The organism is Porphyromonas loveana, assembly GCF_003096695.1.
GTDB lineage: Bacteria > Bacteroidota > Bacteroidia > Bacteroidales > Porphyromonadaceae > Porphyromonas > Porphyromonas loveana.
The window spans coordinates 1-57671 of the sequence record NZ_QEKY01000005.1 but is presented as its reverse complement, the minus strand read 5'-3'; the positions used below and the strand labels follow the sequence as shown (position 1 = coordinate 57671).

At 50.6% G+C, this 57671-nt stretch carries 44 protein-coding genes and 4 tRNA genes (1 of these 48 running past the window's edge); 11 read left to right on the top strand and 37 right to left on the bottom strand.

What is annotated here, in order from left to right:
- The 4 genes from C7382_RS03725 to C7382_RS03710 all read left to right on the top strand — a co-directional run.
- Positions 1–50, top strand: a tRNA-Met gene (locus C7382_RS03725) (it extends 24 nt beyond the left edge of the window).
- 195 nt (positions 51–245) lie between these two features.
- A complete protein-coding gene (locus C7382_RS03720) occupies positions 246–2093 on the top strand; it encodes a C10 family peptidase (RefSeq protein ID WP_116678977.1) in 1848 nt (615 codons plus the stop codon).
- Positions 2094–2110: 17 nt separating this feature from the next.
- On the top strand, positions 2111–3604 hold the full coding sequence (locus C7382_RS03715) for a DUF3943 domain-containing protein (protein ID WP_243405650.1): 1494 nt from the start codon (positions 2111–2113) through the stop codon (positions 3602–3604).
- Between the two features lie 34 nt (positions 3605–3638).
- Positions 3639–5678, top strand: a complete 2040-nt coding sequence (locus tag C7382_RS03710; protein WP_116679060.1) for a M3 family metallopeptidase — start codon at positions 3639–3641, stop codon at positions 5676–5678.
- A gap of 85 nt (positions 5679–5763) precedes the next feature.
- Here the strand turns inward: C7382_RS03710 and C7382_RS03705 are convergent, their stop codons facing one another.
- The gene (locus C7382_RS03705; RefSeq protein WP_116678976.1) at positions 5764–6969 is read right to left on the bottom strand and encodes a C1 family peptidase; all 1206 of its coding nucleotides are present in this window, start codon (positions 6967–6969) and stop codon (positions 5764–5766) included.
- Positions 6970–8119: 1150 nt separating this feature from the next.
- Between C7382_RS03705 and C7382_RS10065 the strand changes: the two genes are divergently transcribed.
- The 5 genes from C7382_RS10065 to C7382_RS03675 all read left to right on the top strand — a co-directional run bounded on the left by C7382_RS10065 (position 8120) and on the right by C7382_RS03675 (position 14227).
- The gene (locus C7382_RS10065; RefSeq protein WP_165815117.1) at positions 8120–8275 is read left to right on the top strand and encodes a hypothetical protein; all 156 of its coding nucleotides are present in this window, start codon (positions 8120–8122) and stop codon (positions 8273–8275) included.
- Positions 8275–9048 (top strand): hypothetical protein, encoded by a 774-nt coding sequence (locus C7382_RS03695; RefSeq protein ID WP_116678974.1) that lies wholly within the window; start codon positions 8275–8277, stop codon positions 9046–9048. The genes C7382_RS10065 and C7382_RS03695 overlap by 1 nt, the downstream gene beginning before the upstream one ends.
- A gap of 286 nt (positions 9049–9334) precedes the next feature.
- Positions 9335–11311, top strand: coding sequence for an OPT family oligopeptide transporter (locus C7382_RS03690; protein WP_116678973.1), 1977 nt, complete (start codon positions 9335–9337; stop codon positions 11309–11311).
- Between the two features lie 34 nt (positions 11312–11345).
- Complete coding sequence (gene pepT / locus C7382_RS03685) at positions 11346–12563, top strand: peptidase T (RefSeq protein WP_116678972.1); 1218 nt, start codon at positions 11346–11348, stop codon at positions 12561–12563.
- Positions 12564–13528: 965 nt separating this feature from the next.
- Positions 13529–14227 (top strand): Crp/Fnr family transcriptional regulator, encoded by a 699-nt coding sequence (locus C7382_RS03675; RefSeq protein WP_116678970.1) that lies wholly within the window; start codon positions 13529–13531, stop codon positions 14225–14227.
- Positions 14228–14282: 55 nt separating this feature from the next.
- Here C7382_RS03675 and C7382_RS03670 read toward each other — a convergent pair whose 3' ends face one another.
- The 29 genes from C7382_RS03670 to rseP form a co-directional block, all read right to left on the bottom strand.
- Positions 14283–14573 (bottom strand): DciA family protein, encoded by a 291-nt coding sequence (locus C7382_RS03670; protein ID WP_116678969.1) that lies wholly within the window; start codon positions 14571–14573, stop codon positions 14283–14285.
- Positions 14574–14586: 13 nt separating this feature from the next.
- The gene (gene recF, locus C7382_RS03665) at positions 14587–15684 is read right to left on the bottom strand and encodes a DNA replication/repair protein RecF (RefSeq protein WP_116678968.1); all 1098 of its coding nucleotides are present in this window, start codon (positions 15682–15684) and stop codon (positions 14587–14589) included.
- Entirely contained in the window at positions 15681–16211 is a 531-nt protein-coding gene (gldH, locus tag C7382_RS03660) for a gliding motility lipoprotein GldH (protein ID WP_116678967.1), read from the bottom strand. The genes recF and gldH overlap by 4 nt, the downstream gene beginning before the upstream one ends.
- A 3-nt stretch (positions 16212–16214) precedes the next feature.
- Entirely contained in the window at positions 16215–17579 is a 1365-nt protein-coding gene (gene ricT / locus C7382_RS03655; protein WP_116678966.1) for a PSP1 domain-containing protein, read from the bottom strand.
- Between the two features lie 45 nt (positions 17580–17624).
- Positions 17625–19166 carry a ribonuclease Y gene (gene rny / locus C7382_RS03650; protein ID WP_116678965.1) on the bottom strand — a complete coding sequence of 514 codons (1542 nt, stop codon included), beginning with the start codon at positions 19164–19166 and terminating at the stop codon, positions 17625–17627.
- A gap of 149 nt (positions 19167–19315) precedes the next feature.
- Positions 19316–19624: a cell division protein ZapA gene (locus tag C7382_RS03645; RefSeq protein WP_116678964.1), complete on the bottom strand. Its 309-nt coding sequence runs from the start codon at positions 19622–19624 to the stop codon at positions 19316–19318.
- A 7-nt stretch (positions 19625–19631) separates the two neighbouring features.
- Positions 19632–19928 carry a hypothetical protein gene (locus C7382_RS03640; protein ID WP_116678963.1) on the bottom strand — a complete coding sequence of 99 codons (297 nt, stop codon included), beginning with the start codon at positions 19926–19928 and terminating at the stop codon, positions 19632–19634.
- Between the two features lie 304 nt (positions 19929–20232).
- Positions 20233–20967 carry a nitroreductase family protein gene (locus C7382_RS03635; protein ID WP_116678962.1) on the bottom strand — a complete coding sequence of 245 codons (735 nt, stop codon included), beginning with the start codon at positions 20965–20967 and terminating at the stop codon, positions 20233–20235.
- Between the two features lie 326 nt (positions 20968–21293).
- On the bottom strand, positions 21294–21896 hold the full coding sequence (locus C7382_RS03625) for an L-threonylcarbamoyladenylate synthase (protein WP_116678960.1): 603 nt from the start codon (positions 21894–21896) through the stop codon (positions 21294–21296).
- A 9-nt stretch (positions 21897–21905) separates the two neighbouring features.
- Positions 21906–22610, bottom strand: a complete 705-nt coding sequence (locus tag C7382_RS03620) for a ComEA family DNA-binding protein (protein ID WP_116678959.1) — start codon at positions 22608–22610, stop codon at positions 21906–21908.
- A 25-nt stretch (positions 22611–22635) separates the two neighbouring features.
- A complete protein-coding gene (locus C7382_RS03615) occupies positions 22636–23295 on the bottom strand; it encodes an ABC transporter ATP-binding protein (protein WP_116678958.1) in 660 nt (219 codons plus the stop codon).
- Entirely contained in the window at positions 23292–24050 is a 759-nt protein-coding gene (locus C7382_RS03610; RefSeq protein ID WP_116678957.1) for a tRNA threonylcarbamoyladenosine dehydratase, read from the bottom strand. Before C7382_RS03610 ends, C7382_RS03615 begins: the two co-directional genes overlap by 4 nt.
- Positions 24047–25138 carry an endolytic transglycosylase MltG gene (gene mltG / locus C7382_RS03605; RefSeq protein WP_116679059.1) on the bottom strand — a complete coding sequence of 364 codons (1092 nt, stop codon included), beginning with the start codon at positions 25136–25138 and terminating at the stop codon, positions 24047–24049. Before mltG ends, C7382_RS03610 begins: the two co-directional genes overlap by 4 nt.
- Before the next feature lie 368 nt (positions 25139–25506).
- Positions 25507–29805, bottom strand: coding sequence for a DNA-directed RNA polymerase subunit beta' (rpoC, locus tag C7382_RS03600; RefSeq protein ID WP_116678956.1), 4299 nt, complete (start codon positions 29803–29805; stop codon positions 25507–25509).
- 64 nt (positions 29806–29869) lie between these two features.
- Positions 29870–33679: a DNA-directed RNA polymerase subunit beta gene (gene rpoB / locus C7382_RS03595; protein WP_116678955.1), complete on the bottom strand. Its 3810-nt coding sequence runs from the start codon at positions 33677–33679 to the stop codon at positions 29870–29872.
- A gap of 110 nt (positions 33680–33789) precedes the next feature.
- Positions 33790–34167 (bottom strand): 50S ribosomal protein L7/L12, encoded by a 378-nt coding sequence (rplL, locus tag C7382_RS03590; protein WP_116678954.1) that lies wholly within the window; start codon positions 34165–34167, stop codon positions 33790–33792.
- Positions 34168–34209: 42 nt separating this feature from the next.
- Entirely contained in the window at positions 34210–34734 is a 525-nt protein-coding gene (gene rplJ, locus C7382_RS03585; protein ID WP_116678953.1) for a 50S ribosomal protein L10, read from the bottom strand.
- 15 nt (positions 34735–34749) lie between these two features.
- On the bottom strand, positions 34750–35448 hold the full coding sequence (rplA, locus tag C7382_RS03580; RefSeq protein ID WP_116678952.1) for a 50S ribosomal protein L1: 699 nt from the start codon (positions 35446–35448) through the stop codon (positions 34750–34752).
- Between the two features lie 18 nt (positions 35449–35466).
- A complete protein-coding gene (gene rplK / locus C7382_RS03575) occupies positions 35467–35904 on the bottom strand; it encodes a 50S ribosomal protein L11 (RefSeq protein WP_116678951.1) in 438 nt (145 codons plus the stop codon).
- Positions 35905–35971: 67 nt separating this feature from the next.
- A complete protein-coding gene (gene nusG / locus C7382_RS03570) occupies positions 35972–36511 on the bottom strand; it encodes a transcription termination/antitermination protein NusG (RefSeq protein ID WP_116678950.1) in 540 nt (179 codons plus the stop codon).
- 21 nt (positions 36512–36532) lie between these two features.
- Positions 36533–36736 (bottom strand): preprotein translocase subunit SecE, encoded by a 204-nt coding sequence (secE, locus tag C7382_RS03565; protein WP_116678949.1) that lies wholly within the window; start codon positions 36734–36736, stop codon positions 36533–36535.
- A gap of 15 nt (positions 36737–36751) precedes the next feature.
- A tRNA-Trp gene (locus tag C7382_RS03560) sits at positions 36752–36824 on the bottom strand.
- Between the two features lie 64 nt (positions 36825–36888).
- Positions 36889–38076 carry an elongation factor Tu gene (gene tuf / locus C7382_RS03555; protein ID WP_116678948.1) on the bottom strand — a complete coding sequence of 396 codons (1188 nt, stop codon included), beginning with the start codon at positions 38074–38076 and terminating at the stop codon, positions 36889–36891.
- A gap of 68 nt (positions 38077–38144) precedes the next feature.
- Positions 38145–38216, bottom strand: a tRNA-Thr gene (locus tag C7382_RS03550).
- A 36-nt stretch (positions 38217–38252) separates the two neighbouring features.
- Positions 38253–38335 (bottom strand) — tRNA-Tyr (locus C7382_RS03545).
- Positions 38336–38474: 139 nt separating this feature from the next.
- Positions 38475–39677 carry a ribosome hibernation-promoting factor, HPF/YfiA family gene (gene hpf, locus C7382_RS03540; protein WP_116679058.1) on the bottom strand — a complete coding sequence of 401 codons (1203 nt, stop codon included), beginning with the start codon at positions 39675–39677 and terminating at the stop codon, positions 38475–38477.
- An 81-nt stretch (positions 39678–39758) separates the two neighbouring features.
- The gene (gene rpsU / locus C7382_RS03535) at positions 39759–39953 is read right to left on the bottom strand and encodes a 30S ribosomal protein S21 (RefSeq protein ID WP_116678947.1); all 195 of its coding nucleotides are present in this window, start codon (positions 39951–39953) and stop codon (positions 39759–39761) included.
- A 125-nt stretch (positions 39954–40078) separates the two neighbouring features.
- The gene (locus tag C7382_RS03530) at positions 40079–42586 is read right to left on the bottom strand and encodes an endonuclease MutS2 (protein ID WP_394342043.1); all 2508 of its coding nucleotides are present in this window, start codon (positions 42584–42586) and stop codon (positions 40079–40081) included.
- Positions 42587–42605: 19 nt separating this feature from the next.
- Positions 42606–43925: an RIP metalloprotease RseP gene (gene rseP, locus C7382_RS03525; RefSeq protein ID WP_116678945.1), complete on the bottom strand. Its 1320-nt coding sequence runs from the start codon at positions 43923–43925 to the stop codon at positions 42606–42608.
- Positions 43926–44889: 964 nt separating this feature from the next.
- On the opposite strand from rseP, the gene C7382_RS03520 reads away from it, so the two are divergent.
- Positions 44890–46539 (top strand): diphosphate--fructose-6-phosphate 1-phosphotransferase, encoded by a 1650-nt coding sequence (locus tag C7382_RS03520; protein WP_116678944.1) that lies wholly within the window; start codon positions 44890–44892, stop codon positions 46537–46539.
- A 146-nt stretch (positions 46540–46685) separates the two neighbouring features.
- Complete coding sequence (gene sigP / locus C7382_RS03515) at positions 46686–47267, top strand: T9SS-regulating ECF sigma factor SigP (RefSeq protein WP_116678943.1); 582 nt, start codon at positions 46686–46688, stop codon at positions 47265–47267.
- Positions 47268–47639: 372 nt separating this feature from the next.
- On the opposite strand, the gene mutL is transcribed toward sigP, so the two are convergent.
- From mutL to clpP, 7 genes are all read right to left on the bottom strand, one after another.
- Positions 47640–49502 carry a DNA mismatch repair endonuclease MutL gene (gene mutL, locus C7382_RS03510; RefSeq protein ID WP_116678942.1) on the bottom strand — a complete coding sequence of 621 codons (1863 nt, stop codon included), beginning with the start codon at positions 49500–49502 and terminating at the stop codon, positions 47640–47642.
- On the bottom strand, positions 49499–49840 hold the full coding sequence (locus C7382_RS03505) for a hypothetical protein (RefSeq protein ID WP_116678941.1): 342 nt from the start codon (positions 49838–49840) through the stop codon (positions 49499–49501). Before C7382_RS03505 ends, mutL begins: the two co-directional genes overlap by 4 nt.
- Positions 49831–51567 (bottom strand): OstA-like protein, encoded by a 1737-nt coding sequence (locus tag C7382_RS03500; protein ID WP_243405649.1) that lies wholly within the window; start codon positions 51565–51567, stop codon positions 49831–49833. Before C7382_RS03500 ends, C7382_RS03505 begins: the two co-directional genes overlap by 10 nt.
- A gap of 202 nt (positions 51568–51769) precedes the next feature.
- Positions 51770–53143, bottom strand: coding sequence for a peptidylprolyl isomerase (locus tag C7382_RS03495; RefSeq protein WP_207772700.1), 1374 nt, complete (start codon positions 53141–53143; stop codon positions 51770–51772).
- Between the two features lie 38 nt (positions 53144–53181).
- Positions 53182–55359: a DNA helicase RecQ gene (gene recQ / locus C7382_RS03490; RefSeq protein WP_116679056.1), complete on the bottom strand. Its 2178-nt coding sequence runs from the start codon at positions 55357–55359 to the stop codon at positions 53182–53184.
- A 55-nt stretch (positions 55360–55414) separates the two neighbouring features.
- Positions 55415–56650 (bottom strand): ATP-dependent Clp protease ATP-binding subunit ClpX, encoded by a 1236-nt coding sequence (gene clpX, locus C7382_RS03485; RefSeq protein ID WP_116678939.1) that lies wholly within the window; start codon positions 56648–56650, stop codon positions 55415–55417.
- Between the two features lie 31 nt (positions 56651–56681).
- A complete protein-coding gene (gene clpP / locus C7382_RS03480; RefSeq protein WP_116678938.1) occupies positions 56682–57350 on the bottom strand; it encodes an ATP-dependent Clp endopeptidase proteolytic subunit ClpP in 669 nt (222 codons plus the stop codon).
- Between the last annotated feature and the right edge of the window lie 321 nt (positions 57351–57671).

Sequence of the window (57671 nt, the reverse complement as noted above, 5' to 3'; positions counted from 1 at the left end):
GCGCATGATTCATAATCATGAGGTCCCCGGTTCAATCCCGGGTCTCGCTACTTACATGTGACAATCATTTGTTTCGTTTAAGAGCTTCGGAAGAGAATCCTTCCGACGCTCTTTTTTTCTTCCAACTCCCCACTTCCCTTAAACAAGTCCCCTACCTCGGCAAATCGACAATTACCAAACCAAAGCCATGATAATGAGGTTAAATATGCGTATCTTCGCTTATTCAATTATCAAGGTAAAGAACAATGCATCCATTCCTTGCCATTGGCCTCCGTTTTGATCGCATCTTGCAGATAAGAGCGGTATCTCTATTCCTGTTTCTCCTTTTTTCTTGTGCTTTCTGCAGCTTCGCACAAACGCTCACGACTGCCGAAGAACAGTTGGCGCTCGAACAAGCTCGACGACTATACCCCGATCGTGAGACTATCGCACTGAACCGCGTGGCTTTGCCCGATCACGTATCGGTAGCAGCCTATAATATAGGAGTAGGAGAGGGATTCGTCCTTGTCTCCGCCCATCCCAATGCCACTCGGTACGTATTAGGATATAGTCGAGAGGGAACTTTCGACTACAATCAGGCTCCACCTGCGGTAAAAGAGTTGCTGTCCGTGCTGAATCCAATGGCTTGCAGGCATACAAGCAAGAGGAACTATACACCGACAGGCCCGGTCATCAAAACCAAGTGGGGACAGAATGCCCCTTACAATCTATACGCACCGACTATCAACGGCACTACGGCTCCCACCGGATGCGGAGCGACTTCGATGGCACAGGTTGTAGCTCATTACGGTTATCCCCAGAAAGCTGTCGGATTGGTGTCCTATACGTCGGCCAACAGTCAGACGGACTTCGTCGTCAGCCTCGACACCATCCCGCTGGACTGGAATCTCCTCTTGGAGTCTTACGGTGCTGGTTATACGCCTGCGGAAGCAGAGGCGGTGGCAAGGCTGATGTATGCTTGTGGCGTGAGTATGCAGACCAACTATGGCGTGAGTGGTAGCAGTGCGTATCTGAACAAATTGGAGTTTAGCCTGCGTCGCTATTTCGGCTATCAAGCTTTCTCCCGCAATCAAGTGATCAACCAAATCCCTCAGGATGAATGGCACGCTTACATCGCCAAGGATATGCAGGAGGGACTTCCCATCATCTATTTGGCCAACACCAATGGCTATGGCGGGCACATATTCGTTTTGGATGGAATCGATGCAGAGGGACTCATTCATGTCAATTGGGGTTGGACGGGCTATGCAAACGGTTACTACGCACTCGGTTTCTTCAATCCGCAGGATCAGGGACGCGGCTATAATGACAACGCCATCATGATCACGGGCATACGTCCGGCAACGACCGAAACGGAGGAAGAGGAGTGTCTTTCATGGAGTACCACTCCTTTCAGCTATACGGGCGATAACAAGAAGTCTGACTACGCCGTCGCACATCTCTATACTGCCGAAGACCTTCTCTTATATGCGGGGCAAAGCATAGAAGCGATAGCGTTCTTCCCCGGCGAAGCGCAATGTGTCTATAAGCTTTGTATTTGGGGAGACGCCACTCGCCAAGAGGTGCTATACGAGCAGAATGTAACGGTGGAGAAAGCCGGCGAACCGATGCGTGTGACGCTGACCACACCTTTCCTCATTCCTACAGGTAAGGATCTCTACATCGGCTATACTGCCCAAGCGGAAAAAGGCTATCCGTTGGGAGTAGATGTAGGCCCGGCTGTTCTCGAGAAGGGCGATCTCTTCGTACTCAATCCGTCCGACGGTGCTCCTTTTGCGTCGATAAACAATGGGAAGGCTACGCCTATGGACTTTAATTTCTATATACGTGCCTTCCTGAGCGAGACCAATGCCCTCACAACCATACCATCCTCTTATCGCATCTATCCCAATCCCGCGACGGATTACATCACGGTGATAGCGCGGGAAGGGGTGCTCGAGGACGGCTTCCTCATACTACAGGATATGTATGGAAGAGTTTTGTCGAAGACAGTAATGAGTGGTTCGTCCGCAACTATCGACTTGCGTCAGCTTCCTGCAGGTACCTATTTCATCCATGACGGCAACAGAGCAGAGAAGATCATTAAGCATTGAAGTAGCATCCCCTAAGTATGATCCGAATGAAGCGAGTTGCCTTATTAGTACTTCTCTTCCTGCTATTAGTCCCTAAGCTCTCGGCTCAGCGTTTTCCGGCGATTCAAGGAATCGAATTTGATGGTGACTCGCTGACAGTTCTTCCGAGACGGCCTTGGCGTGCCATCGGAAAGACGGTGGGCATCAACATGGCTGTCTGGGGCTTCAATCGCTACATCGTCAACGAAGACTTTGCACACATCAATTGGCATACGATCCAGAACAACTTCGAGAACGGATTCGGCTGGGACAACGATCAGTTTATTACCAACCTTTTCGCCCACCCCTATCACGGATCGCTCTACTTCAATGCTGCGCGCGCCAATGGTATGAGTTTCATTTCGTCTATTCCGTTTGCACTATGTGGCAGCTTGATGTGGGAGCTTTTTATGGAGAATGAGCCGCCGAGCATCAACGACCTCTACGCCACGACGTTGGGGGGTATTGCTTTTGGTGAGATCGGGCATAGAGTGTCGGATCTTCTCATTGACAATCGGACTACGGGGTGGGAACGCGCAGGGCGAGAGGTTGCCGCAGCTGTAGTCAATCCGATGCGTTTCTTCAACCGACTTACGGCCGGAGAGGTGGGACGCACGCACCGAACGAGCGGACGCATCTTCAACAGGGTACCTGTCAATGGCGTCTTCGATGTAGGCTTTCGCTTCCTCGCCGATGCTCTTCATACGCGAACCGGAGCCACGGCTCTTACGCTCAACGTACGATTCGACTACGGCGATCAGTTCGGATCCGAAACCTTTACACCGTACGATTTCTTTCAGTTCAAAGCCGGACTGAGTATATCCGAGACGCAGCCCCTGCTGAGCCAAATCAATCTGATCGGCGTCCTTACCGGTCGACAGTTGGTGTCGAAAGAGAAGACAGTCCTCATCGGCGGTCTCTTCCAGCACTTCGACTACTACAACTCTGAGAAGCGTGTCAAGAAGAACAGTACAACCAGCAATCTCATGACACCTTACCGCATCTCGCAGGTAGCCGCCTTGGGGGGCGGTCTCATCTTCAAGCACCACGGCGGCACAGTGAAACGACCATTGAGTTTCTATGCCGAGTCTTACTTCAATGCCGTACTGATGGGAGCCAGCCTTACGGATCATTACAACGTGAACTTCCGTGACTATAACCTCGGTAGCGGATACAGCGGCAAACTCTACCTTGGCGCTACTTGCAAGAAAAGATGGAGTTGGCTGCTTGGCTTTGAAGGCTACCGTCTGTTTACATGGATAGGAGCGGAAGGCAACGATCGGAGCCAATATGATCCGACCGTCTTCCAAGTGCAAGGAGACGAAAGTAAAGCGCAACTTATCGTTGCCAGTTCGGAATTCGCCTATCATCCCGGGCCGTGGTTTATTTCACTGACCGGCCGGCGCTTCATCCGCAAGACACAATACAAGTTCTATCCGAATGTAGCATTCGACACGAGCGATGTTCAGCTCCGTTTCGGGTATTTCTTCTGAAAAACCTCATCATATAATTTCTTTCCTCATTTTGATGAATCCTCTCTTACAACCATTCGATACGCCTTTCGGCAGTTATCCTTTTGATCGTATCACGATTGCAGACTTCAAAGAAGCATTTGCGCAGGCTTTGACCGAAAAGCGAGCCGAAGCCGACGCCATCATCCATAGTACGATGCCGCCAACTTTCGAAAACACCATCCTTGCCTTGGAGCGGTGTGGCGAGCGATTGGAATTGGTGTCCGGAGCTTTCTTCAATCTCTTGCATGCCGAGAGTAATGACGAACTCATGGCACTGTCGCAGGAGATCATGCCCGAGCTGACTCGCCTTGGTACGGATATAGCCTTGAGCGAACCCCTTTTTGATCGCATCCGCACCGTTTGGGAGCATACGGCTCCTGACACGCTCACAACTGAAGAGTATCGGTTGCTGTACAACTGCTATCGCGGATTTGTGGATAGCGGTGCACTGCTTCCTGCCGAGAAGAAGGAGCGACTGCGTGCACTCTCCGATGAGATGAGTACCACCTCGCTTTCTTTCGGGCAGAACATCCTCAAGGACGAGAAGCGTTACAAGCTGCACCTCACTGATGCCGCTGCTGTGGCAGGCATGCCCGAGACGGCATTGGTGCTGGCAGCGGACAAAGCCCGACGCGGGGGTCATGCGGAAGGATGGCTGTTCGATCTTTCGGCTCCGAGTTACTTCGCCTTTATGAAGCATTGCGGCGACAGCCATCTGCGCAGGCAGATGTACGAAGCGAAAATGAGTGTAGGCTTTGCTCAGAATGAGTACAACAACGAAGCGCTCGTGCGTAAGATGGTCAATGGCCGCTTGGAAGAATCCAATCTGCTCGGCTACGACACCTTCGCCCACTACGCTCTTCACGATCGAATGGCCAAGAAGCCGGAAGCCGTTCACGCACTTCTGGACAAGCTCCTCGAGGCATACAAGCCCAAGGCGGAAGAAGAGCTGGAGATGATTAGTCAATGGGCTGCAGCTCAGGCATCCGATCCTACCTCCTTTACGATGGAGCCGTGGGACTGGGCATACTGGTCGGAGCAGTACAAGCAGGCACATTATGCCCTGGACGACGAGATGATGCGTCCCTATTTCGAGTTGGAGCGCGTAACGCGCGGTGTCTTCGGCCTGGCTACACGACTATACGGCCTCTCCTTCGCCGAGCGGGCGGATGTTCCGGTCTATCACCCTGATGTTCGAGTCTATGAAGTGTCGGACGAGGACGGCTCTTATTTGGGTTTGCTCTATACGGACTTCTTCCCACGCGAAGGCAAGCAAAACGGTGCTTGGATGAATAATCTGCGCGATCAATCGGAAGGGCAACGACCGCATATCATCATCGTGATGAACTTCACACCGCCGACGGCCGACAAACCTGCATTGCTGACGGCCGGAGAGGTGGAGACTTTCCTTCACGAATTCGGACACGCCCTGCATGGCATGCTGTCGCAGTGTAGGTTCGGATCGTTGTCCGGCACATCCGTGGCTCGCGACTTTGTGGAGCTACCCAGTCAGTTGATGGAGAATTGGCTGTCAGAAAGAGACTTCCTCGACACCTTTGCACTCCATTATCAGACGGGTGAGCCCATGCCGTCCGACCTCGTGGACAAGCTCCTTGCTGCTCGCAATTACCTCGCTGCGAGCGGAGCCTGTCGCCAGCTCAGCTTCGGCTATCTTGATATGGCTTGGCATGGCCTCACCGCCCCCGTTGCAGACGACTTGGACATCAAAGCCTTTGAAGAAGCAGCTTGGCGTAAGGCTCTTGTCCTCCCGCCTTCGCCGCCGCACACTGTTATGAGTACCGCTTTCGGACATATCTTCTCAGGTGGCTATGCGGCCGGATACTATGGCTATAAGTGGGCCGAAGTATTGGATGCCGATGCCTTCGCGGCTTTTCAGGAGGCAGGCATATTCGACAGAGGAGTCGCTTCCCGCTTCCGTCAAGAGATATTGGAGCGAGGCGATACGGCCGATGCCATGGATTTGTACGTAGCCTTCCGCGGACATGAGCCGGACATCGATCCGCTCCTGCGACGCACGGGCATCATCGCATAGTCGGCAACCCAAAAAGAGAGGCCGCACCATCATGAAGGTGCGGCCTCTGTCTTATAAGATCAAGAGGGCAGAGTGCCCTATGCGATTACTGGCGGATGCCCAATTTCTTGGCGATAGCTGCAGGGAGAGCTTTCTTGTGCAGTACGATGTTCATCGTCTTGCCGGCTACGAAGTTGCGCGAAACGTACCAGATGCCTTTGTGCTTACCGGTCTCGCCCCATGAGTTCTTCACCATGAAGAACGGGCGGCCATTCTGATTCTTGGCCATACCGTAGATGAGCATACCGTGGTCGTCTGTGAGTGAGTACTCGTCGTAACCTTTCTGACGGTATTCTTGTGTCGGTTCGATCTCGGGACAGTCTGCGCTGTTTACCATACGCATGATTTCGGCCTGCTTCTCGCCACGGCTGAGTCCTACCCAACGGTCTTGGTCCGAACCCTTAGCTTCGATACCTTCCACATCAGCCAATACGCCAATGCCGTCACGCGTGAAGCCAATTTCGCTCACGTCCGAACCCCAAGCAATGGGATAGCCGTTGTTGATGGCATACTCCATTGTCTCCATCAGCTCTGCGATCGGCAGGTTGTAAGACACTTCCCAACGCCAGTTGTCTTCGATTTCGAGGATGAACGGCGTATAGAACGGATGGTGTGTGTAAGAAGTGAGCGATACGTAGTCGTCGGCATTGAGACCGAGGTACTGCGCGAAGCTCTTCGGCGTATAGGTCTTGCCTTCGTAGGTGAATGACTCGGGAGCGGTACCCAGATAGCTGTCGATGATAGCATCATAAGCCTTCTTCCATGCCGAAGAGAGCTTGCCGTTGGGGTTCGTGATGATAGCTTTGAGGAAACCTTCCGCACCGTCGGCTATCTCGCTGTGCATATTCTTCTTCGTACCGTAGTTGAGGCCTTCCATCGTTTCTTGGGGCACCACACCGTGGTGCTTGAGCGTGTGGAGCACGTCGTAGAACGAACCGCCCTGGCTGAAGTTCAGCTTGCCGTGCATGCGCACATACTTCTCGCCTTGGTCTTTATAGGCCTGAGCCACAGCGTGCATCTCGGCCAGGTCTACGGCAGGCTTGCCCATGCGCAGCGCTTCGCTTTCGAGGAATGCAATGGCGGAGTACGACCAGCAAGTACCGGAGTTGGCTTGATCCTTGATGGAGGTGATGGGCACCTCTTTGACGATGGTAAACTGATTCTCTACAATCTCGGTCGCAGCCTTCTGCTGAGCTACGGCGGTGAATGCGCTGCAAGCCACTACGGCGGCTGCTAAAAGTGTTTTCTTCATTCTCTATTTTTGATTACTAATGGTAAGAAATTATCTCATACGGGCACAAAGATAAGCAATACCCGCAGTCTTCCCGATAGGTCGAATGACGAATTTTCGCTTTTTTCGGCCATTCTTGTCTATGATATTTGGGCGGTAAAAGCGACCTATGGCCGGATTGCAATAAGCAAATACCTCTTCTTAGTCTTTTCTTCTTGGCTATTAGTGTCTACATCGACTAATTCATAACGAATCGGAAGAAGAGTCGATATTTTTTTCTAAGGTGTTATTTGCGACAATGTGCACATTTATTCTCAATCGACAGCTCGCTTCCGCGTTTCTCATTGTCTCTAATTCTTTTGTTACCTTTGCCAGCCAACCGGTCGTGCTGCAATTTGTAAATGGCTGAATGTGAGACAGCACCGATGGCGAAAGTCAAATGTGATACGTAGTAAATGGAAGCAATAATGTATATCGAACCCTTGTTTGAGGCAGGCAATTGTCGTCTCGCCTCCCTCACTCGCCTTTTGCGGGATGATACCGTGGCGTCAGACTCAGCCAGTGTCAATAATAGTCGTCTGTTCGATGGCAAATAGGATGCCATAATCTCCCGAAACTCATAGCTGAAAGCCTCCAAGTCCCCGTTGCGTTCAGGCACGAATGCAACGGGGACTTTCCGTTTTTGCAGCTTCGAATACTCTTTTGGAGGGTGCAAACTATATAAAGATGACATCTGATCTTTATAAAGTTCAGACGCAATGATTATAATAATCAGAAACGATCTTTATAAAGATTGAATCTAAAGATTATAATCTTCATCCTCCATAGTCGGAAAGTTTGCTTCACGACTCTTCAAATTTCCACTCCGACTTCGTTTCCCTTTCCGAACGACCTGCAAAAAAACGCTTATTTAGAACGAATCTAAACGGCTCTTCGGTGTTGAAAACTTTTTTGGCACCTAATAAAATAAAAAGAGAAATCATCATCGTTTTTGTATCCGTTAAGACTTTTGCTGTCTGTAGAAAAAAGAGCCAAAACAAGTCGGGGAAAGTAAAATTACTTTCTCGTGGAAGGATTTAAGCAAGAAATTTACATGAAAATTTGGCATTTCCAAGAAAAATGCGTAGTCTTGAGGAGACAATTGTTTTTACAAACTCTAAAAATCTGCCTTATGAAGAAATTGATTCTTTTGGGTCTTGCGGTTGTCGCAGGATTTACGGCTTGCACGAAAGAGACTTTTGAGTCTCATGAAAGTGGATTACAAGGCCAGCAGTCCACGGAGAGAACATTTGAAGAAATTGTAACTGACATAACACCTAAGAGCTGATGGACAAGATGAAGAATTTGTGCTGGTTTCTTTTTCTCCTCTCTCTATTGGGGCTATCTGCATGCAAAAGCAAGACTGATGAACCTCAGGAGCCTGGAAGCTACATAGAGTCGTATGTAGAGCCAGGTGCAATAAATATTAGGGAATTCGGACATGATACTTGGGATGGAGAAAAAAAGGTAATGTGGCGATACAGTGTGAAATCGCAGTATGTTTATCGCAGAGGGTCAGAAAAGTATCAAGAGCTGAGCATCCTATATGGCGATACCGCTTTCTATGACAATATGCTTCCTCCGGATAATCCAAACAAGATAGAGAGGTCTCGCTTGGAACTCTCCTTTTTTGATTTCAACCTCGATGATGGCTTAGCCTCTCCTTCACGAGAGCATATGCCGTATGTAGCATTTGCAAAGCCTGTTGTCGCGATAGATGTAGTTGCATTGGATGACTATGATGATGAGCATCCCAAGGGCAGCTCTCTAAATGATATTGCCTTTGTGCTTTTCTTTGAATGTTGGCACTATATCCAAAGTGGCTACCAACTTAAGTATCATCCATACTGGAATCCCTTTTCTCTTGTATATCTGTCGGATTTTCCTGAAGAACCAATCAAGCTCATGAATATAGTCATACAATTTCTATTTCTGAGGGAGCCGGCTACAGCGGATAACCATAGGGTGCAGCTGACCTATCGCTTCGAGGGCGGCGGCGAAGTGACAGGTATTCTCGAAACCAATAAGATTTATCCTGAAGAAAAGTACTCAGAAGAATAGAGCATCTACTCTCTCCTAATTGAGAACAGCCCGCACTGCTTACGATGCAGTGCGGGCTGTCTCGTCTATGACGATCCGGAGAAAGCAGCCGAAGGAGACAGTAACACCTCGCTGCTCGTCTTTTCTAAGAGATTGCATGGGTGAATTATGGACTGACCTCGTTTTACGGCCGATTTTTCGCGGAAGTTATATATATTTGGACGTTTTGTTTCGGCGCAAGCCTGCCCTTGATTGCTGTCGCAGAAGGGGAAACGAAGAAGAACAATCCAATCAAACACATATCTATATGGACAACAAACAAACAACGAACAAGCTGCCCGACAATGCGTATCGGGAGCTGAAGCCGGGTGAGAAGTACGAACCGGTGATGCCCGCGGGTAGTACGCCTCGCGAGATAACGGCCTACTCCGTTTTGCTGGGCTTGGTGATGACGGTGATCTTTTCGGCTGCGGCGGCCTATCTGGGGCTGAAGGTAGGGCAGGTTTTTGAAGCTGCCATCCCCATTGCCATTCTGGCCGTGGGCATCGGCACGATCACGGGACGCAGAAATATGTTGGGACAGAACGTGATCATCCAGTCCATCGGGGCTTGCTCCGGTGTGATCGTGGCCGGAGCCATCTTCACGCTTCCGGCACTGTACATTCTGGGTTTGGAAGCCAGCTTCATGCAGATATTCCTTTCCTCTTTTATCGGAGGCTGTCTGGGCATCTTGTTGCTGATCCCATTCCGTAAGTACTTCGTCAAGGACATGCACGGTAAGTATCCTTTCCCCGAGGCCACTGCGACGACAGAGGTGCTGGTGACGGGTGAGAATGCAGGCAAGCAGATGAAGCTGCTCGTGGCCAGTGGTCTTGTGGGCGGATTGTACGACTTCATCGTGGGCACCTTCGGCTGGTGGACGGAGAACGTTTCTACGCGACTGGCCGGCTGGGGAGCCGTGATGGCAGAGAAATATAAACTGGTATTCAAGGTCAATACGGGTGCTGCCGTATTGGGTCTGGGCTACATCATCGGATTGCCCTATGCTACGATTATTTGTGCCGGCTCGTTCCTCGTGTGGTTTGTCATCGTGCCGTTGATCGGCTACTTCGCTCCGGGTATGACTCAGCCGGTAGGCGATGGCGTCTTGCTCCCGATCGGGCAGATGAGTCCGGAGGAGATCTTCGCCGTCTATGCACGCCCCCTCGGTATCGGAGGCATCGCCATGGCGGGTATCATCGGCATCCTGCGCTCGTCGGGCATCATCGGCCAAGCCGTGAAACTCGCCGGCAAAGAACTCACAGGCAAGCGACAGAGCGGTCTGATAGAGCGTACGCAGATAGACCTCTCGATGAAGGTGATTACGCTGGGCGTGGTCGTAGCCCTGGTGGTGACACTGCTATTCTTCCAATTCAATGTACTCTTCAACTGGGGACACACCCTTGTGGCGCTGCTGATCGTCTTCATTATTACCTTCCTCTTTACGACTGTGGCAGCCAATGCCATCGCCATCGTGGGTAGCAACCCCGTATCGGGCATGACGCTGATGACACTCCTCCTCACTTCTGTGGTGCTCGTGGGTGTGGGTGTAAGTGGCAAGCCGGGGATGACGGCTGCGATGATTATCGGTGGCGTGGTTTGTACTGCTCTGTCCACGGCGGGCGGATTTATCACTGACCTCAAGATCGGTTACTGGCTGGGGACTACGCCCAAGAATCAGGAGAAGTGGAAATTCCTCGGCGTGCTCGTGGCTTCGGTGACGGTGGCAGGCGTGATGATGATCCTGAACAAGACTTATGGCTTCACAGGGGACAATGCCCTTGTGGCTCCCCAAGCCAATGCAATGGCTGCCGTGATCAAGCCGCTGATGGAAGGAGGCGAGACTCCTTGGATTCTCTACGGTGTGGGTGCCATCCTGGCATTGATCCTGACGAGCATCGGTGTGCCTGCATTGCCATTTGCCTTGGGTATGTTTATCCCCTTGCAACTCAATACGCCGCTGCTTATCGGCGGACTCGTCAGCTGGTTTGTGAGCACGCGTTCCAAGGATGCAGCCGTGAATAAGTTCCGCAAGGAGCGTGGCACGCTCATCGCCTCGGGATTTATCGCCGGCGGAGCCTTGATGGGTGTGGTCAGCGCCGTTCTCAAATATCTGGAGTTCGACGCCTTCGCCACAGCATGGCACGCGACCTCGGGTGCTGAGTGGTTGGCCATCGGCATGTATGTCCTGATCATCCTCTACTTCATCGTGGACAGCGTCAGAGGCAAGAAGCACGAAGCATAAACCAATGAAACAAGCAATACGAAACACGATATTCATGACACTAAAAGAAAGATTTCTCCAATATGTGGGATTCGACACGCAGAGCGACGAATCCTCCACCACCTTCCCCTCAACAGATAAGCAGCTCGTCCTGCTGCGCCACCTCGCCGAGGAGATGAAGGCTCTCGGTCTCACCGAGGTCGAAATGGATCAGCATGGCTATGTAATGGGCACCATCCCTGCTACTCCGGGATGCGAAGGAGCACCGGTGATCGGCTTCATTTCGCATGTGGATACGGCTCCGGATATGAGTGGCAAGGATGTGAAGCCGCAGATCATCGAGAACTACGACGGTGGTGACATCCGCCTTAACGACCAGCTGATGATGTGTGTGGCGGACTTCCCCGAGCTGGCATTCTTCAAGGGGCATACGCTCATCACGACGGATGGGACTACGCTCCTCGGCGCTGATGACAAGGCCGGCGTGGCCGAAATCATGACGGCTGCCGAATACCTGATGCTGCACCCCGAGGTGAAGCACGGCAAGATCCGCATCGGCTTCACACCCGACGAGGAGATCGGCCGTGGAGTGGACCACTTCGACGTGGCACGGTTCGGAGCCAAGTATGCTTATACGATGGACGGCAGCATCGAAGGGGAATTGGAGTATGAGAATTTCAATGCTGCTTCGGCCAAACTCACTGTCAACGGACGCAACATTCACCCGGGCTACGCCAAGGGCAAGATGATCAATTCGCTCCAAGTCCTGTGCGACCTACATGCTCTCCTGCCCGAGGCGATGCGCCCCGAGGCCACGGCTGGTTACGAAGGATTCTTCCATCTCATCGGCATCAACGGTTCGGTGGAGAAGGCATCAGCTTCGTACATCATCCGCGACCACGACCGCAAGCTCTTCGACGAGAAGAAGGAACTGATGACGGCAGCCGTGGCATTCATCAACAAAAAGTATGGCTTCGAGGTCGTGGCTCTCGAACTCCGCGACCAGTACTACAATATGCGTGAGATGGTGGAGCCGCATCCCGAGATCATCGAGAAGGCCATGGAGGCGATGCAACTCGCCGGCGTGACGCCTAAGGTGCAACCGATCCGAGGCGGTACGGACGGGGCGCGGCTCTCGTACATGGGATTGCCCTGCCCGAATCTCTTCGCCGGCGGGATGAACTTCCACGGCAAGTACGAATATTGCTCGCTCGACTCCATGCAGCGCGCGGTGGAGACCATCTGCCATCTGGCCGTGTTGTGGGCCAAATAATGAAGCCCGCGACGAGAGACGAATATTTGTCGAACATTCATTTCTAAGTGTTGTCTGAGCGATGCGGGTAGCCGAGACTCTCTCAGCTCCCGCGCTTATCCGCTATCATCAATCATCAAAGCGGCTTTCTGTGTCTCTCGCAGAAAGCCGCTTTTCATTTTGTCCATAGGCAGAATCGTTCTCCAATTCATCCGTTCATATTATCCGAGATACATTGCAGCTCGATTTTATTCCCGCGCTGTTTACATGGAGCGATTGTAGACTGATTTTGGTTCCAATCTACTTACATGGAATGATTGTAAGCCGATTCTTGTCCCAAATCGTTTGCAAGAAGCCGTTGTAGCTTGATTTTCATCCTAAATCATTTGCAAATTGCCATTGTAGAGCGATTTTGGCTCCATGTAAATGTATTGGGACGATTGCAGAGCGATTTTAGCTTCATGCAAATGTATTGGGACGATTGCAGTGCGATTTTGGCTATCTGCAAATGTATTGGAACCATTGTAGCTTGATTTTGGGTCTCTGCACAATTGCATGGGACGATTGTAGCTTGATTCTTGGTGTTGCAAAGTCTTGATGGACAGAGAATTACGCAACAATTGGAGAGGGTACAATCGATCGAATTTATTGCCATGCATTTTTCCCTTTATGATTCGTGTCGGCTGCATTGCAGCGTGCATTTTGTGCCAATTGATCAGCCGACTAAGCAGTCCGAACGGTCGCGAAACATTGCTGCATTATTGTTCAGACGCTGCGCGTCGATTCGCCGGCCACCGTCCCTCTGTTTTTCCGTCCTGTCGTGACCTTTCGGCTCGCTGTCGCGATGCACGATGTTTATATTGCGCTGATATAGTGCGTATTCCGTCCGTCTGAATTATCTTTGTGCAGCGCGGGTTTGCATATGCCTACATCAGTCTTGTTGTCGGTTAGCATCCGTACAACCGAACCGTAACAACAGTTTCTCTATGCTCAACGCATTCACCACCCAGCCTCTGGGCCCTCTCCTTGAAGACATTTGGTCGCTCCTCGACGACGAGGAGCGCGATCTGCTGAATCGGCACGTGCGTCCGCTGGTATGTAAGAAGACCGTGTCGATTTTCTCCGAAGGGGATACACCCGAGAATCTTTACTTCCTCTATAGTGGCAAAATTAAGATTCTCAAAGAGGGCGTCATCGGCCGCTTCCATATCTCTCGCATCGTGAAGCCCGGGGAGTTCTTCGGCATGCGAGCCTACTTTGCAGAAGAGCTTTGTATCTCGACGGCCATCGCTGTGGAGGATTCGCGCATCATCGTGGTGCCGGCGGAGATCATCGAACAGCTCTTGGCACGAAATACAGCGCTCGGACGATACTTCCTCAGAGCGTTGGCACGCGAATTGGGAAATGCCGAGAAGCGGACGATCACGCTCACGCAGAAGCATGTGCGGGGACGTCTGGCCGAGACGCTCCTGCTCCTATGTGACAGTTTCGGCTATGAGAACGATGGTGCGACGCTCAATGTCTATCTAAGTCGTGAGGAGCTGGCCACACTCTCCAATATGACGGTGAGCAATGCCTTCCGCACGCTCTCGGCCTTCGTGTCGGATCGTATCGTCGCGCTCGACGGCAAACGCATCCGCATCATCGACATGGAGCGTCTGCGCAAGGTTGCACGCCTCGGTTGAGGTGCATAGCACTGCTGCTTCCCCCGTCCGGGTGGGCAGAAAAATCCTTCAAAAATTAGTAGAAAACAATCTCGCGGATGAGTTCCGCTCCGATGATGCCGTTGATCCGAGTGGCAAGCTCTTGTTTGCCGGTAGCGAGCTGGCTGCGCACGACGGACGAATTGAACGTTAGGTACAGCACCCCGTCATGAATCCTGCTGCGACCGATGTATTGGCACAGCGGTCCCAACGCCTTGGGAAGAGCATTGAGTGCCTCTATTTCGAGCAACCGCTCATGGATCTGAGGCTCTTCTTCGAGCCACGACCTGATCACGCTGCTTACTTCTTGTATTTCGCTCTGTTTCATCTTCGGTGCATGATTATTGAGGCGTGATCTCTCCGTTTTCGATGCTGAAGAGTCGATAGTCTTCGCTCCACGAGGCGATGATCTCGTCCAGATGTTTGCGGTTGGTGTCCGTGATGAAGATCTGACCGAAGCCGTTGCCGCCGACCAGTCGGATGATGCGTTCGACACGTGTGGCATCGAGTTTGTCGAATATGTCGTCGAGGAGCAAGATGGGCGTTTCGTCGCTATGCTGCTGTTGGTGACGAAACTGTGCCAACTTCATACTGATGAGAAAAGTCTTGTTCTGTCCCTCCGATCCGATTTTCCGGATAAGTACGCCGCCGAGCAACATCTCCAGCTCGTCTTTGTGGATGCCGCAGGAGGAATAACCCAATAGATAATCTTTGTGACGACTCTGTCGTAGTAGTTCCTCCGGTGCAGAGCCGTCAGCCAGTTGCGAACGATAGCTGAGGCTTACTTTCTCGGCCGATCCGCTGATGTCGCTGTAGAGCTCGTTGAAGACGGGGAGGAAATCAGCGATGAATCGGTTGCGCTTCTCATATATCTCCTTCGCATAACGTCCCATTTGCATTTCCAACACGTCCATCAGGGCATCGTCATGCCTCTCTTGTTTGAGCATTGTATTACGCTGCTGCAAATGGCGGTTGTATTGGATGAGGGCGGAGAGATAGTGTGCGTCCTGCTGGCTCAGTTGCTGATCCATGAAACGACGTCGTTCGTCACTGCCTCCGAGTATGAGCTGGTAGTCTTGCGGCGAGACGATGACGAGAGGGAAGCGGCCGATATGGTCGCTCAGCCGCTCGTATTCTTTCTTGTTGCGGCGCAAAATCTTGTGTTTGCCCGGGCGGATCGAGAGGAGCAGATCGGCTGCGTCGTCGTTACCATCGCGGTAGATGCCTTGCAGCAGAGCCATCTCTTCGCCGTGGCGCACGACCATATTGTCCGGCACCGAGAGGTGGCTGCGGCAGAAAGAAAGGAAGTGCAAAGCGTCCAAGAGATTGGTCTTGCCCATGCCGTTGTTGCCTACGAAGCAGTTTACCTTCGGTGAGAAGCGGCAGTCTGCCGAAGCAATGCTCTTGAAATTGACGATATGCAGTTCTTCTACGATCATTTCCGATGGGGTAAGATGGTCAGCGGGGTGTCATCCCTGCCGTCAGTCAGCCGTATTCCGGCCTCCGTGATGCCGGAGAGGGAGGGCACTCTCATATTATGCCTCAGCTCGACCTTGTAAAGTCCCGAGAGAGGGAAGTGGGCGGGGATAGGCAGTCGAAAGCGGCTTTGCTGCATGGCTATGCCGCTGCTGTTCCATTGTTGGGGTTTGTCTGCCAGTGTCAGCGCCACAGAGTCTGAGAAGACGATAAGTCCTCTCGTGGAGATGGAGTAGGAGAGCTGGAGATCGCGGTATTCGTATCTGTTGTCGTGGCGGAGGAGTACTTCCAATGAGTAGGGACGAGTGAAGTCCGGCACCAGTATCTCGAAGTCGAGGGCATCGCTCTTTTGCCATCTGCCACAAGGCACTTCCTCGTATAGGATGTGCTCGTCCGGTCGGTAGGTGCAAGCCACGGCCAGACATACTCCGCAGGCAAAGAGGACAGTCCTCATAGCCCATCGGACACGTATCCGTGCAGTGGCAGTCATTTCCTACTCCTCCTTTCTCTCTTCTTGCTGATTGTTTCGGCGCGGTGGTCTCCTTTCGCTTCCGTCGCGTCGCATCCCCCGTGCACGTTCAGTGCCCCGCAAGTTAGAGAAGCGTGCGTCGCCACTGCGTTCGCGAGCTGATTCGCGTCGTTCACCCTCTACGCGAGGAGTGCCCTCTCGTGCCGGTGTGCGGTTGCCTTGTGCTCGTCGTGCGGGCTGCATGGAGTCGGATGCCGTGCGGGAGTCTCCTTGTCTGTTGTCACGTGAGCCGTTGCGACCATTCCTGCGTTTGCGCGAGGTGAGAGCCTCATCGAATCGGGTGAGGCTGTTATCCGTGAGGATGTCGGACGACTCCTTTCCAGATGGTTCTTTCTTGTCGTCGAATGCAAGCGATTCGGGTTTGATACCCTGCTTGTTCAGACTGATAACCTCGAAAGCTCGTCTTGCCGAGATGACCGTTACATTGACCGGAGCGTTCGGAACGGTCGAATAAACCACCTCGCGACGGAATACATCCGCCTTGAAGTAATGATACGTCTGCTCCTTCGTCTCCAACGTTATCTCAGGACTGGGCATCTTCTTGCGTGCCTCCACGTAAGCATCCACTTCGTAGTTGAGGCAGCACTTCAGCTTGGCGCACAAGCCCGTGAGCTTTTGCGGGTTGAGAGCGAGGTCTTGATACCGCGCTGCACTCGTATTCACGGACACGAAGTTCATCTTCCAAGCCGAACAACAGAGCTGACGACCGCAAGGACCGATACCGCCTATGCGACCGGCTTCCTGTCGTGCTCCGATCTGCTTCATCTCCACACGGATGTGGAAGGTGTCGGCCAGCACGCGGATTAGTTGGCGAAAGTCCACACGTTCATCCGCGATGTAGTAGAAGATGGCCTTGTTGCCATCGCCCTGATACTCCACATCACCGATCTTCATGTCCAGATTCAGCTCTGCCGATATCTGACGCGACTGGATCATCGTGTCGTATTCACGCGCTTTCGCCTCGTGATACTTCTCCATGTCCCCGGGTCTGGCGATGCGGTACACCTTGAGCGGCTCGCCGTTGTGGCTGTTGTACCGATGCTTGCGCATCTGCAACTTCACGAGCTTGCCCGTCAGCGTCACCGTCCCGATGTCGTGTCCGGGGTTGGCTTCGACGGCCACTACGTCGCCTTTGTGCAGCTCCAGCCGCTCGCTGTTGAGGTAGTAGCCCTTGCGAGTATTCTTGAACTGTACCTCCACAAAGCCGCCTTCTTCCGCCAGATCCGGAATGTCACACAGCCAGTCGTAGGTGCTTAGCGGCTGCTGATGGCAGCCATTGCAAGCACTCTTACGCAGGGAGGTCGTTTTATTTTCTAATTGGTATTCCATCCGTCTATGGCAGTTAGCGTACGGCAGGGACGTGCCCGGCCATATTTATTTGGCATAGCTGACGGAGCGTGATTCGCGGATTACCGTGATCTTGACCTGACCCGGATAGGTCATTTCGTCCTGAATCTTCTTCGCTATTTCGTTCGACAGTGTCTCTACGGAAGCATCGTCCGTCTTGTCCGCACCCACGATCACGCGCAGTTCGCGTCCGGCTTGGATCGCATAGGTCTTGACTACGCCCGGATAGGACATGGCCAGCTGTTCCAGATCGTTCAGACGCTTGATGTAAGCCTCCACGATCTCGCGGCGGGCACCGGGACGAGCACCGCTGATGGCGTCGCACACCTGTACGATGGGAGCGATGAGCGACATCATCTCCACCTCATCGTGGTGAGCACCTACAGCATTGCAGATATCGGGTTTCTCCTTGAATTTTTCACAGAGCTTCATACCCAAGAGAGCGTGGGGGAGTTCGGGTTCGTCATCGGGCACCTTGCCGATGTCGTGCAAGAGTCCGGCACGCTTCGCCTTCTTGGGATTCAGACCCAGTTCGCTCGCCATCACGGCACAGAGGTTGGCCGTCTCGCGTGAGTGTTGGAGGAGGTTCTGCCCGTAAGAAGAGCGATATTTCATCTTACCGATCATGCGGATCAGCTCAGGATGCAGACCGTGGATCCCGAGGTCAATGACCGTGCGCTTACCCGTCTCGATCACTTCTTCTTCCACCTGCTTCTTCACTTTGGCTACCACTTCCTCGATGCGTGCGGGATGGATACGGCCGTCCTGTACCAGCTGGTGCAGTGCCAGACGTGCGATCTCGCGACGCACGGGGTCAAATCCGGAGAGAACGATAGCCTCGGGCGTATCGTCCACGATGATCTCAATGCCCGTAGCTGCTTCCAGAGCACGGATGTTACGACCTTCGCGTCCGATGATGCGTCCCTTGATTTCGTCACTCTCGATGTGGAAGACGGTCACGGAGTTCTCGATCGCCGTCTCCGTTGCCACACGTTGAATGGTCTGGATGACGATGCGCTTGGCTTCCTTGTTGGCCGTCATCTTGGCTTCTTCGATGATTTCGTTCACGTATGCCGATGCCTGACCTTTGGCTTCGTCCTTGAGGCTCTCCACCAGACGATCTTTTGCTTCGGCAGCCGAGAGTCCGCTGAGTGACTCCAGATGAGCCTGCTCGCGTGCCTTTATTTCGTCAAGCTCCGACTTTTTCTTTTCTATTACGTTCAGCTGGGCAGTCAGATTCTCACGCATGAGATCCATCTCCTGTCCCTTCTTGGTCATATCCTCTTGTCTTTGATTGAGGCTCTGCTCACGGCTTTTGAGTTTGCTCTCGACGGACTGCAACTTGCTGTTGCGTTGTGCCACTTGCTTCTCTAAGTCACCTTTGAGCTGAAGGAATTTCTCCTTCACTTCGAGTAGTTTTTTCTGTTTTATTACTTCGGCCTCGCGTTCAGCTTCGGCGAGGATACCATCCGTCCTTTGCTTGAGGAGCGTTCGAGTGATGAGCCAAACGGCACCGGCACCGACCACAAGCCCCATGAAAGTAAATAGTAAAAGTGTTCCTATTCCCATTGTATCGAATTCTTTTTTGATAGTAATCTAATATCTACACACGCTGCCGAAACCGGTCTCTACAACCGGCCTCGGTGAAAAAGGAAGTGGGAAACGATGGAAAGAAGAGCGTGAAAGGGGAAAAGCGATGCTATGACCTGTCACCCGTCTTAATAGCGTTGTAGGAAAGCCTCCAACTCGGCATTGAGCTTATGCAGACGGTCGTTGATCGGTGCTCGATCGGCATGTTTGCGCTCTTGAACTAAATAATAGGCACTATCCACCGCTGCGAGCAATAAGTGCCCGCCCAACGGCAGTTGAGCTACATTGGGGTATGATTCGCGATAGCGCATGATCCGGTAGTTGAGCCTGTCGGCAGCCTGCCGATATAGCGCTTCATCGTTACGCGGTATGGCCAGTCTGAGGCGACTGCCCTGAATGTTCAGCGTAATGTTTAGTGGCTCCGAATCTTTTGCCATCTACTTATTATTCCGTTTGTAACAGGGCTATGCACCTGTCTATTTCTCTTATCAATCCTTCCAGACGATGCTTGGACTGGTGTGCTTCTGCTTCGTTGGCGATGATCACCCGTGAGGTCAGCAACGTCTTGTTCTTCGTTTCTGCTATGTCCAAGGCCTGATCCTGCTGCACGATCTTCTCGTTTTTTGCAGCCAATTCGGCCCGAAGAGACGCGATTTCGTTCTGTTGTTTCTCCACCAGCTCCATCAGCTTGTGGATGTGGTATTCCAACTTCAACAGATCCAGTTCCTCTTCTCCGGTCATAGAATAGTCCTTTCTCCTTACAAAAGTAAATTATCCGTTCCAATTCCACAACTTTTGGCGCCAAAGCTCCCGCAAGGTTTTTCTATCGTTGGGAGAGTTACTGCCAATGCGATACGAGGCTGTGTCATAAAGGGCGAACTGCAGCGTTGCTTTCGAGATTCGGCTTCGGTCATATACTTGAGTATACTCCCATCACCCTCACTCTCGGCGCCTTGCATTTCACCCTTTCTAACACAACCTCTGAGGCTGCATCAAGATTTTCATTTTGACACACCCTTGTGTTTTTGAGGCGGAGTTTCGGCCCCTATTTCCCGTCCACGCGGTGATAGGTCTCTTCGAAAGGAATGCGGAAACGGTCGCCCCAAACGCCCTGAGGCGTCCTGATACCGCAGGAGACAATCATATTGATCTGTGCCTGACGAGGCAGCCCGAGGATTCTTTTGACTCGCAAGCTGTCGAAGCCCTCCAGCGGGCAGGTGTCGTAATCGGCTTCGGACATGGCGAGCATGAAGGTCTGAGCAGCCAGAGCGCAGCTCTTGTGCATAATGGTGTACATATCGGCCTCCGACACCTGACGGGGTACGGGGCGGAACAGTCCTGCCACCTGTATCATGCTCTTGCGAAAGGCGCCGATCAGACCGCAGCCACGAGCATAGAGAAAGGGGATGATCTTCCCGTAGTAGTCCTCCCAACGTTTGATGCGACTAGCATGCTTTTCGGTCGGGCTGTGGCGCTCCACATTGGCTCGTTCGTGGGTGAGTGCTGCTTGTGCACGCTGCTTCACCAGATCGGGGCGCACGACGAAAACGACCATCTGCTGCGCTGTGGTGGCGGCATCTTGCCCGAGGCAGGCCTGGCCGAGTACCCGGAGCTTCTCCGGACTGACAATGTGGTAGGCCTCCCATAGCTGCATATTGGAGCTGGTGGGAGCCAGAGTGGCCAGGCGGATACATTCTTTCACTCGCTCTGTTTCAATCGGTTTTTCTCTATCGTAGTGGCGCACAGCGCGTCTGTGCTGCAGGATCTCTTGTAGTGTCATCTTTTTGTTGAATTATAATCAGAAACGCAATATGGCGTATAGGTAAATAACTGTTTTATATCGGTTTTAGTTCGGACGAAAGGATGTATCGAGAGACGGGGAATGTGTTCCGATTTGAAAGGCTTCTTGGTTGTTCTTTTCTCTTTTTCGCGCGGGAAATGAAACGACTATGGCGCCAAATTCAGATGCGAAGACGCGCCAAATCTTTTTTGAAATGGCGCGTCTTTTGGGGAAAAATGGCGCCAAAACAAAATGGAAATGGCGCGAATTCTCTTGTGATTATGGGGCCTGTTTCGGCCGATTTTCGGCACGTTTTGATGAGAATCTTATAAGGGGCTGCCGCCTTCGCGCAGGATGGTGTAGGGATCCGTGGTGCAGTCCACGACGGTCGTCAGCTCGAAGGGGACAATGCCTCCGTCGAGCACCATCTCCACCGTGAGACCGTAACGTTCCTCGATGAGTTCGGGGTCGGATGCATACTCGGGCGTATCCACATCAAGCGGTAGCGAACTGGTGAGCAGCGGACTGCCGAGCGACTCTGCCAAGAGCTTTGTGAGGGGGTGCAGGGCGAGGCGGATGCCGACTTCCTTGCGGTTTTTGAAGACCTTGGGCAGCGAGCTGCCGGCGGGCAGGACGAAGGTGTACTTCTGTGCGAGGTGATCCTTGATGTAGCGGAAAGCCTCGTTGTCGATGCGGCAGTAATCGGCCGCCATGCTCATGTCAGTGCACATGATAGAGAGGCTCTTGCGCTTGGGATCCAGCCCTTTCAGTTCGCAAATGTGCTCTACGCTCCTGCTTTGCAGCGCATCGCAACCGTAGGCATAGCCCACTTCGGTCGGGTAGATAATCACTTTGCCGTCGCGCAGGGCGGAGACGGCACGGTCGAGTTCGCGTCGATTGGGATTGTCGGGGTAAATCTTGATGATCATAATCTCGATTTAGTTTAGGTCGAAGTAATGGGATAGTCTCGTGCTGTCCTCTCGTGTGAAGGCGGGCAACTTCATGAGCTGCGCCCATCCTTTGGGGCCATGACGGCTGCGCAGGAGACGCTTCAGCTCGCTGTGCTGGCGATAGTTGAGGTAGGGATGGCGGGGGAGGCTGTCGGGTGCCAAGCCTTGGAGGCTTATGCGCTGTGGGGACTGTCCGATGCGGAACCAGTCTTTGATGTCGACAAAGCGCTCGTAATCCATCCCATAGACTTCCTGTAGCTGCAGCACATGGTAGTAGCCACCGAGTCGGGAGCGATAGGCGACGATGCGACGGGCAAAGGTGGGGCCTATGCCGGGTATGCGGGTGAGGGAGGCCGAGTCGGCGGTATTGAGATCGACGACTGTGCCGCGAGGGTACTTTTCTGATGTGCGAGGGTAGGTCTCTTTGGCAGGAGGCCCCGCGTAGTCTGCTGTGGTGATGATGGAGTCGTGGCTCTTCCGAGGCAAGCGAGCATCGGTGTAACGGGACTGTGCAGGAGCTGCCGAGGAGGATTGGAGGGCAGTTTCTTGTGCCGGGGTGGCAGCTGAGGGTGTGGCAGAGGCGCTGCCTGCTGCCGGGCGGGCCTTGAAAACGAAGAGCCCGAGGATGACCATCAGCAAGAGCAATGCGCTGACGATGCTTTCCGATTTGCCAAAGTGGAAGAAGTCCTTCATCTCTCCTTGCTACGCTCTGAGGGGATTAGTCCGAAGTGAGAAGTCCGTCATGCATGCGCAGGATGCGATCGGTGCCGGCGGCCAACTTCTCGTCGTGTGTGACGATGAGGAAGGTCTGTCCCATCTCGCGACAGAGACGGAAGAAGAGGGCATGAAGCTCTTCCTTGTGGGTGGAATCGAGGCTGCCACTGGGCTCGTCGGCGAGGATAATCGCAGGCCGATTGATGAGTGCACGGGCAACGGCTATCCGCTGTTTCTCGCCACCGGACAGCTCGGACGGTTTGTGCGTGGCTCGCTCTTTGAGGTTCAGCTCGGCGAGCAGATGTTCGGCTTCGAGCGCTGCTTCGCTCCGGCTCATGCCGGCAATGAGGGCGGGTATCATCACATTTTCCAGTGCTGTAAACTCGGGCAATAATCGATGGAACTGGAAGATGAAGCCAAGCCGCCTGTTCCTGAACTCGGCCAGTCGGCGGTTGTTGAGCGTGGTGATGTCGGTGCCGTCTATGTGGAGGTGGCCACTATCGGCGCGATCGAGGGTGCCGAGGATCTGTAGCAGGGTGGTCTTGCCTGCGCCGCTCGTGCCCACGATGGAGACAATCTCTCCCTGCCCGATGACGATGTCCACGCCTTTGAGCACTTCAAGGGTGCCGAAACTTTTGCGGATATTTTGAGCTTCTATTATCATCGTTCAGTTAGTTTTTCTATTACGTATGCAGCTATCCTGCAGCCGAAGAGGGCGGGCATATAGGAGAGCGTGCCGGCCGTGGAGCGTTTGCATCGCTCGCCTTCGATTTCTACCACGGACTCCTCGTGCGGGAGTTCGCTGCTGAAGACAACGGGTACACCCCGCGAGATGCCCAGCTTGCGGAGCCGTTTGCGGACGGCACGCGCCAATGTACAATTGTAAGAACGAGCTATGTCGGCCACTTCAATGCAGGAGGCATCGCGTTTGGCTCCGGCACCCATGGCGCTGATGACGGGCAGACGACGCTGACGGCAGAGTGCGATGAGGAAGACTTTGGGGCTGAGCGAGTCGATGGCATCGACTACGTAGTCGTATGGTGAGGCGTCCAGCAGCTCCTCCATGGCTTCATCCTTGAGGAAGGAGGCGACGGGGTGTACTTTGAGAGAGGGGTTGATGTCCCGCAAGCGCTCGGCAAGTACCGAGACTTTGGACCGTCCCACAGTGCTATGGAGGGCGATGATCTGTCGGTTGATGTTCGATTCGTTTACGACATCGGCATCGACTATGGTCAGTTCGCCCACACCGGCGCGGCAGAGCATCTCGGCAGCGTAGCCGCCTACGCCTCCCGTGCCCACGATGAGCACGTGGGCATGGTGCAGCCTATCGACAGCTTGCTGCCCGATCAGCAGCTCGGTCCTCTCATCCCATCTCGGGGCGGAGGAGGGGGGATTGACTACTTCGGTCTCTTCTGTCATTTGATCCCCCTTTCGTCAAGAGCCTTGCGGTAGAGAGCCGCGTTGCGTTGGTGTTCGGCATAGGTGTTGGCAAATCGGTGGCGGCCGGAGAAGTCTTCGCGAGCACACATATAGAGGTATCCCCGAGGATTGGCGCGTAGCACGCTGTCCATTGTGGCGGGATAGGGTAGGCGAATGGGGCCGGGGGGCAAGCCTTTGTAGCGATAAGTGTTGTAGGGAGAGTCCGTCTGCAGATGGACTCCCAGCACACGCCGGATGGTGAAGTCGCCCACAGCGAACTTGACCGTGGGGTCGGCTTGCAGCGGCATCCCCTCGCGCAGGCGGCGGATATAGAGCCCCGCGATCTCGGCGTATTCGTCGGCCTTGGAGGATTCTTCCTCGACGATCGAGGCGATGATGGAGACTTGTATGGGGGTGAGCCCGAGAGAATCGGCTTGTGCCCGGCGGTCGGCCGTCCAATAGCGGTCGTAGTATTTCTTGAGCCTGAGGACCAGATCCTTGGCAGGAATGTCCCAATTGACTTCGTATGCGTCGGGCAGGAAGAGGCTATTGACGGAAGAGGGGCTGAAACCCAACGAGTCGCAGAAAGAGGAGTCGGCCAAGAGAGTGGAGAGTTCCTCGGGCTTCATCATCAGCCTGCCAGTCATGCGGCTGACAAGGTCCTCGCGGGTGCGAACGTGTCGCAGATGGAAGCGCACGGCGGATTGCTTGCCCCGTGCCAACGTTCCCAGTATCTGCATGATATTCATGCGGGGTGTGATGCTGTAGCGTCCCGGACGTAGTTTCTCCTCCAATCGGTAGTATCGGGCAGCGTGATGGAAGAAAGAGGGATAGCGTAGTCGGGTGTGCTGTTGTAACTGTCGTTCTACATCGTCCAAAGTGGTCGTAGGGCGAATGTGTACGTAGGTGTTTTCCTGAGCATGGCCGGCAGGGCTGAACAGCAAATAGGCCGTGCCTCCTGCTCCGATGACGATAAGCAGGAGCAAAGCAGTCAGCCAAAGGAGGATGTGGCGGCGTGTACGTCTTTTTCGATTGTTGCGTGAGGACGAATGTCTGTAGCTCGACCTCTTACGTCTTTTCTGAACCATGCCCAAAGATAAGCCAATTATCATTTTTGGCCCCATTTGTTGCTTTTTCATGGCACCACTTTGTCTCCGAACCGAATGCCTCCCCATACCTTCAGCAACATCTATTTGCACCCTCTCCTTCTATGCTCGGTATTCGTCCTATCACCGGCTCCACCATACTTGATACTATTAAGTGGTGGGACTTTATAGTATCAAGTGGTATGAGGTTATACTATTAAGTGGTAGGACTTTGTAGTATCAACTATTAAGGGGACATAGTGTTAAATGGCCGGACTCCAGAGGATAGGACACAAAAAAAGAGACTGTGCCGTAATTCGCTTACGACACAGTCTCTGAAGAATTGTTCGGGGAACGGATCCCCAATGGGTTTATTCTGCGGGAGCTTCTTCCATCTCCGGCTCAGTAACGGGTGCTGTGAGATTCTTACGCTCGGCAGTCGCCTTTTCGTAGTCTTTGCGAGTCATAACAACTAACTTGTCATAGTCTCGCAAACCGGTACCGGCAGGAATGAGGTGACCGCAGATAACATTCTCCTTCAAGCCTTCCAAGTAGTCGATCTTGCCACTGATGGCAGCTTCGTTGAGTACCTTGGTAGTTTCCTGGAATGAAGCGGCAGACATGAAGCTCTTGGTTTGGAGAGCAGCACGAGTAATACCTTGCAAAATCTGACTGGCAGTAGCGGACTTGGCGTCGCGCACCTTGACGATCTTGAGGTCTTTACGCTTGAGCATACTGTTCTCGTCGCGAAGCTTACGTGCCGTAACGATCTGTCCGGCTTTGAGTACTTGGCTGTCACCTGCGTCGATGACAACTTTCTTGCCCCATATGCGATCGTTCTCTTCCATGACTTCGAACTTGTCTACAACCTGCTGCTCCAAGAAGAGGGTATCGCCCGGATCGACGATTTCTACCTTGCGCATCATTTGGCGTACGATCACTTCGAAGTGTTTATCGTTGATCTTTACACCCTGTAGCCTATATACGTCCTGTACTTCGTTGACGATGTACTCCTGAACGGCTGTCGGACCTTTGATGGCCAAAATGTCGGCCGGAGTAACGGCGCCATCTGACAGAGGCGTACCGGCACGAACGAAGTCGTTCTCTTGTACAAGGAGCTGCTTGGACAGAGGAATGAGATACTTCTTTTCTTCTCCGAGCTTGGACGTAACAGTGATTTCGCGATTGCCTCGCTTGAGCTTGCCGAAACCAACTTCTCCATCGATCTCTGATACGATAGCGGGGTTGGATGGATTACGTGCTTCGAACAGCTCGGTCACACGCGGCAAACCTCCGGTAATGTCACCTGCCTTACCCACAGAACGAGGTATCTTTACCAAGATCTCTCCAACTTTTACCTCGTCGCCATCGTCTTTTACCACGTGAGCACCCATCGGAAGGCTATAGTTCTTGAGCAATTCGCCATTCTTGTCGATGATGCGAGCATAGGGAGCCATCGTCTTGTCTTTGGATTCGATGATGATCTTTTCTTTCAGACCGGTGGTTTCGTCGCTTTCCATCTTGAATGTGACGTTTTCTACCACTCCTTCGAATGAGAGTGTACCGGTAGCTTCCGATACGATAACGGCATTGAAAGGGTCCCACTCAATGATCTTGTCGCCTTTCTTAACCGTATCGCCCTGGCGGAAGAAGAGCTTCGCACCATAGGGGATATTGTGGTTGGCGAGAATGATGCCTGTATTGGGATCGGTAATATGGAGCTCAGTCATACGACTTACTACTACCTGATGCGAATCGTCCGAAGCTTCTACTGCTCGTAGTTCGTCGAAAGTGAGTACACCGTCGTATTTGGAGATCAAGCTGTTTTCTGTAGCCACGTTCGACGCGATACCACCGACATGGAATGTACGTAGAGTAAGCTGAGTACCCGGCTCACCAATGGATTGGGCAGCGATGACTCCGACAACCTCGCCACGTTGAACCATGCGGTTAGTAGCCAGATTGCGTCCGTAGCACTTGGCACAAACACCTTTCTTAGATTCGCAAGTGAGTACGGAGCGGATTTCGACTGCTTCGATGGGAGATTCCTCGATGATCTGAGCGGCTTGCTCTCTAATTTCTTCTCCTGCTCTGACGATAATGTCGCCAGTTGTCGGATGGATGATGTCGTGGACAGAAACGCGCCCGAGGATGCGTTCGTGTAGTGTTGTTACGACTTCCTCGTTCTGCTTGAGTTCGGTCGTGACCAAACCACGGAGTGTGCCACAGTCTTCTTCTGTGATAATAACGTCATGAGAAACGTCAACAAGACGACGTGTGAGGTAACCGGCGTCAGCAGTCTTCAAAGCGGTATCGGCAAGACCCTTACGCGCACCATGGGTAGAGATAAAGTACTCAAGCACTGACAATCCTTCCTTGAAGTTCGAAAGGATGGGGTTTTCAATGATCTGTCCTCCTTCGGCTCCACTCTTCTGGGGCTTGGCCATCAAACCACGCATACCAGAGAGCTGACGAATCTGTTCCTTAGATCCACGAGCACCAGAGTCCATCATCATGAAGACAGAGTTGAATCCGTCATTGTCATTGCTGAGTTGCTTGATCAAGACGTTTGAAAGACGACCATTGATATGGGTCCAAGTGTCAATGATCTGATTGTAACGCTCATTGAACGTAATGAATCCCATGCTATAGTCCTGCATGATCTGCTCTACTGCATCATAGCCTTCTTGGATCAATGCATCTTTTTCTTCTGGAATGAGGACATCTGCCAAATTGAAAGACAGACCGCCCTTGAATGCCATATAGTAACCGAGATTCTTGATGTCGTCCAAGAACTTAGCAGTAGTGGCTACTCCACATGTTTTGATAACGTTACCGATGATGTCTCGGAGAGCTTTCTTACCCAAAACTTCGTTGACGTAACCAACTTTCTTGGGTACGAACTCATTCACCATCAATCGACCTACCGAAGTCTCTACCATATGGCGAACGGACTCTCCATTCTCATAATCATCAACGTAAACTTTGATGGGAGCGTGGATGTCCACCTTACCTTCGTTATATGCGATGGTTGCTTCTTCCGGACCGTAGAAAACAAGACCATGCCCCTTTGTGTTGGGACGTAGCTTGGTGATGTAGTAGAGTCCTAATACCATGTCTTGAGAAGGCACTGTGATAGGTGCTCCATTGGCGGGATTGAGGATGTTGTGCGAAGCTAACATGAGCAATTGGGCTTCAAGGATAGCTTCGTTGCGGAGAGGAAGATGTACGGCCATTTGGTCACCGTCGAAGTCGGCATTGAATGCTGTACAGCTCAACGGGTGCAACTGGATAGCCTTACCTTCAATAAGTTTCGGTTGGAATGCCTGGATACCAAGTCTGTGAAGGGTTGGAGCACGGTTGAGAAGAACTGGATGGCCTTTCATGACAAACTCCAAAATATCCCAAATAACAGGTTCTTTACGATCAACGATCTTCTTGGCACTCTTTACCGTTTTTACGATGCCGCGCTCAATGAGCTTACGGATGATGAACGGTTTATAGAGCTCTGCCGCCATGTCTTTGGGGAGTCCGCACTCATGCATTTTGAGTTCGGGACCAACGACAATAACCGAACGAGCAGAATAGTCAACGCGTTTACCGAGTAGGTTCTGACGGAAACGCCCCTGTTTCCCCTTAAGACTATCAGAAAGGGATTTCAAAGGTCTGTTATTATCTGATTTAACCGCACTGGATTTACGTGAGTTGTCGAAAAGAGAGTCAACAGCTTCCTGCAACATACGCTTTTCATTGCGCAAGATAACTTCGGGAGCTTTGATCTCAATCAATCGTTTGAGACGATTGTTACGGATGATAACGCGACGATATAAATCATTCAAATCCGAAGTGGCAAAACGTCCACCGTCCAGCGGTACCAATGGGCGGAGATCAGGAGGAAGAACAGGGATCACTTTCATGACCATCCACTCGGGGCGGTTTATACCTTTGGAGGAGCGGAAGCTTTCAACAACTTGAAGGCGTTTGAGAGCTTCGGTTTTCCTTTGCTGTGAACCATCTGTGTTGGCACGATCTCTCAGTTCATAAGAAATTGAGTCAAGATCAACACGACACAAGAGATCATAGAGAGCCTCAGCACCAATCTTGGCAATGAACTTGTCAGGGTCAGAATCCTCTAAGTTCTGGTTGCCCTTATGAGTCCGTTCGATCTCGTCAAGTTTGTCGAGGTATTCCTCTTCAGAAAGAAGGTCGAGCTGATTTACGTTTTCAGCCACACCTGGCTGAATGACCACGTATCGTTCGTAATAGATGATTGCATCGAGTTTCTTGGTCGGAAGTCCCAAGAGATAGCCGATTTTGTTCGGAAGAGAGCGGAAATACCAAATATGTGCAACGGGCACTACGAGATGGATGTGTCCCATGCGCTCGCGACGAACTTTCTTCTCTGTCACCTCTACACCACAACGGTCGCATACGATACCGCGGTAGCGGATACGTTTGTACTTTCCGCAGTGACATTCAAAATCTTTTACAGGACCGAAGATTCGCTCGCAGAATAATCCATCACGCTCTGGCTTGTAAGTCCGATAGTTGATCGTTTCCGGCTTGAGGACTTCTCCGAAAGAGTTTTCGAGAATCTCTTCGGGGGAGGCCAATGTGATACGAATCTTGGAGAAGTTATTCTTTATCTTATTTTCTTTTCTGAAAGCCATAGTTCACTTTACTTGATAGGGATGAATGAAGGCAAAAAGCAATTGTATAAACTCTAATCTTGCGTTAGTCAAGAGAGAAACTAAGACCGAGTCCTTTCAATTCATGCAACAGTACGTTGAGAGATTCCGGGATTCCTGGAGTAGGCATTGGATCCCCTTTCACAATGGCTTCGTATGCTTTGGAACGTCCAACTACATCGTCGGATTTCACTGTAAGAATTTCTTGTAAGATATGTGATGCCCCAAATGCTTCGAGAGCCCAGACTTCCATTTCTCCAAACCGCTGTCCACCGAATTGAGCTTTACCTCCCAATGGTTGTTGAGTGATGAGTGAATACGGACCGATTGAACGGGCATGCATTTTGTCGTCAACCATGTGGCCAAGTTTAAGAAAATAGGTAACCCCTACTGTTGCTGGTTGATCAAACCGTTCACCTGTACCTCCATCATACAAATATGTTTTACCATCTCTTGGTAGACCGGCTCTCTCTGTCCAGCTATTCATATCCTTAAGTGATGCTCCGTCAAAAATGGGAGTTGCAAACTGGACATTCATTTTTCGTCCGGCCCAAGCAAGTACAGCTTCAAAGATCTGTCCTAAGTTCATACGAGAAGGCACACCAAGCGGGTTCAAACAGATGTCTACAGGTGTTCCATCAGCAAGAAATGGCATATCCTCTTGGCGCACAATCTTTGATACTATACCTTTATTCCCATGACGTCCGGCCATCTTGTCTCCAACTTGGATCTTACGTTTCTTAGCGATATATACTTTTGCCATTTGGATGATACCGGCGGGGAGTTCGTCTCCGATCGTTTCATCAAGTTTGCGACGTCGTAATTCCGCCTCAATCTCCTTTGAGTGCTTAAGATAGTTTATTGCAACAGCTTTGATCAGCTCGTTGGTATGGACATCATTGGTCCAATCGCTCAACTGGATTACATTGAAGTCAAGAGTTTCAAGCTCTTTTTTCGTGAATTTGCAGCCAGACTTAATTAGCTCAACATTTAAGTAGTCCTTAACACCGCAACACGTTTTTCCTTTTGTGAGCTCTGTTAATTTTTCGATTAGGCGATCATGAAGCTGTTGCTGTCTTTTCGCGTAGACTTCATCTAACTTGGCAATTGCCTCTTTCGTAGATGTCCGGCTTTTCTTCTTCGCAGCTTTAGAGAAGAGTTTTGTGTCGATTACAACTCCGCGCAGAGAAGGAGTCGCTTTAAGCGATGCATCTTTCACATCGCCGGCTTTGTCCCCAAATATTGCTCGAAGAAGTTTTTCTTCAGGAGTGGGGTCTGATTCACCCTTAGGAGTAATCTTACCAATCAAAATATCTCCAGGTTCGATATGTGCTCCAATACGAACGATTCCGTTTTCGTCCAAATCCTTCGTAGCCTCTTCGCTTACATTAGGAATGTCAGCGGTAAGCTCTTCGAGACCTCTCTTGGTCTCACGAACTTCAAGAATGTATTCGTCTACGTGTATTGAAGTGAAGAAATCTTCTCGAACCATGCGTTCGTTGAGAACGATAGCATCTTCATAGTTGTATCCCTTCCAGGGCATATATGCAACCTGAACATTGCGACCAAGAGCCAACTCTCCATTTTGTGTAGAGTAACCCTCTGTAAGAATTTGATTAGGGATCACCTTATCTCCTTTGGCGCAAATGGGTCGCAAGTCAATCGTTGTACTTTGATTAGTTTTACGATATTTGGGGAGATAGTAGGTGACAATGGCATCATCGAAGCTTACAAATTCTTCATCGGCTGTTCTGTCGTAGCGAATTTTTATGCAAGATGCATCGACAAAAACTACCTCTCCACTCCTTTCTGCAACGATTTGCGTACGAGAATCTTGTACTAATTTCCCTTCGATGCCGGTACCCACAATAGGGGCTTCAGGCTTAAGAAGAGGTACAGCTTGACGCATCATATTCGATCCCATCAACGCACGGTTTGCATCGTCATGTTCCAAGAAAGGAATCAAGGCCGCAGCAATAGATGCAATCTGCGTGGGTGAAACGTCCATTAGATCCACTTCGTTCGGAGTTACAAGAGGGAAGTCCGATTCATAACGAGCTTTTACGCGTTCTCGTATGAATTTTCCCTTTTCATCAAGCGGAGCATTTCCTTGTGCAACGGTTTTTTCTTCCTCTTCTTCCGCAGTATAGTATTTTAAGCCTTTGTCAGAGAAGTCTACTTGTCCATTCTTTACTTCTCGATAAGGAGTGGTAATAAAGCCTAAGTCGCTAATTTTAGCATAAACACAAAGAGATGAGATCAAACCAATGTTCGGCCCTTCCGGAGTTTCGATTGGACACAAACGTCCATAGTGGGTGTAATGAACGTCACGTACTTCAAAACCAGCACGTTCACGAGACAATCCACCAGGTCCTAATGCAGATAGACGGCGCTTATGCGTAATTTCAGCCAAAGGATTCGTCTGATCCATGAACTGTGACAACGCATTGGTGCCAAAGAATGAATTTACAACGGAAGAGATAGTCTTAGCATTGACAAGATCAATAGGGGTGAAAACCTCATTATCTCTTACATTCATTCGGTCGCGGACTGTACGTGCCATACGTGCCAAACCGATACCGAACTGGTTGTATAGTTGTTCCCCAACAGTGCGCACACGGCGGTTAGAGAGGTGGTCAATATCATCAACTGCTGCCTTTGAGTTAACCAATTCAATGAGGTACTTGATTATCTCAATTATATCTTCATTTGTCAAGACTTTGATGTCTGTATCAATACCTAGATTGAGTTTTTTGTTGATACGGTATCTGCCGACATCCCCCAAATCGTATCGCTTGTCTGAGAAAAATAGATTGGTTATTACTTCTCGAGCACTTGCATCGTCAGCAGGTTCTGCATTACGAAGCTGTCGATAGACGTAATAAAGCGCCTCCTTTTCAGAGTTACAGGGATCTTTCTGTAGTGTATTGAAGATGATACTGTAATCAGAATAGTTGGGGTCACTCTTGTGTAGAAGTATTGTTTGTGCATTTGAGCTTAAAATAGCTTCTACATGCTCTTCTGTCAGGGCAACCTCTCTATCTACAACGACTGTGATGCGCTCCATCGAAACAACTTCTCCCGTGTCTTCATCGCTCAAATCGTCAATATATGTATTGATTACGCGTGCAGCTAGTTTGCGGCCAATGTATTTCTTTAGGTTAGTTTTCGTAACCTTAACTTCTTCCGCTAGATTGAAGATATCCAATATAGCTTTGTCTGTTTCAAAACCGATAGCACGGAGAAGTGTAGTAACGGGTAATTTTTTCTTTCGATCAATGTATGCATACATGACATTGTTGATGTCAGTCGCAAATTCTATCCATGAGCCTTTGAAAGGAATGATACGTGCCGAGTATAACTTAGTCCCATTGGAGTGAAGGCTCTGTCCGAAAAAAACTCCTGGAGAACGGTGGAGTTGAGAGACAATTACACGTTCAGCTCCATTGATAACAAACGTTCCTGAGCTAGTCATGTACGGGATAGGTCCGAGAAAAACATCTTGAATCACAGTCGCAAAATCTTCATGATCGGGATCCGTACAATAGAGCTTAAGTTTGGCCTTTAGAGGGACGCTATAAGTGAGCCCCCTGCTAAGACACTCCTCTATAGAGTATTTTGGAGGATCAATATAATAGTCAAGAAATTCCAGAACAAAGTTATTGCGTGTGTCGGTAATTGGAAAGTTCTCTGCAAAAACTTTGTATAGTCCTTCTTTTTTTCTCCTTTCGGGAGGAGTATCTAATTGAAGGAAGTCATGGAATGACTTGAGTTGTACTTCGAGGAAGTCCGGATAAGAAAGCGGATTTTTGATCGAAGCAAAGTTGATTCTTTTGTTGTTTATTATCGGCGTCATCTAAAATTAAGGACTACTTTAACTTGGAGAAACTATAGACACGAAATGGTTAAGATCCCCCATAGTGGGGGGTCTTAACCAAAATAACCTGAGAAACAGGCCAAGGATGTTTATTTCAGTTCAACTTCTGCACCTGCTTCTTCGAGAGCCTTCTTCAGGGCTTCAGCAGTAGCTTTGTCTACGCCTTCCTTCACATTAGAAGGTGCAGCATCTACAAGATCCTTAGCTTCTTTCAAACCAAGACCACATTGTTCCTTAACAGCCTTAACAACCTGCAGTTTTGCAGCACCTGCACTCTTAAGAACTACATCAAAAGAGGTCTTTTCTTCCTCAGCCGCAGCGCCAGCGCCGCCAGGAGCTGCAGCTACAGCAACAGCAGCAGCGGCAGGCTCGATGCCATATTCTTCTTTCAGGATAGTAGCGAGTTCGCTAACTTCTTTTACTGTCAAGTTAACTAGTTGTTCAGCAATAGCTTTAATGTCTGCCATTTTATTTTGAGTATTAAAAGTTTTCAATTATGCTGTTGAATATTATTTCTCTTCCAAAGTCTTCAACACACCATGGATAGTTTGACCTGCCGACTGCAAAGATGCAATAACATTCTTGGCCGGAGATTGAAGCAAAGCAACAACGTCTGCAATAAGTTCGTTCTTGCTCTTGATAGAAACCAAAGCATCCAAGTTTTCTTTCCCGAGGTAGAAGCTTTCCTGCACATATGCGGCTTTAAGCCATGGCTTACCTTCTCCCTTGGTGTCTTTTGTGAACTCCTTGATAACCTTGGCAGGAGAATTTGCTGCCTCAGAAAACATAACAGCTGTATTCCCTTTCAGATAGCTGTACAATGACGAAAAATCAACATCACTAGCAGCTAAAGCAGCACGCAAGAGCGTGTTCTTTACGAGCACCAATTTTACTCCATTTTTGTTGCAGTTGCGACGGAGTTGAGATGTTTTTTCCGCATTTAATGCAGCGATATCTGTCAAATAGAAGTGGGGATATTGTCCGATGTATTCGGTCAATTGTCCTATAACTGCACCTTTATCTTCCTTTCTCATCGTTTCATTCCTTTCTTAATTTTCATCCGCAGTTTTGGGATCAATCTTGATGCCGAAACTCATTGTACTTGAAAGATAGATACTCTTGATATAGGTACCTTTAGCTGCAGTCGGTTTGAGTTTAATGATTGTGTTGATAAACTCGCGTGCGTTTTCTTTGATTTGCTCAGCAGAGAACGACACTTTACCGATTGAAGAGTGAACAATGCCAGTCTTATCGACTTTGAAATCGATCTTACCGGCTTTAACCTCTTTTACAGCTGCACCTATATCATTAGTTACAGTGCCACTTTTGGGATTAGGCATCAGTCCGCGGGGACCTAATACACGACCCAATGCACCGATCTTACCCATGATTGCGGGCATAGTGATGATTACGTCAATGTCAGTCCATCCACCTTTGATTTTCTCAATGTATTCATCGAGGCCTACATAGTCCGCTCCAGCTTCTTTAGCTTCAGCTTCTTTGTCAGGAGTGCACAATGCCAGAACACGGATCTGCTTTCCAGTGCCATGCGGGAGTGTTACTACACCGCGCACCATTTGGTTAGCCTTGCGGGGATCTACTCCTAGGCGTACGTCAAGATCCACCGATGCATCAAATTTTGTTGTTGTGATTTCTTTCACCAACGCAGATGCTTCAGATAATGAATACGCTTTCCCGGGTTCAATCTTGCTAAGGGCTAACTTTTGATTTTTTGTTAGTTTGCTCATTTTTGTAAGATTAATTATTTATTCCGGGAAATCCCCTTTAACCGTGATACCCATACTTCGAGCGGTTCCAGCTACCATCTTCATGGCCGCTTTCACATCAAAGCAATTCAAATCGACAATTTTATCTTCTGCGATTGCTCGTACTTGTTCCCATGTGATTTCTGCAACCTTCTTACGATTCGGTTCTGCAGAACCACCTTTCTGTTTGCTAACTTCTAACAGTTGAATAGCAACAGGAGGAGTTTTTACGACAAAATCAAAAGACTTGTCAGCATAGTAGGTAATAACCACTGGTAATACCTTGCCGGCCTTGTCTTGGGTTCTGGCATTAAATTGCTTGCAAAACTCCATGATGTTGATGCCTTTTGCACCAAGCGCAGGCCCAACGGGGGGTGAAGGATTAGCTGCACCACCTTTTATTTGCAATTTGATTTGTCCAGCAACTTCTTTAGCCATTGTTCTAAAATTATAATTCAGACACTCACTATGTCAATTCTGAAAGAATAAAGCCCGTAACACAGCGTTACTCTTTCTCTACTTGTACAAAAGAAAGCTCCAGTGCAGTTTTCCTTCCGAAGATTTTTACCATCACTTTAAGCTTTTTCTTGTCGGTGTTCACCTCTTCAACGACCGCATCAAAACCTGCAAAAGCACCATCTGACACCTTCACTGTTTCGCCCACCATGAAGTTGAGTTCATACTCTTCATCCTCATTGTCCAGTTGGTCAACTCTACCTAAGATTCGACTAACCTCTGACGGATGGAGAGGAGCCGGACGACCGTCTCCTAAGAACCCAATAACATTGGGTGTACTTCGCAATCGATGTTCTGTCTCGCCGGCCAAAATGGCTTCGACAAGTACGTATCCGGGCAAGTAAGGGCGCTCTTTGACAACCCTTTTTCCGGCACGCTGAGTCATTACCTTCTCGGTAGGGATCAGAACCTGAAAGAGATAATTTCCTAGATCGGAATGTTTCATTTCTGCTTCCAGATATTCACGCACCTTGTTCTCCTTACCACTAATAGCTCGGAGGACATAAAATTTTTTTTCTGCGTTTGTCATATCATGATAAGCGCGAAATGGTTAGAATACCAACTTGTATACCAACTCCATAACACGTTCGAAAACAGTGTCGACAACAAACACAAAAAGAGCAATGATTAAGGAAGCAATCATCACCACTACAGCGCTGTTTGTCAACTCTGATCTAGTAGGCCAAGAAACCTTATGTACAAGCTCATTATAGGACTCTGTTACAGAAGTACCTATTTTATTGAATAGTTTCATTGATTGAGATTTTTGCACGGGTTGAGAGACTCGAACTCCCGACACCTGGTTTTGGAGACCAGTGCTCTACCAACTGAGCTAAACCCGTTTGAAAAGAGCCCGATACCCCGATGAGGTATCGGACCCTTTATTTTATTGTGACTAGATGACTATTAGTCGATGAGTTCCGTGATCTGTCCGGCACCTACTGTGCGACCACCTTCGCGGATAGCGAAACGGAGACCTACGTTACATGCAACCGGATAGATGAGCTCTACCGTGATTGTTACGTTGTCACCAGGCATAACCATTTCAGTTCCTTCAGGAAGGGTGATTTCGCCAGTAACGTCAAGCGTACGGATATAGAATTGAGGACGATACTTGTTGTGGAAAGGAGTGTGACGACCACCTTCTTCTTTCTTCAAAATATAAACCTCAGCTTTAAATCTCTTGTGAGGCGTGATCTTGCCCGGGTGAGAAATAACCATACCACGCTTGATCTGATCTTTGTCAATACCACGGAGGAGAAGACCTACGTTGTCACCGGCTTGACCTTCATCAAGAATCTTGCGGAACATTTCCACACCGGTTACTACAGACTTCATGCCTTCGGCTCCAAGACCGATGATCTGTACTTCGTCACCAGTTCTTACGATACCAGTTTCGATACGACCTGTAGCTACCGTGCCACGCCCCGTGATAGAGAATACGTCTTCAACAGGCATCAAGAAAGGCTTGTCAATGTCGCGTTCGGGCAGAGGAATCCAATTGTCAACTGCATCCATCAGCTCCATTACTTTTTCTTCCCACTGAGGTTCTCCGTTCAATGCACCGAGTGCCGAACCGCGGATAACAGGTGTGTTGTCACCATCGAAGTCATAGAAAGAAAGGAGCTCGCGCATATCCATTTCAACGAGTTCGAGCATCTCTTCGTCGTCTACCATATCGCACTTGTTCATGAAAACAACCAGACGAGGAACGTTCACCTGACGAGCCAAGAGAATGTGTTCGCGAGTCTGAGGCATAGGTCCATCAGTAGCGGCAACAACAATAATAGCACCGTCCATCTGAGCAGCACCGGTAACCATGTTCTTCACATAGTCGGCGTGACCCGGACAGTCAACGTGTGCGTAGTGACGGTTTGCAGTCTGGTATTCAACGTGAGAAGTGTTGATCGTGATACCACGTTCTTTTTCTTCAGGAGCGTTGTCAATTGAATCAAATGAACGGAGTTCTGAAAGCCCCTTTTTGGCCAATACTGTAGTGATTGCAGCCGTCAAGGTGGTCTTGCCGTGGTCCACGTGTCCGATCGTACCTACGTTAACGTGAGGTTTCGATCTGTTAAAATGCTCTTTTGCCATAACCTTAAGTTCTTTGTTTTATTTAAGTTGTTTGTTTGTGCTTACACAAAAACGCTAACCACAATCAGAGCCGATGCCGGGACTTGAACCCGGGACCTCTTCCTTACCAAGGAAGTGCTCTACCGCTGAGCTACATTGGCAATCCGATGTCCCCTCTCGCCCGTAGCTTTGAGGAGTGGGCAGTGATGGATTCGAACCACCGAAGGCGTAAGCCAGCTGAGTTACAGTCAGCCCCATTTGGCCACTCTGGTAACTGCCCCTCGCTTTCCGTTATCCGATCGGTGACTACGTAATTTGCAGCCGAGGCCTCAATACGGATCAATGGAGGCGAATCGGCTGCAAATTTAGTGACATTTTCTAATTCGCCAAACATTCGGCGAATCTTTTTGGCTTTTGTCTTATTTTCTCTGTTCTTTCCGCTTTTCGAGTTGTCTCTTCAGTGCATCAATCGATAGGTCAATTGCCTCTTCGAAAGTGTCTGCAGTCTTTTCAGCAAATAAATCTTCTCCTGGAAGGTAAAGCCTGATGGATGCTTCTTTGTTCTGTGCTGTGTCTGGTTTGATCAGCTTTAGAATGGTTTCAGCACCGGTTATCTCGTCTGACAAGCGGCTCAGCTTGGTTATTTTCTTCTCAGCGAATTCTTTCAGTTGGTCTGTAGCATCGAAATGCAAAGCCTGAAATCTAAGATCTGTCATGGTTGTTTCTTTTTTTGCTCTTGGGTGAGCGTTATACATTTGTTTAAGTTGTTCGAACGAGATGTGTGTGTACTGCACTGTCGTGGATAAACTATCATGTCCTAAAAGCTCTTTGACCGACATTAAGTCTGCTCCGTGATTGAGCATTTCTGTCGCAAAGCTGTGTCTTAGGACGTGTGGGCTCTTCTTTGTCAATTGCGGTACGTCAGCCAGTGCCGAACGAACTATATTATAGACCACTTCGCCAGTGAGTGGCCTGCCATCCAAAGAAACGAAAAAAAAATTAGATTTCCCTACTTTTTGGTCGCGAATATCCCTGTACTCATTTATCATGCTTTTGAGTCTACTGCCAAAGGGAACGATTCTCTGCTTATTCCTCTTTCCTGTGATACGCATATTGCCGGCATCCACCTCTACAGCATCGTCTTTTAGATCGGCGATTTCAGAGCGTCGCAGACCTGCTTGATAGAGTGTTTCGAGTATGAGACGGTCTCGTATGGCAGTAAAGTCATCTTCGGGAATAGGACTATTTAGTAGCTGCTCCATTTGGTGATGAGGTATAAAGACCGGTAGTGGCAGCTCTTTCTTTGGGCCTTTCAGCATGCGGACGGGACTTTGCGATATCCGTCCTATTTTGACCATATATCTATAGTAGCTTTTCAGCGCGCTCAATCGGCGTTGGACGGAGGATCCTTTTTGGCCTGCTTCAATTAAAGAAAAGAGCCAAGCGCGCGCGACATCTTTGTCGCGTTCACTCGGCTCGAATGCTTCTCCCGTACGTTCACTGAAGAAAGCGGCGTAGCGATTCAAATCTTGTGCATACTCACTGACGGTCCGTTCAGAATCGTTTCGTTCGTAGCGAAGATAGTATAGGAATCTTTCAATTGTTTCGGGCGTTTCATTCATCGTCATGAAAGAGATTAGCCCCCTAATTCCGGATTATTACATCCGTGTCAGGTCGCCTGCTGAAGCAGGGAAATCTGCAATTTATTGCTCCTCGGCAATCTGAAGCTGCTTCACATAGACGGCCTTCTGCATCTTCTTGCGCTTAGCCACTGAGGGCTTTTCAAAGGCCTGACGAGCACGCAGTTCGCGTACTGCTCCGGTTTTCTCAAACTTTTTTTTGAAGCGTTTCAGTGCTCTTTCGATGTTCTCGCCTTCTTTAACTGGAACTACGATCATAATGTTCTTCTGTTTTTATTTTGTTTTTGTTAGTCTTTGTCTGTAACAAAATGAAATTCGGTGCGCAAAGTTAGAAATACTTTGTTGATTGCCAAAAACTTTGCCCAAGTTGTCCTTTTGCGTATTTAGTCCAATTCCACGACCGTGATGCCTGCACCGCCGAATTGGACGTGTTCGTCGGCAAAGCGGATCACTCCGTTCACGGTGGCCAGATATTGGCGTATCACTGTTCTGAGTGCACCTGTTCCCGTTCCGTGCAGAATGCGCACACGGGGAATGCCCAACTGGATGGCATCATCAATAAAGTACATGACAGCTTGCACAGCATCATTTGCGCGCATCCCACGCAGATCAATGTCCTGTTTGAAGTCCAAGCGCTTGTCATGTATTTGATCCACGATCATTTGTGCCGACGGAGTCTGCTGGTTTTCTGTCTTTTTCTCTTTCGAAGGCCTGGCCGGTTCCAGCCTGTCCAACGCCACAGTTGTCTTGATCATGCCCAAGGCTATCGTTGCCTCACGACCATTAAGCTCCAAGATGGTGCCGGTAGCCGACTGTCCCGTGATGCGTACTGTATCTCCTACTTGGAGAGTGGCAGGCTTCGGTTGTTCTGTAGGGAGAGCCTTTTTCAATGGCTCGGGAGGGCGTGTTTCTTCCTTCTCCTGTTTGCGTTTCTTGCGACGTTTGATCTTCTCGATTTCACGATTGATCCGCTCTTCTTTCTCTGCATCCTCCTTGTTCAATTCCTCTTTGAAAGCATTCAACTCTTGTCGTGCCCGCAGGGTCTTTTCTCTCTCCGCTTGTGCCTCTCGGATGTCGCGTATCGTCTTTTCTATTCGCGAAGATGATTCGGACAGCATCTCTGCTGCTTGTCGGCGGGCTTCGTCCAATATCTGTCGACGTTCTTGGCGGATGGCCTCCAGCCGATTCTCATATTGGTCTGCCGCTTCCTCCAGTCGCTTCTCCTCCTTGCGGATGTTGGCTCGCTTGCCTTCCCAGTATCGTTTGTCGCGCACGATGTCCTGAAGGTATTTGTCCATGTCTATATAGCTTGTACCCACCTTCTTGGTAGCCTCGGCGATCACCTCTTCGGGGAGTCCTATCTTGCGAGCGATCTCGATGGCGAAGGAGCTTCCCGGCCGGCCTATTGACAGACGGAAGAGTGGCCGCATCTCATGGCGGTCGTACAGCATGGCACCGTTCACCAACCCCCGGGTCTCTTCTGCGTAGGATTTGAGGTTCTGATAGTGTGTGGTCACGATGCCAAAACCCTGCTGTTCATTGAAGCGGTGTAACAATGCCTCGGCTATCGCCCCGCCTATCTGTGGCTCAGTGCCGCCTCCGAACTCATCTATTAGTAATAGTGTGCCCCCATCGGTGTGACGGGCAAAGTGCTTCATATTCTTCAGATGTGAGCTATAGGTACTGAGGTCGTCCTCTATGGACTGTTCGTCTCCGATGTCGATGAAGAGTTTGGCGAAGATGCCTGCCGTCGAGTCAGGAGATAGGGGAGTAGGTATGCCGCTTTGAAGCATATATTGTAGTAGTCCCACCGTTTTGAGACAGACCGATTTGCCGCCGGCGTTCGGTCCCGATATGATCAGGATGCGACTGTCCGGAGCAGAGAGGGCAATGTCCAAGGGCACCACCTCGCGCCCTTGTGCTTTGAGGCTGCGCAGTAAGAGCGGGTGAATGGCTTTTACCCAGTGCATGTAGGGACGTGGTTGTAGTATGGGGATAATGGCGTTCCATTCGTTAGAGAGCTTTGCCTTGGCTGCGATGAAGTCGAATAGGCCTATCCATTCGTAGCAGTCCACCAATGCCCCGATGTGTGGGCGTAGCCCGTCGCACACCTCTATTAATATACGTATGATCTCCCGCCTTTCAGCTGCTTCCAATTCGCGGATGCGATTATTGGCTTCTACTATTTCGGAGGGCTCGATGAAGACCGTCTTGCCCGTGCCCGATTCGTCGTGTACGATACCCTTGACTTTACGCTTGTATGCCGGAGAGACTGGAATGACCAATCGCCCGTCGCGTACTGAAGGCTGCACGCCTTGTTCCACCCAGCCCTCGGATTGAGCCAGACGCAGGATGCCCTGCAAAGTGCGGGAAATGCTTTTTTCGATGGAGGCCAGTTCGCCACGGATCCTCATCAACGAGGGAGAGGCATTGTCTTTCATCTGGCCGAAGCGGTCGAATAGTCCGCTGATGCGCTTTTCCATTTCAGGGAAAGCCACGGCGTCGCATAGCAAGTCTTGCAGATGAGGGTAAGGCGTCTCTTTGTCCTCTTCTCCTACATGGAAGAAGCGGATGAGAGCCTCTATCGTACGTAGTGCTGCAGCCACGTCCAGCAACTCACGTTCTTCCAGATAGGTACCCATGGGGCGGATGCGCAAGAGAGCTTCGCGCACGTCGGCCAGACGGAGATCGGGGAAGAGGCCTTCTTCGTTTTGTATGATTTGCATCTCACCCGTCTCGGCCAGTAACCGACTTGCCTCGGCATGCTCTGCTACAGCCTGCATCTCGGCTACGCGGTCGCTGCCCATCGGGCTGCTGCAAAGGTCTGCGAGGAGGCTGCGTATCTCGTTGAACCCCACTTTCTCCTCGAAGTTGTGGGGATAGGTCTCCATCAGTTTCATGGACGCCGGCTTAGCGGAAAGCTCTGAAGAGGTCGTTGCCGTTGGCATAGAGCATCAGTAGGAACAGAATGGCCAGACCGATCATCTGAGCGCGGATGAGCACTTCTTGGCTCAGCTTCCTGCGCGTAATGATCTCAAAGAGTAGGAAGAGTATGTGCCCGCCGTCCAATGCCGGTATGGGGAGGATATTCATCACCGCCAGCATGATTGAGAGGAACGCCGTCATGGACCAGAACAATGCCCAATTCCACGACGAGGGGAAGAGACTGCCCAGTGTGCCGAAACCTCCCATCTGCTGGGCACCCTCCTTGGTGAAGACATATTTCATGTCGCTCACATAGCTGCGCATCGTTCCCACGCCTTGGGCTATCCCTGCCGGTATGGCTTCCAATAAAGAGTATTCTATGTGTTGTACGGCGTACACGGCGTCTATGGGACGAGCCGTGATGCCGATGGTGCCGGCAGTGTCCACCGGCAGTGTAATAGTCAGAGGAACACCTGCTCGCATAAGGGAGAGGGTGATGCTGTCGCCCGCATGGCTGCGGATAGAGGCGATCACATCCCGCAGGTCGGGCATCAGTTTGCCGTTTACGGCTGTGATGCTGTCGCTCGCCAGCAGGTTGTGCGCACGCGCCATGCCTTCGGGTGCGAGGCTGTCGATGACAAAGGGGTACTGTATTGACATGAATCCGCTCTTGGCTTTGAGCACGCGCTTCATCATATCGTGGGGGATGTGCAGAGTCTCCCGTCTGCCCTCGCGCATCACTTCCACCTCCCGAGCTTGGATGACCGATCGCATGAATCCCGGAGCGAAAGCATCTGCCGCTCGGCCGTCCACCGTGAGGATGATGTCATTGTCGCGGAAACCGGCTTCTTGAGCTACGGAGGAGAAAGCCATGCCGGAGGTAATGCGATCCGAAGGCAATTGCGAATTGCCCCAATGGAAGACGATGCCCGCATAGATGACGAGGGCCAAAAGGAAGTTGAAGAGTACGCCTCCCAGCATGATCAGCAGACGCTGCCAAGCCGGCCGACTGCGAAACTCATAAGGCTGTGGCTCCCTTTGCAGATGTTCGGTGTCGAACGACTCGTCTATCATCCCGTTGATCTTGCAGTAGCCGCCCAGTGGCAGCCAGCCGATGCCAAACTCTGTATCGCTTCGTTTCGGCTTGTAGCGGAAGATGGCACCACCCCAGTCGAAAAAGAGGTAGAACTTATCTACACGGACGCGGAAGAGACGGGCAAAGAGGTAATGCCCCAGTTCGTGTATGAAGACCAGAATGGACAGTGCCAGGATGAGTTGGGCCGCTTTGACGAGGAATACTATCATATTGAATTGTTAGCGAGAGGGTCGAGCTCTCTCCTTACTTTATATCTTAAACAGAGGGGCAAAGATATAGGTTTTCGCTCTTTGCTCTCAGCCTTCGGTGTTGATGGCAGCTAAAGAGGCTGAGCCGAAACAGAAGTTTTCTTTTTGCTACATTTGCATGTCGGTTGGCGAGCACTGCGAAAGTTAACGATTGAATATCAGGTGCAAGGCCGATCGGTATGGCAATATAGTAGTAAATGACTGTGAACATGAACCGAAGAAACGCATCAGTAACCTGCGGGCTTTGCCCTGCTTCCATTCTTTTCTCCCTTTGTGAGCCTGCACAACATTGGTTGTGCATAGAGAGGTGTGTAAAAAACGTTTGGGCTGATGGTACATTATAGCGAGGAATAAAGGCCGATCGGCATCGTCGAAATCATCAAGTCCCCGCCACGTTCGTAGCCGAGCGTGGCGGGGACTTCTCTTTTTTTGCATACAGAAAGGGCCTTTAGTCCGTTGTAAACTTTATAGAGTTAGGATGTAACCTTTATAAAGTTTATCTGCAATTAATCTAATTATTGGAAGTGATCTTTATAAAGATTGATTCTGATGTTTATAAAGTTTGTCATCCAAGCATTGAAACCTCCAATTTCGATGATCGAAATTGCATTTTGAGCCTCTTCTTGTTCGGTGATCACTCTTTTGAAAGAGGCTTATTTGGAATGAATCTAAACAGCTCTTCGGTGTTGAAAACTTTTTTGGCGCATAAACAAAGAAGCTGCAAGTGACAAGAATTGACATGACGGCTCGTCTCGGGCTATTGAACAATTCGGGTAATTAGGGGATTTTGATAATGTCTCCTTCTTTGCAGGTGGAGGGATGGTCTGGCGGGAATAATGACTAAATTTGTTCTTACTCCGACCGACAGGATACGTCGGACAGAGAATAAAGAATAGAGTATAATCCAATTACGTAATATACAGTTATGGCAAAGAGTGCATTACATCTGGCGCGTATGTCCTACCAACCCAAGATGCCGGCGTCGCTCCGAGGGGCGGTGAAGGTGGTCGAGGGGGCGGCTACCGAGTCGGTGTCGGACCGAGAAGAGATCGCAGCGTTTTTCCCACATACATACGGCTTACCGCTTGTTTCCTTCCTGCCGGGGAGTGAGATGAAAGAGTATCCGGCTGCCAATGTGGGGGTTATCCTGTCGGGCGGTCAGGCGCCGGGCGGGCACAATGTGATTGCGGGTCTATTCGACGAGATGAAGGCACTCAATGCAGAGAGCCGGCTATTCGGGTTCCTCATGGGGCCTGAGGGGCTTATCGAGCATAAGTATCGGGAGCTGACGGCAGAGGTGATCGACGAGTACCGCAATACGGGTGGCTTCGATATGATAGGCTCGGGGCGTACCAAGTTGGACAAGCCTGAGCAGTTCGAGGCCGGCTTGGAGATCCTGCGCGAGCTGGAGATCAAGGCGCTGGTCATCATCGGCGGTGATGACTCCAATACTAACGCCTGCATCCTGGCGGAATACTATGCCTCCATCGGTGCCGGCATACAGGTGATAGGCTGCCCGAAGACGATCGACGGCGACCTGAAGAATGCTCAGATAGAGGCTTCGTTCGGCTTCGACACGGCGGCGAAGGTGTATAGTGAGCTCATCGGTAATATACAGCGGGACTGCAATTCGGCACGTAAGTACTGGCACTTTATCAAGCTGATGGGGCGTTCGGCCTCGCATATCACGCTGGAGTGTGCCCTGCAGACGCACCCCAATATCTGTATCATCTCGGAAGAGGTGGAGGCCAATAACTACTTCTTGGACGATGTGGTGACCTATATAGCCGAGACGGTGGTGCGCCGTTCGGAGGCTGGGATGGACTTCGGGACGGTGTTGATACCGGAGGGATTGATCGAATTCCTGCCCGCCATGAGGCGTCTGATTAAGGAGCTGAATGAATTCCTGTCGCAGAACGATGCCGAGTTCAAGCTCATCAAGCGCTCGGCACAGCGGGTGTACATCACCAATAAACTCAGTGAGGAGAACGCCGCATTGTATCGGAGCCTGCCTGCCGATGTGGCTCAGCAGCTCATAGCTGACCGCGACCCGCACGGCAATGTACAGGTATCGCTTATCGCCACGGAGAAGCTCCTTGCGGACATGACGGCTCAGAAGCTGGCGGAGTGGACCGAGGAGGGACGATTCCACGGGAAGTTCAGCACGCTCACTCACTTCTTCGGCTACGAGGGACGTTGTGCCATGCCTTCCAATTTCGATGCCGACTATTGTTATTGCCTGGGACGTGCAGCTGCCATCCTGATCGCTGCCGGCAAGACGGGCTACATGGCCTCGGTGAAGAACCTGGCCGATCCCATTTCGGAATGGGCTGCCGGTGGTGTGCCCATGACGATGATGATGAACATGGAACGCCGCAGCGGCAAGGAGAAGCCGGTCATCCGCAAGGCCCTGGTGGAGATGGAGGGCGAGCCTTACAGGGCGCTCCGCGAGATGCGTCGCGAGTGGGCGCTGAGTACGGAGTATGTTTACCCCGGCCCCATACAGTTCTTCGGGCCGGAAGCGGTGTCTGACAGTCCCACGATCACGCTGCAGTTGGAGAGGACGGGGCGTTGAGTCCCCTCCTCAATGACGAGGCAGAGGGATAGAACGCTTGGAATTATCAGAATATTTTTCTTCCTTTGCAAAGAGTCTAACTAAAACAATAAGCCTATTGACGCATTATTACCTTCTGAATAGTAAAAAATAAGGAGGATTCTCTAATGAGTAATTTCCATAAGCTGACTGACGATGAGTTGGTCGGCCTTTATACAGAAGGATGCGATGAGGCTTTCGATGTCATACTATCCCGGTATGACGCTGTTGTCCACACATACATCCGTTTTTCCGTAAGCGACGCCGACGTGGCGGAAGATATCTTTCAGGACACTTTCATCAAGGTGATCCACACCCTCCGACGTGGGCAATACGTGGCCGCGGGTAAGTTCAAGGCTTGGTTGCTGCGTCTGGCGCACAATCTGGTGATGGATCATTATCGTCGCATCAAAGGGGAAGGCGCACGCCTACAGTCTTTCGATGACGAGGATGCCGCACCGGTGGAGCGCGTGCCGGACACCCGCCTCACGGCCGAAGAGGAGCTGATCGAACAGGCTACGATAGATGAGCTGGAGCAGTATCTGGGGCTTCTGCCCGAGGTGCAGCAGGAAGTGGTGCGGATGCGCTACTGGGAGGATATGAGCTTTCGGGAGATTGCAGAAGCCACGGGCGTGAGCATCAATACGGCACTGGGGCGTATGCGCTATGCTCTGATCAATCTGCGCAAGATGATGGGCTCGCTGGCTTGAGAGATTATCGTTCCGGTACAATAAAATGACAATTGTGAGCGTTCAGTAAGTGGCAGTGAGAGGGTAAGTTGCCCTTTCAACTGATAACTCCCTTGCCAAGAACGCTTATGACAGACATTTACCGGATTTTCGACAGCAAAAAGCTGCAAATTCTCTTCGATGCTGCGGAAGAACGCCGCGCATTGAGACACCAACAAACCCTCGACAAATTGAGGCTTTTGGCTCGCGCACGTTGTTCGTGATGCGGGCTTTTGCTTTTCGTGGCTGACACACACAAGATCTCCTTCTTTGCAGAAGAAAAAGAGAGGGGGCGACATAGGGAGATTATATTCCCCTGTGTCGCCCCCTCTGCGTGTAGATGTGGGATGCGGCTTAGTCGAAGCGGCGCGTGATGTCTGCTTCGTCTATGATGCTGACGATGATCTTGCCGTCAGGGGTGTAGGTGGAGTCGTCTGAGGCGAATAGCTCCGCCAAGAGATCATTGGCTTCCTCAATGGTCAAGCCCTTGCTGCGGGGGATGGCTTGGTATTCTGCTACCTTGGTGGCGATGAGCTCCAGCATCTGCTCATGGGTGGATTTACCATCTTCGATGGAGGCGTGGATGACGTCGCGCACGATGTCTGCTGCATTGTCCACCACCTGTACAGGTGCTGCAAGCAAGGAGTAGCAGGCTGCGCCGAGGGATGACAGCTCGAAGCCTACGGTCTGCAACTCTTCGACTGCACGTTTGACCACGGGTGCATCTGAAGGATTGAACTCAAGGACCTCGGGGAAGAGGAGTGGCTGCTGCTCGATGTGGCGGGCTGCTTCGTTGGCAAGGAAGCGATCGTAGAGGATGCGCTTATGTGCGCGGTGATAATCGATGAGGGCGAGCCCTCTGCTCAGACTGGTGACCAGATAGCGCCCGCGGTGGATGTAGCAGAGCGAGTCGGTAGAGGTCTGCGGAGAGACGGTCGGTGTCTCGTGAGGGAGGTCGGCTATCTCGAAAAGCTCTTCGGTCGGTGCCGGAGCGGAGGTTCCTTTCTCCATATCGCGTTTGGCTTCGAACTGCTTGAACAGCTCGTTCCATCCGAGGTCGGGGGATTGGCGACGCGGGCTGCGGGTGGATTCGGATAGTCCCTTTTCCTTGAAAGGATTGTAGGAGGGATCGAGGTCAACGGCCGGGCGGGCTATGTCGCGTCCCGGACCTTGGTAGACGGGTATGTCGATGAGTTCCTTGCGGTCGAAGTCGATCGAGGGGACGGCATTGCTGGAACTGAGGGCTTCGCGCACGACGACACCGAGGAGTTTGAAGATGGCGTGTTCGTCGGAGAACTTGATCTCGGTCTTCGTCGGGTGGATATTGACATCTATCAAGGAAGGGTCGAGATCGAAGTAGAGAAAATAATTGGGCATCGTGCCCTGCGGAATGATGGCTTCGTAGGCTGCCATCACAGCTTTGTGGAAGTAGGGGTGACGCATATAGCGTCCGTTCACAAAGAGATATTGCAGGGCGCCGCGCTTGCGGGCACCATCGGGCCGACCGATAAAGCCGGTAATGTTGGTGATGGGGCTTTTCATCCCCACTGGAATGAGATCCCGCTCCATCCGTTTGCCGAAGACATCAAGAATGCGCTTCTTGAGCGGAGCGACGGGCAAGTCCTGCATCAACTCGCCTGCGTGATAGACAGAGAAGGCAACATGAGGATTGACGAGGGCTACGCGTTCGTACTCGGTGAGGATGTGTTTCAGCTCAGTCTCGTTAGATTTGAGGAACTTCCTTCGAGCCGGTACATTGAAGAAGAGATTCATCACGCTGATGATACAGCCTTGTGGAGCCGTAGTGGTAGTGACTTCTCCGACTTCAGAGCCGTTGATCGTGAGGCGAGTGCCCAGTTCGTCCTCAGCTCTGCGAGTGAGCAATTCTACTTGTGCGACGGCTGCTATGGAGGCCAATGCTTCGCCGCGGAAGCCCATCGTACGGAGGGTGAAGAGGTCTTGGAAGGAGGCTATCTTGGAGGTAGCATGGCGCTCGAAGGCCATGCGGGCATCGCTTTGGCTCATGCCCTTGCCGTTGTCAGTGACGCGCACCAGTTCGCGACCGGCTTCACGTATATCCAAGCGGATGGCCGTGGCTCCTGCATCCAGTGAATTCTCTAAGAGTTCTTTGACAACAGAGGCGGGGCGCTGGATGACTTCGCCGGCTGCGATCTGATTGGCGATGCTGTCGGGAAGCAGGCGGATAACATCGCTCATAAAATAAATCTATAAACCAACCAAGAGAGAGCACAGATGGCGATGAGTAATACCAACATGCGAAGCGTCCGTCCCGAGCGTGTGGATTGGGTCTCTCCCTGCAATTGTCGCCCTCTGAGGTGTTGTGTGCCTTCGGCGAAGGTGCCACGTATTTGAGGGTGATAGTCGGAATAGTCGCATGTTGAAGATTGACCATTCTTCTCGGCTTCTTCCATTTCGACTTCTCTTCGGATACGATCGATGCGTTTCTGCAATTCGTCGTTGCGCTGATCGTAATAGATGGGTTTGTGGTCGAAAGACCGTGGCTTGCGTTGTTTATAGAATGATCCTAATCCCATGGTTGTTCTCTGTTGAAAATGTGTGGTGTGAAGAAAATGTCGAAGAAATCCTTTTGCTGGCTGTCTTCAGTCGGTCTGGCAATGAAGGGTGATAGCTGTGGCTCCGAATTGATCGGTGGTTGCTCAGTCGAATCAGCTTGCTTAGTATCTTGTGTGAGAGCGGCTGTAGCCAAAGAATCTCTTTTCTCTTCAGCAGCCAATGCCGTATAAGCAAGTAGTGCGGCCTGAGCACCTCTAAATCGTCGGAGATCCGATAAAGATCGGTGGACAACGACCGAATCTGGTTGACTACGGAAGAGATCGTTCTTTGATTTTGGTCGCATGGCTTCTTCCCAACGGAAGGATGCGAGGCGTTGTAGTTCGGGAGTGAGCATCTTGATGGGGTAGCCTTTGCCCGTGGCTACTCCTTGAAGGAGTACCTTTTGTATCTGTCCTTTCTCGAAGTCGGCTATGATGCTGGGAGCTTCTATCCTATTCATCAGATACCATCGCTTAGATCGCTTGTGCTGCTCGTACTGGATGACTTCGGCATTGCCGTGTACCTGTAGTTGGCGGACAAGACTGTCCTGTATATAGGCGCGCATTCGACGACCTGCCAGTTGGTCGTACATGAGCGTGTCTATCTGCCGGACTGCAAGAGCTTTGTCTAGCACATCCACATATTCCAGACTATCATTACGGAACTGGAAGCATATCGTGTCGCCACTGAGTTGTGCATCTTCGTTCCACATGATGGGATTGTCATAGAGGTGCAGGATGGAATCGCGAGAGTCGTACTGTAAGGAGTCGGCAATTGCTTGTACATCCGAGCGGAAAACGCGGACGTGTCTATAGCCGCGAACGATCCGCCTGTCCTCCGGAATACGTCGTTGGGTGATCAGCTCCAATGTGTCGGCCGCAGTCCACAGCGTATCGGGCTTGGAGTAGTCTATCAGGTAGGCTCGTTGGGTGGCGAAGGCGTAGTCTTTCTTCTCATCGAAGTAGCCATAATCGCCGTAGAGAGAAGAGCGATTGATGGTGTCTGTGAGGATCATGTCGCCGAAGGCTTCTCCAAAACTGTTCTTTCGGTCGTAGAAAATGGAGTCACCGGTCAACTGCTTAGCACCGTTAGATGAGTACACCACGGAGCGATCCAATAATATACCTACATCGGTATTGGAATCGTAAACGCCACGGGTGGATACGATGTAGCCGGAGTCCGACTTCATCTCCGTCGGTCCCATGATGTAGCTGATCTTTGTATCCGTATTATAGTGGAGTTCTTCCGTGTCCATGGTGTAGTCCTCGTTTTCGAGGTGGACGTTGTTGCGAAATACGGCATCGGAAGTCGTGGGGGAGTATTCTCCGTAGTTGGAAGTGAGGGTGTTGAGCGAATCGACAATGCTACCACCATCGAAATAGTAGCCGAGATTCTCTACTCGGTCGTAGTCCAAACTGTCGGTGAAGAGGGTAGCGGAACGATTCTCCAATCGAACCGAATGGCGTAGTCGAGCGAACTTGAGATTGCCATCGTAGTGGAGGTAGCGGGCGTACATAGACACGGTGTCACCCTGTTGCATAGAGACTTGTCCGAAAGCTTCGAATGTATTTTCTTTCTGATTGAGGTGAGCGCTGTCGCAGCGCATCACTGCTCCTTCGTGCTTGATGACGACATTCCCGATCAAGCGTTGGACGTCGGGGTTGTATATTCTTTCGTAACGTAGTTCGTCAGCGTGCTCAAGAACCACATGCGTTCTTCCCTTTTCTCTTTTGGGTGGGGGGCCTTGGAGGGAGGCAAGCGCAGAAAAAGAGATAATGGCAATCAGAACTATTGCCACTAAGTGTCGGCAGCTAAACCGAGATGCCTGCTTTTCTCCCTTTTTCATTGGGTTGTCGTCTGGAGGAAAGACCATGCTCGAAGGAGAGCCAGCTATCCTCAGAAAGGATGCATTATTTTTCCAACCAACCCGGATAGCGGAATTCGCAGTTGCGGTAAGCCGGTTCGATGTGAATGTAGGTTTCCTTCTGTTTTTTGAGAATCCACGCATCCACCACGCTTTCTTTTTTCTTGTTGAGTGCGAGTGCCTTGATTGTCTGGAAGTCGGAGTTCATATTGGCTCTGTGTCCTTCGATTCTATTCTTGACTTTCACTATTACAACCTCTTCGCTGCCTCTGTCTGTTTTCAAGACGAAAGGTTTGGATATTTCATTGGGTTTCAAATTATAAACAGCTTGACTAATGTCCTGAGGCAGCTCTTCATACTTGAAGCGAGAGGAGCTATAGAAGTCGCTCTCAAGGTCTTTATTGACCATGAGGCCCTGATTGTTTCGCGTGTCTGTATCTTCAGAGTGGAGGGTTACTGCTTTTTCGAATGTGAGTTTGCCGTCGTTGATGAGCGCATATAAACTGTCCAATTTCGAGGTTGCCTCCGTTAGTGCTATGTTGGACACTTTTGGTTTAAGGACGATTTGTCGGAAATTGATGACGTCACCTCTTTTTTCGATTAACTGGGCGATGTGGTAGCCATCGTCGGTCTTGATAATAGGAGATACGCGCTTGGTGTTGTTGAGGGAGAAGACTACTCGTGCAAACTCTGCATCTAAAGAAGCTTTACTGACAAAGCCATATTCTCCTCCTTGCAGAGCCGTCTTGTTATCCTCGGAATACAATCGGGCAATTGTAGAGAAGTCACGTCGACCATCGTTGATCTCATCAGAGAATTCGCGTAATCTCTTTTTGATAGCATCCGTTTCCTGTAGAGAAATAACAGGTTTAATGGACAACAATTGTACTTCTACCGTTGTGGGGATATAGGGCAAACTGTCCTGAGGCAGAGAGGCAAAGTATTGACGAATCTCTGAGGGAGTAACTTTTACGTTCTCATCAATTTTCCTGCGCATGAGACGGACGATCTCTCCATTTCGTACCTCTACACGCTGCTCTTCGCGTATCTGTGTGTACTTTCGATTGAAGTACTCTTCCATCTTTTCCTTGGAGCCGAACTGCTGAATGTAATTTGAGAGATACATATCCACGTAGCGATTCACGTCTGATTCGCTCACCTCGATACTGTCTATCTTGGCTTGATTGAGGAAAAGCTTTTGGATCGCTATTTGTTCCGGAATGTAACAGTCTGGATTGCCTTGGAGCGCCTGACCGGAGCTGAGCAGGAAGCGTTTGGTCGCTTCTACGTCCGAACGCAAGATGGGTTCGTCTCCTACCATCCACACCACTTCGTCTATTACGTTTTTTTGTCCTACAGAAGGAAGTATCCAACACAGCAGTGACAATAATATGCCGATTCGCATTCCTGCCTTTTTCATCTTGTGTACAGTTTTTTGTTGCATCCTCACAGATGCGATTAGTTTGCCATTTCTGATAAGAACTTGATCCTAACCAGACGAATCTCTTCCTCCGAATAATCGTGCCCTAACTCCTTCATTGCTTCTTCTAAGCAGTCTGTCGTGGATTCCTTGTAGTATTCGTATATGTCTTCAAGATGATCCTCGTCCATGACTTCACTGATGAAGTAGTCTATATTAATACGAGTGCCGGAATAGACGATAGCTTCTACTTCGGACAGTAGCTCTGGGAAGTCTAAGCCATGACTCATGGCTATGTCATCGAGGGCTACTTTGCGGTCGATCTGCTGCACGATGGAAACTTTCATCTTCGATTTGTTCGCCAACGTACGGACGCGCATATCTTCGGGTCGTTCGATTTCGTTCTCTTCCACGTGTCGACGTATCAGCACCAAGAATTCTTTGCCATAGCGTGCAGCTTTCCCTGCTCCAACACCGGGGATATTCTGTAGCTCTTCTATCGTTACTGGATAGAAAGTGGCCATTGCTTCCAGAGAAGGATCTTGGAAGATTACATAGGGGGGGAGCTTGAGAGATGCTCCCAACTTCTTCCGAAGATCTTTCATCATGGAGAATAGAACAGGATCCATGGCTCCGCTCGATCCTCGACCTCCGGCCTTAGCTGCATCCTCTTCCTCGTCCTCTTCGCTCTCTTCAACGATCTTGAAAGAAACGGGTTTGAGGGCGAATTTCTTGCCTTTTGCAGTAACTTTCAATAGCCCGTAGTTCTCAATGTCGCGACTTAGGTAGCCGGAAAGGAGCGCTTGTCGAATGACTGCAGCCCACGTTGCTTCCGACTCGTCACTTCCGATGCCGAAAACTTCCAATTCCTGATGACCGAATGATTCCACATCGGGAGTGAGTTCGCCCATTAAGACGCTTATCACATACTCCGTTTTGAACTGTTCTTTTAGTGCAGAGACAGCTTCCAAAACGTTCAATAATAATTCTTTTGCTTCCACGTGTTTATACGTACCTGCGCAGTTGTCACATGCGCCACAGTTCTCTTGAGAATATTCTTCACCAAAATAATGGAGTAACAGCTTGCGTCGGCATACCCGACTTTCGGCAAATGCCGCAGTCTCGGCTAATAGTTGTCGCCCTATCTCTTGTTCGGAGACGGGTTTGCCTTGCATGAATTTCTCCAAGCGTTGCAGGTCTTTGGCTCGATAGAAGGCTATGCATTCGCCTTCTCCTCCATCACGGCCGGCACGACCGGTCTCTTGGTAATATCCCTCGAGACTCTTCGGCATGTCGTAATGGATTACATATCGCACATCCGGTTTGTCAATGCCCATCCCGAAGGCGATCGTTGCGACTATCACGCTTGCATCTTCGCTCAGAAATGCATCTTGGTTGTGTGCCCGCTCACTCGGATCTAATCCGGCGTGGTAGGGAAGGGCCTTTATCCCGTTGGCCTGCAAAACTTGCGCAAAAGTAGTTACTTTATTTCGACTCATGCAATAGACAATTCCACTCTTTCCGGGGTTTGAAAGGATGTATTTGACTACGTCACGATCTACGTCTTGCGTTTTCGGCCGAATATGGTAAAAAAGGTTGGGGCGATTGAACGATGATTTAAAGACATCGGCGTCCATCATTCCCAGATTCTTTTGAATGTCGTGCTGTACTTTCGGCGTGGCTGTCGCCGTGAGGGTGATGATTGGCCTCGGTGCTATCTCGTTGATAATAGGGCGAATACGTCTGTATTCCGGCCTGAAGTCGTGCCCCCATTCCGATATACAGTGAGCTTCGTCTATAGCATAGAATGAGATATTCACATCATGCAAGAAAGCGATGTTCTCCTCTTTGGTCAGAGATTCGGGAGCCACATATAAGAGTTTGGTCAGCCCGTCGCGCACATCTTTCTTAACACGTTCGAGCTGAGTCTTATTCAGCGAAGAGTTCATGAAGTGAGCCACACCATCCTTGGCGCTGAAGCTGCGCATCGCATCGACCTGATTCTTCATCAAAGCGATGAGGGGCGATACGACAATGGCCGTTCCTGGCATCAACATTGCGGGCAGCTGATAACATAGCGACTTGCCCCCGCCTGTAGGCATGAGTACGAAGGTGTTTCTTTCATTCAAGACGTTCTTGATGATAGCCTCCTGATTGCCCTTGAAGCGGTCAAATCCAAAATACAGCTGTAACTTTTCGGCCAGATTGATGTCCATGATCTGCTCTTTTTGTGCTTTGCCTGCGCCTATTTGCACTATTCAGATGTGTCGATTAATCTTCTTGTAGCAGTTCGTCAACAGCCAGATGCGCTTCGGCGTAAGCCTTGTCCACTACTAATGTTTTCTTTTTGCCGGATGGCATGGTAAACATGGCATCCATCATGATGGTCTCTACGATGGAGCGTAGCCCACGGGCACCAAGTTTGAACTCTACTGCCTTGTCGACAACAAAGTCCAACATGTCCGGCGTAAACGAGAGCTTGATGCCATCCATCGCAAACAGCTTTTCGTATTGCTTGGTGATAGCGTTCTTGGGCTCTGTCATAATGTTGCGCAGAGCTGTCCTATCCAATGGCTCCAAATGAGTCAAAATCGGCAATCTGCCGATAATTTCCGGAATCAGTCCGTACGACTTCAGGTCTTGTGGGCGGATATAGCGGAGCATATTCTCACGATCGATTTTTTTGTTCTGCAGCCCTGCGGTATAACCTACCATGCGAGTGTTCAGTCGCTGAGCGATCTTCTTTTCGATGCCGTCGAAGGCTCCTGCACAGATAAAGAGGATGTGTTTCGTATCCACGGGGATCATCTTCTGTTCGGGATGCTTGCGACCGCCTTGTGGCGGCACGTTCACCACCGATCCTTCAAGGAGCTTGAGTAGTCCTTGTTGTACGCCCTCACCACTTACGTCGCGGGTGATGGACGGATTGTCGCTTTTGCGTGCGATCTTGTCTATCTCATCAATGAAGACAATACCTCTCTCAGCTTGCTTAACATCATAGTCTGCAGCTTGTAGTAGTCTGGTGAGAATGCTTTCTATATCCTCTCCCACATATCCTGCCTCTGTGAGTACTGTGGCATCTACTACAGCGAAGGGAACATGCAGCATCTTAGCTATGGTGCGTGCCAACAGGGTCTTACCCGTACCGGTAGAGCCTACCATGATGATGTTGCTCTTCTCAATCTCCACACCATCCTTGTCGTCATTCTGGAGCAGACGCTTGTAGTGGTTATACACCGCTACAGATAGAAAACGTTTGGCATCTTCCTGTCCGATCACGTAGGAGTCCAGGAAATCTTTGATCTCAATAGGATGGGGCAGAGCCTCTTTGGTGAGTTTCTCAGCCGCGCTCTGGTTGGCTTTATGTAGCGCTTCTTCGATTACTTCTCCGGCTCGTCGGGCACACTCGTCGCAGATCAAGGCGTTGATGCCCTCCAGCATCAGATTGGTCTGACTCCTCGGTGCGCCGCAGAAACTGCAGTACTCTTCGTCTTTCTTCTTGGCCATTATATGTCAATAGGTACTATTGGGCTGGGAGTTACTTGCTGTTCTTTTCGAGGATTTTGTCGATCATGCCGTATGCCAGTGCTTCAGGAGCAGTCATCCAATAATCACGGTCGCTGTCGCGCTCCACTTCCTCAATGGACTTGCCACTGTGAGAGGAGATGATCGAGTATAATTCTTTCTTGACGCGCAGTATCTCGCGGGCTGCAATCTCCAGATCGCTGGCCTGCCCCTGCATTCCTCCGAGCGGTTGGTGTATCATCACACGAGAGTGGGGCAGTGCGAAACGCTTCCCCTTTGTTCCGGCTACGAGTAGAACGGAAGCCATGGAGGCGGCCATACCGGTGCAGATGGTAGCCACATCGCAGCCGATGTACTGCATCGTGTCATATATACCATATCCTGCATATACCGATCCCCCCGGGGAGTTTAGATAGATGGAGATGTCTTTGCCCGGGTCGGCACTGTCGAGATAGAGTAGTTGTGCTTGGATCACGTTGGCGGCATAGTCGTCTATTTGACTGCCGAGGAAGATGATCCTGTCCATCATCAGACGTGAGAAGACGTCCATCTGAGCTACGTTGAGCTGTCGTTCTTCGATGATGGTGGGAGAGATGTAGCTGCTTTGGATCTTTGTGTAGTCATCCAACGCTTGGGCATTGAGGCTCAAGTGTCGGGTCGCATATTTCTTGAATTCGTTCATTACGGTCTTTTTGTTTTCTCTTTATTTTTTGTTTGGCTTTGTTTGTCGCCGGCATACGCCTTGCGTGGCAGAGCGATGCTAACAAAGGTAAGAAATTTCCTCGCACCAAAAATCTTTTTTCTGCCGGTACATTCTACGTGCATCATAAAGCGCAACATTGCTGTTCGGATTTGAGTCTCATGATGACGAGATAGCATATCGGAGATAATTTTCGTTTTATTCTATCTTCACAAAAAAACAGTGCCATGCAAAAGAACTCTTTCGCATGGCACTGTTACTTACCTCGCGTGGACGCCTTTTACGGCACTAGCACCTTAGTTA

Excerpts from the sequence above, each read along its gene's own strand:
- C7382_RS03720 (WP_116678977.1), top strand. The coding sequence starts at position 246 with ATGCATCCATTCCTTGCCATTGGCCTCCGTTTTGATCGCATCTTGCAG.
- C7382_RS03715 (WP_243405650.1), top strand. The coding sequence starts at position 2,111 with ATGATCCGAATGAAGCGAGTTGCCTTATTAGTACTTCTCTTCCTGCTA.
- C7382_RS03710 (WP_116679060.1), top strand. The coding sequence starts at position 3,639 with ATGAATCCTCTCTTACAACCATTCGATACGCCTTTCGGCAGTTATCCT.
- C7382_RS03705 (WP_116678976.1), bottom strand. The coding sequence starts at position 6,969 with ATGAAGAAAACACTTTTAGCAGCCGCCGTAGTGGCTTGCAGCGCATTC.
- C7382_RS10065 (WP_165815117.1), top strand. The coding sequence starts at position 8,120 with ATGAAGAAATTGATTCTTTTGGGTCTTGCGGTTGTCGCAGGATTTACG.
- C7382_RS03695 (WP_116678974.1), top strand. The coding sequence starts at position 8,275 with ATGGACAAGATGAAGAATTTGTGCTGGTTTCTTTTTCTCCTCTCTCTA.
- C7382_RS03690 (WP_116678973.1), top strand. The coding sequence starts at position 9,335 with ATGGACAACAAACAAACAACGAACAAGCTGCCCGACAATGCGTATCGG.
- pepT (WP_116678972.1), top strand. The coding sequence starts at position 11,346 with ATGACACTAAAAGAAAGATTTCTCCAATATGTGGGATTCGACACGCAG.
- C7382_RS03675 (WP_116678970.1), top strand. The coding sequence starts at position 13,529 with ATGCTCAACGCATTCACCACCCAGCCTCTGGGCCCTCTCCTTGAAGAC.
- C7382_RS03670 (WP_116678969.1), bottom strand. The coding sequence starts at position 14,573 with ATGAAACAGAGCGAAATACAAGAAGTAAGCAGCGTGATCAGGTCGTGG.
- recF (WP_116678968.1), bottom strand. The coding sequence starts at position 15,684 with ATGATCGTAGAAGAACTGCATATCGTCAATTTCAAGAGCATTGCTTCG.
- gldH (WP_116678967.1), bottom strand. The coding sequence starts at position 16,211 with ATGACTGCCACTGCACGGATACGTGTCCGATGGGCTATGAGGACTGTC.
- ricT (WP_116678966.1), bottom strand. The coding sequence starts at position 17,579 with ATGGAATACCAATTAGAAAATAAAACGACCTCCCTGCGTAAGAGTGCT.
- rny (WP_116678965.1), bottom strand. The coding sequence starts at position 19,166 with ATGGGAATAGGAACACTTTTACTATTTACTTTCATGGGGCTTGTGGTC.
- C7382_RS03645 (WP_116678964.1), bottom strand. The coding sequence starts at position 19,624 with ATGGCAAAAGATTCGGAGCCACTAAACATTACGCTGAACATTCAGGGC.
- C7382_RS03640 (WP_116678963.1), bottom strand. The coding sequence starts at position 19,928 with ATGACCGGAGAAGAGGAACTGGATCTGTTGAAGTTGGAATACCACATC.
- C7382_RS03635 (WP_116678962.1), bottom strand. The coding sequence starts at position 20,967 with ATGACACTACAAGAGATCCTGCAGCACAGACGCGCTGTGCGCCACTAC.
- C7382_RS03625 (WP_116678960.1), bottom strand. The coding sequence starts at position 21,896 with ATGATCATCAAGATTTACCCCGACAATCCCAATCGACGCGAACTCGAC.
- C7382_RS03620 (WP_116678959.1), bottom strand. The coding sequence starts at position 22,610 with ATGAAGGACTTCTTCCACTTTGGCAAATCGGAAAGCATCGTCAGCGCA.
- C7382_RS03615 (WP_116678958.1), bottom strand. The coding sequence starts at position 23,295 with ATGATAATAGAAGCTCAAAATATCCGCAAAAGTTTCGGCACCCTTGAA.
- C7382_RS03610 (WP_116678957.1), bottom strand. The coding sequence starts at position 24,050 with ATGACAGAAGAGACCGAAGTAGTCAATCCCCCCTCCTCCGCCCCGAGA.
- mltG (WP_116679059.1), bottom strand. The coding sequence starts at position 25,138 with ATGGTTCAGAAAAGACGTAAGAGGTCGAGCTACAGACATTCGTCCTCA.
- rpoC (WP_116678956.1), bottom strand. The coding sequence starts at position 29,805 with ATGGCTTTCAGAAAAGAAAATAAGATAAAGAATAACTTCTCCAAGATT.
- rpoB (WP_116678955.1), bottom strand. The coding sequence starts at position 33,679 with ATGACGCCGATAATAAACAACAAAAGAATCAACTTTGCTTCGATCAAA.
- rplL (WP_116678954.1), bottom strand. The coding sequence starts at position 34,167 with ATGGCAGACATTAAAGCTATTGCTGAACAACTAGTTAACTTGACAGTA.
- rplJ (WP_116678953.1), bottom strand. The coding sequence starts at position 34,734 with ATGAGAAAGGAAGATAAAGGTGCAGTTATAGGACAATTGACCGAATAC.
- rplA (WP_116678952.1), bottom strand. The coding sequence starts at position 35,448 with ATGAGCAAACTAACAAAAAATCAAAAGTTAGCCCTTAGCAAGATTGAA.
- rplK (WP_116678951.1), bottom strand. The coding sequence starts at position 35,904 with ATGGCTAAAGAAGTTGCTGGACAAATCAAATTGCAAATAAAAGGTGGT.
- nusG (WP_116678950.1), bottom strand. The coding sequence starts at position 36,511 with ATGACAAACGCAGAAAAAAAATTTTATGTCCTCCGAGCTATTAGTGGT.
- secE (WP_116678949.1), bottom strand. The coding sequence starts at position 36,736 with ATGAAACTATTCAATAAAATAGGTACTTCTGTAACAGAGTCCTATAAT.
- tuf (WP_116678948.1), bottom strand. The coding sequence starts at position 38,076 with ATGGCAAAAGAGCATTTTAACAGATCGAAACCTCACGTTAACGTAGGT.
- hpf (WP_116679058.1), bottom strand. The coding sequence starts at position 39,677 with ATGAATGAAACGCCCGAAACAATTGAAAGATTCCTATACTATCTTCGC.
- rpsU (WP_116678947.1), bottom strand. The coding sequence starts at position 39,953 with ATGATCGTAGTTCCAGTTAAAGAAGGCGAGAACATCGAAAGAGCACTG.
- C7382_RS03530 (WP_394342043.1), bottom strand. The coding sequence starts at position 42,586 with ATGGAGACCTATCCCCACAACTTCGAGGAGAAAGTGGGGTTCAACGAG.
- rseP (WP_116678945.1), bottom strand. The coding sequence starts at position 43,925 with ATGATAGTATTCCTCGTCAAAGCGGCCCAACTCATCCTGGCACTGTCC.
- C7382_RS03520 (WP_116678944.1), top strand. The coding sequence starts at position 44,890 with ATGGCAAAGAGTGCATTACATCTGGCGCGTATGTCCTACCAACCCAAG.
- sigP (WP_116678943.1), top strand. The coding sequence starts at position 46,686 with ATGAGTAATTTCCATAAGCTGACTGACGATGAGTTGGTCGGCCTTTAT.
- mutL (WP_116678942.1), bottom strand. The coding sequence starts at position 49,502 with ATGAGCGATGTTATCCGCCTGCTTCCCGACAGCATCGCCAATCAGATC.
- C7382_RS03505 (WP_116678941.1), bottom strand. The coding sequence starts at position 49,840 with ATGGGATTAGGATCATTCTATAAACAACGCAAGCCACGGTCTTTCGAC.
- C7382_RS03495 (WP_207772700.1), bottom strand. The coding sequence starts at position 53,143 with ATGAAAAAGGCAGGAATGCGAATCGGCATATTATTGTCACTGCTGTGT.
- recQ (WP_116679056.1), bottom strand. The coding sequence starts at position 55,359 with ATGGACATCAATCTGGCCGAAAAGTTACAGCTGTATTTTGGATTTGAC.
- clpX (WP_116678939.1), bottom strand. The coding sequence starts at position 56,650 with ATGGCCAAGAAGAAAGACGAAGAGTACTGCAGTTTCTGCGGCGCACCG.
- clpP (WP_116678938.1), bottom strand. The coding sequence starts at position 57,350 with ATGAACGAATTCAAGAAATATGCGACCCGACACTTGAGCCTCAATGCC.